This window comes from Geodermatophilus sp. YIM 151500, from assembly GCF_025716945.1.
Classification (GTDB): domain Bacteria; phylum Actinomycetota; class Actinomycetes; order Mycobacteriales; family Geodermatophilaceae; genus YIM-151500.
Genome location: NZ_JAOVZT010000005.1, coordinates 114,509 through 172,179, shown reverse-complemented (window position 1 = coordinate 172,179; position 57,671 = coordinate 114,509). Strand labels below are relative to the sequence as shown.

Here is a 57,671-nt window from a genome sequence, read left to right as displayed (position 1 = left end):
GCCCGCCTGGACGGCTGCGACGGCACCGAACTGGTCACCACGATCGCGGGCGGCATGCGGCTGGCGGACTACCTGCCGACGCGCTCCTTCGAGCTCGCCGTCCACACGTCCGACCTCGCCACCGCACTGCAGGTCCCCCTGGACGTCCCGGCGACGTCCGCGGCCCAGGCGCTGCGGATCATCACCGAGCTCGCCGTCACCGATGGCCGCGCCGGACCGCTGCTGCTCGCCGCGACCGGCCGTCCGGGCCTGCCGGCCGGCTTCTCGGTGCTCTGACGCGGCTGGAGCGAGCCGGCCCCCGGGGCCGGCCCGACCGCAGGCGCCCCCGGTCGCGATGAGTTCCGGCCGGGTCGCCGGTCCGTTCCGGTGACCGTGGTCGGACGTCGGACGACGCCGCCCGGCGCGAGGCACCCGGAGGACACCGCGAGGCACCCGGAGGACACCATGACGACCACGCCGGACCACCCGATCACCGCGCTGCCCGGCCGCCCGCCCGTCGTCGACCTGGCCACCTGGCAGACCGCCCGGGACGAGCTCCTGGTCCGCGAGAAGGCCCACACGCGCGAGGGCGACGCCCTCGCCGCGGCCCGCCGCCGGCTGCCGATGGTGGAGTTCGACGGGACGGTCGAGGTCGTCGGACCCGACGGCCCGGTCCCGTTCCTGGACCTGTTCCAGGGCCGCGACGAGCTCGTGGTCTACAAGCACATGTGGTACGACGGCGCGCCGCACCAGGGGCAGTGCGAGGGCTGCACCACCACGGCCTGGCACCTGAGGGACGCCGTCTACCTCAACGCCCGCGGCGTGTCGTTCGCCATCCTGACCACGGGCCGGTGGGACGACGTGGCCTCCTACGTCGAATTCATGGGCTACACCCAACCCTGGTACTCGGTGCGCGACGTGGACGCGCCGGTCGGCGACGACATGGGTTCCCTCACCTGCTTCCTGCGCGACGGCGACCGCGTGTTCCTGACCTACGCCACGACGGGCCGTGGCAACGAGCCGGCCAACGGCTCCCTCGGCCTGCTCGACATGACGCCCTACGGCCGCCGCGAGGCGTGGGAGGACGTCCCCGGGGGCTGGCCCGAGGCCCCCCGGGTCACCGAAGCGCCGGTCGGCGGGCACGGCGCGCCGATCTGCTGGTACTGGCGCTCGGACGCCGACGGGAACGCCACCTGGGGGCCGACCAGCCGCCCCGTGCCGCAGTGGACCCGCCCCGGCGCGACCCCCGTGGAGACCCTCGGCCGGCACGGCCACCACCACTGACGCGCCCCCGTCGACGGCGTCGGCGCAGACGCTCTGTCGGAGGTGGTCCAGGTGGACCGAGAGTCAGAGGTGGTCCAGGTGGACCGAGTCGATCGACCAGATCGCCGTCGGATCGCCGTGGTGGGCGGCACGCAGGGCCGGGAAGTAGTCGCGCAGCGCCTGGTCGTAGCTCAGCGAGCCGGCCAGCAGCTCTCCCGCGGCGGCCACGATCCGGTCGAGGTCGTCGCGGATGCGGGCGCGGCTCATGCTCGGTGTCCGCGGCCCCTCGTCGCCGTCCGGGGCGGTGACCGCCGGGTCGAACTGGCTGAAGCTCGGATAGCGGTCCGGGTCGGGCAGGATCGAGCGGAACGGCACGTGGTTGAAGTAGTACTCGAACCAGCGCCCGCCCGACAGGGACAGCCACGGCGTGCCGACGGCGAGCGCCGCCAGGCCGAAGCCGGTGTGCGGGGCGAGGAAGACGTCGCAGGCCTCGACCACCGCCAGCTGCTCGACCAGCGGCACGTCGACGCAGTCGACCGGGGCCGACCGGTGCGCCAGCAAACGCCGCAGGCCGTCCGGCCCCAGGGCGGTGCTCGTCCGCTCGTCGCGCGCCGTGCGGCCGACCAGCACCATCTGGACGCCGGGCAGGGCGTCGGTCAGCGCGTCGAGGACCAGCTGCCACGAGCCGGGTGACGGGTAGAGCGAGGGATCGCTCGACCCGGCGGGCAGCAGCGCGATCCGCCCGCTCACCGGGAGGCCGGTTTCGAGCCGCGCGGCCGCGGCGGCGCGGGCGGCCGGGGGCAGCACGAAGCGCAGCGGCTGGTGCGGCAGGTAGCCGGCCCGCTGCGCTCCGGTCACCGAGCGGCCGCGGCGGCCCCGGAGGTGGACGTCGGAGGCCGCGTAGTAGTCGCGCATGCCGGGGAACATCTCGAGCTGGAACGGCTGGTGCCTCCGGCCGTCGTCGACGATCCAGTCCCAGTCGCGGGGCACGGCGCCCAACCGGGACAGCGAGTCCGCGCACGGCTCCAGGAAGGGGTGGTCGATCGCGTGCGCGGCGGTGACGAACGGGCAGAGGCCGGCCAGTTCGGGGGCCGATGCCGCGTTCAGGGCCAGCGAGACCTCCCGCCCGGGGACGGCCACCGCGTGCCCGTGGCAGTAGTGCAGGGCCTCCACGGCATGCCCGACCGGCTGGGCGTAGAAGAAGTTGACCAGCATCCGCTCCGCCACGGTCGACCAGGCTCCGCTCACGACCCGGGGACCACGAGGCCGGTCTCGTAGGCGAGCACCACCAGGCGGGCGCGGTCCCGGGCGCCGAGCTTGGCCAGCAACCGGGAGACGTAGGTGCGCGCCGTCGCAGGGGAGAGGAACAGCTCCCGCGCGATCTCCTCGTTGGACAGGCCCCGACCGACGAGGGCGAGCACCTCCCGTTCGCGTTCGGTCAGCTCGCGCAGCGGCCGGTCGTCCACCGTTGTGCGCAGCCGGTCGGCCAGCGTCCGCATGACGGTGCGCGTCACCGACGGCGCCAGCAACGACCCTCCGTCGGCCACCACGCGGATCGCCTGCCGCAGGTCGGTCGGTGAGACGTCCTTGAGCAGGTAACCCGCGGCGCCGGCGCGGATCGCCTCGAACACGTGCTCGTCCTCGTCGAACGTCGTGAGCACCAGCACCCGGACGTCGTCCAGCCGGGGATCGGCGACGATCTCTCGAGTCGCCTGCAGGCCGTCCATGTCCGGCATCCGGATGTCCATCAGGACGACGTCCGGGTGCAGCTCCCGGACCCGGGAGAGCCCCGACCGGCCGGTGCCCGCCTCCCCCACCACGGCGATGTCGCCGTCGCGCTCGGCCAGGGCCCGCAGCCCGGTGCGGACGAGCTCCTGGTCGTCGACGAGCACGATGCCGATCACGTGTCGAGCCTCGTCGGCAGCGCGGCACGGACCACGAAGCCGCCGTCGCCGCGGCCGGCGGTCACCTGCCCGCCCAGCATGGCGGCCCGTTCCCGCATGCCGACGAGCCCGGAGCCGCTGCCCTGGTCGTCGTCGGGACACGTACCCGCACCGTCGTCGACGACGACCAGCTCCAGCCGGTCCCCGCGGATGCCGGCGGTGACCGCGGCGTGCGTGGCGCCCGAGTGCCGGAGCACGTTGGTCAGCGACTCCTGCACGATCCGGTAGGCGGCCGCCTCGATCGCCCCGTCCAGGCAGCCGTCGGCCACGTCGACGTCCAGGTCGACCGCGACACCGGCCTCGCGGGCGCCCTCGGCCAACCGGTGCAGACCGGCCAGCCCCACGGCTCCGCGTTCGACGTCGACCGCCGGCGAGCGCAGCAGCTTGACGGTGGCCCGCAGCTCGCGCAGCTGGGCCGACGTCGCGGCACCGATCTGCTCGACCGCGCGCCGGGCGGCACCGTCGTCGCGACCGATGGCCTCGGCGGCCACGTTGCTGTGCAGCGCGATGACCGACATCGCGTGCCCCACCGAGTCGTGCAGGTCCCGGGCCAGGCGGACCCGCTCGGCCTGCAGCCGGCGCTCGGCCTCCCGGGCGTGCTCGGCCGCTGTCAGCTCGCGGAGCCGCTCCTGGGAGGAGCGGGTCTCCCGCCGGGCGCGCACGCTGACCCCGAGCGCGATCGCCGCGGCGACGAGCGCCACGTTGGTGAGCAGCTCGTAGCTGAGCAGGTAGGTGGTCGGCAGCCCTTCGGCGACCCGGGCCCAGCCGGCGACCGCGACCAGCACCGCACCGGCCCCCACCGCCGCGCGGAGGGCACCGACGTCGGCCGCCCGGTAGAGCGCGGCCACGGCGGGCAGCGCGATGCCGATCGGTGGGAGGTCGAGCGCGTAGTAGGCGAAGATCGCCAGCACGGTCAGCGCCAGCACCGTCGCGGGCGCCCATCGGGCGGCCAGCACGAGGACACCGAAGCCGACGGCGAACAGGTAGGCGCCGGCCGTCGCGCGGCCGGTCCCCTGCAGGTCGGCGGCGATGACCAGCGCCACCCCCAGCGTCTGGGCGGTGGCCAGCAGCAGGTCGGTGAGCCGCCGGTCCACCCCGCCGGCCGGCGCGTCCCTGGCGGTGGACACGCCGCCAGCCTAGGAACACTGCCGCCGGTCGGACATCCCCTCCGGGTCGACCGACCGGGTCGCCTGGAGGCGACGACGCCCGTCGGCCCGGGACGAGGGGCGGGGACCGTCCGCGGCCGGTGCGCCTCCGGTCCGTGTCGTCACGCGTGGGCCCGCTGCTCCGGGACCGTGGGGGGATCCGCCGCACGGGTGACGCGCACGAGCGAGCCCGCCTCGAGCGCGACCCACAGCGACCCGTCGGCCGCGACGGCCAAGCCGTGCGGCTCGGCCCCCGGCCGGAAGACCACGTCGTCGACGACCCGGCCGTGCCGGTCGAGCCGCACGGCGGAGCTGCTGGCCCACAGCGTCGCCCAGCACCCCCCGTCGTCGGTCGCGGCGACCGCGTGCGGCCGGCTCGCGGGGTCGGGAAGGGGGAACTCCTCGATCGTCCCGTCCGGATCGACGCGTCCGATCCGGCCGGCGCCGATCTCGGCGAACCAGACGGCGCTCGGACCGGCGTGGATGCCGACCGGTGCCGCGCCGGGCGTGGGCAGCGGACGGGTGGTGACGTCCCCGCCGGGTGCTATCCGGCCGATGGCGTCGGCGCGGTTGAGGGTGAACCACAGCGCGCCGTCCGGCCCGGCGGTGATCATGGACGGCATCCCACCCGGGGCCAGCGGGAACTCGTCGGTCGTCCCGTCGAGGGCGAGCCGACCGATCCGGTCCGCGGACAGCAGGGTGTACCAGAGGGCCCGATCGGGACCGACGCAGAGCCCGTACGGAGCTCCCGCCGGCGTGAGCACGGGGACCGAGGAGACCGTCCCGGACGCGTCGACGCGTCCGATCCGGCCGTCGCCCCGGCTGAACCACACCGCGCCATCGGGCCCGATGGTCGGCACCATCGGCCGGCTGTCGTCGCCGTCCACGCGGATCCTGGTGACGCGACCGTCGGGAGCGAGCCGGGCCAGCTCGCCGCGCTCGACCAGGGTCGTCCACACGACGCCGTCCGCTCCGACGGCCACCCCGTAGGCGCCGGGGCCGACGTCGTACTCGGTCACGGGCACCGCTGCTCCCCCCCTCCGGCCGGTCCGCACCAGGGGAAGGCTGCCCGCGCCGGCGCCGACCCGGAAGGGCGTGCTGCGGCCGCTGGACCTCCATTCGGCTCCCGCCGGGTGCGGCGGTGTTCGTCTGCCCCGGGATGGTCGCGATCGCGCTCACCCGTGCGGAACGGGTGCGCACGACGAGCCGTTGGCCCTCCTGCCGATCCCGGTCGTGTCCACCGACCGGGTCGCCCGCCCCTCCGCGGCCTCCGGCGACGCGCGACCCACCGTCGGCGGATGGGTGGCTCGCGCCGGACGCAACGACGTGCCCCACCGCGTGGGCACGAGGCGACGGAGCGCCCGCCGGAGCGCCGTCGTGACGACGGCGGTGACGACTCCGACGAGGGCGCCGGTGACCAGGCTGGACAGGACCGCGGCCGTGCGGAGGACCACCTCCTGCGTGGCGGGATCGATCCCAGCGAGGTTCCCACCCAGGACCGGCGGGTCCCCGGCGAAGGCGGCGGCCCACAGCACCTGGTGCCCGACCGCCAGGAACACGCCGTAGAGCACGCCGATCACCACCACCGTGGCGAACGGGCGCGGTGGCCGCTTCCACAGCACGACGGCGATCCAGCAGACCGGCGGGACGAAGACGAACAACCCGTTGACGACGCTCCCCTCCTCGATGACGCCCAGGTCGTGCAGGACGACCCGTGGGGCCGCGAGGGCGGCGAGCCCGACGAGGACCGGCCAGGAGAACCCCAGCGAACGGCGGGCGGTGCTCATCGGCCGGCCTCCACGTGCTCGGCCGGGGCGGGAGCGGTGACGCGGACCCAGCGCAGCAGCGCGGTGAACGCCAGGGCCGCGGTCACCCCGCCACCGGCAAGGCGCACCCGGTGGCCGGCGACGAACTCCTCGGCAACCTGACGCAGGTACTCCGCGGAGTGGGTGCCGACCGGGTCGACGAACATCACCGCGTTGCGCGGCCAGAAGAACGCCACCGAGAACAGGAACTCGCAGGCGACGAACACCGCCGCCGCGCCGACCACCCACCACCGCAGCCGCGGCTCCCGCCACGTCAGCACCACCGCGGCGAGGCTGCTCAGCACGACCGAGGCACCCAGCGGCGGGAAGTAGTCATGGGGACTGCCCGCCACGAGGAACTCCCGGGCCCGGTCCAGCGACGCCGGCGGATCGTCGAAGATGTTCGGGTAGAGCACCACGGTCTCGGCGGCCACGCCGCCGAAGGACAGCATCGCCGTCCACACGAGGACGACGAGCGCCGCCGTGGTGAGTCTCGTGCGGGCCATCTCGGTGGGGTCCTTCCGCTGATCGACGCGACGCCCGGGCGGGGCGCCGTCGCCCAGCGACGCTAGGTCCGCCGTCCCCTCGGGTCTGCCGCCTGCCGGCGAGACCGGCGTCGCTCCTCGACGTACGACGGATGGGCGTCAGCACGGACGCCGGCGTCGACGTGCGACGCGATCGGCCGGCCGTGAGGCCCGTCGCCGGCGAACTGCGGCAGGCCGCCCCGGCGGTCAGCCCCCGGAGCGCAGCGAGCAGGAGTTCAGCAACTCCGGGTCGGTCGCGCCGTTGCCCACCGGGCGCGGGACGGTCGCGCTGGCCGGCGGTTCCTCCCCGTCCTCCACCCAGGCGGTCAGGGCGTCGAAGGCGGTCCGGAAGCAGGGCAGCATCGGACGCAGGCGCTCGGGGTCCAGGTGCATCAGGCTGTCGACGTGGTTGCCGCCCTCGATGCGGTAGTACCGGTGCAGCCCACCCCGCTGCGCATCGGCGATCATCCGGGCGTAGACGTCGCCGTGGAGGCCGATCGGGAGCAGGGTGTCCAGGGTGCCGTGGAGGGTGAGCAGCGGCTTGCCGATCGCGCCGGACAGGCTGATCCGGGCCAGCGCCTCGTGCACCGGCCGGGAGCGCGGATCGGCGAACCACGCGTCGTAGGCGGCGTCGCTCGGGCACGGCGCCAGGATCTCCGGCAGGCTCGTGCCCGCCGTCGCCCCGGGGCAGGCCGGGTCGTACGCCGGGTCGAACTCCGCCCGGTAGGTCTTCTGCGTCACCCCCCAGTAGAAGCTCTGGTGGAAGGGCCACAGCGGCTCGGAGCCGTGGGCGAAGCCGGCGGCGTGCATGTCCGCGGCGGTGGCCTGGCCGAGGGTGTAGCGCACGGCCGTCGGCAGGTAGGTGAACAGGTTGGGCCCGTCGGGCGTGAACAGGGTCCCCTCCCAGTCGACGCCGCCGTCGTAGAGCTCGGGGCGGTTCTCCAGCTGCCAGCGCACCAGGTAGCCGCCGTTGCTGATGCCGGCCAGGTAGGTGCGCTGCGGCGAGGAGCCGAAGTGGTCGCGCAGCGCGTCCCGCGCGGCGATCGCGAGCTGGGTCACCCGCTCGTGCCACTCGGCCACCGCGTCGCCCGGCCGTTCGCCGTCGCGGTAGAAGTCCGGGCCGGTGTTGCCCTTGTCCGTGGACGCGTAGGCGAAGCCCCGCGCCAGGACGAAGTCGGAGACGAGGAAGTCGCAGGCGTACTGCTTGCGGACGCCCGGCGCGCCGGTCAGGACCAGGCCGCCGTTCCAGGTGTCCGGGATACGCAGCACGAACTGGCTGTCGTGGTCCCAGCCGTGGGTGGCGTTGGAGGTGGAGGTGTCCGGGAAGCAGCCGTCGACCTGCAGCCCGGGCACGCCGGTCGGGTTGCAGGCGCCGGGCGCGTGGAGGGGGAGCCAGTCCGTCTGGTCGGTGAACCGACCCGCAGGTGCCTGCAGCAGCCCGGCGGTCGTGAGGTCCGGCAGGCACGCGGTGTCGGTTCGCTCCGCGCCCGGGACGTGCACCGCGTCGTCCGGAGTGGACCGCCGGTGCACCGCACCGTCACCGGGTCCGCGGCCGCCGCGCGGCGGACCGGCCGACGCGGCCTGCAGCCCGAGAACCGCAGCGGCGCCCCACGCGGCGAGGCGGGTGGGTGGACGGTGCCAAGCGGGCATCGGAGCTCCCTGGGACGCGGGTTCCCCGATGGTGGCCGCTGGCCCGGCTCGCGGGCAACGCCGCCGGCACCCGTCCGCCCCGGGTGCCTCCCCGTGTCCTCGGCAACGGCTGGAGGGGCTCGGTCGAACCCGCCCTTCTACTACCACTCGATTGCTACCGGAGGAGCATTGCCGGCGTGAAGCCCAGCGTCAGCCTGTCGGAGGAAGACGTCGTCCTGCTCGACGAGTACACCCGCGCCTCGGGTCTGCGCTCGCGGTCGGCGGCGCTGCGGCACGCGATCCGACTGCTCCGCCATGCCGGTCTGGAGGAGGACTACGCCGCCGCCTGGCGGGAGTGGGAGGCTTCCGGCGAGCAGGCAGCCTGGGAGACGACGGCCGGCGACGGACTCCCCGATGCTGCGCGGTGAGATCCGGTTGACCGACCTGGAGCCGGTACGCGGCAGCGAGGCCGCCAAGCGCCGACCGGCCGTCATCGTCAGCAACGACCGCGCCAACGCCGCCGCCAGTCGCCTGGGCCGCAGAGTCGTCACCGTGGTGCCGGACAGCAGCATCGACGTCGCCACCTCCTTGTTGCTCAGGCCGGTGGCGACGAGGCCGGCGACGGTCCGTTACTGCTCGGTGAGAGCGGCGGCACCGGAGTCGGCCCCCCGGGGTGTCGGGCTACCCGTCTTGAGCTCGCGGTCGCAGCGCTCCACGTGGACCTCCGCGCCCAGCGCGGCGAAGGCCTGGCGCGCCGCGGTGAGCAGCGCGGTGGCGTCTCGTCGACGCCCCGCCCGGCGGAGCGTGATGCCGTGGGCGAAGTCCACAGCGCGCTCGCTCGTACGGCAGCGGCAGTGGGACCAGGCGCGCCCGTGCGCCCTCGAACGCCTCCTCCGCGCCGGGCAGGTCACCCCGCCCGGCCAGCAGCCGAGCCGGGCGGTCGCGGAGCGGTGCCCCGCCGTCGTGCCGACCCGTCGCCGGGGAGCGCGTCGAGCCGCGGTCCTCCTCACCGGCCGGGAGCGCTGCGGTCGACGGAGCCCCGGTCGGAGTGGTCCGGACGCTCGAGCAACCAGGACACGGCGAGCCCGGCGAGCAGTCCCCAGAACGGAGCGCCGACGTTCCACGCCGACACGTCGGAGACGGTCACCACGAAGGTGACGAGGGCCCCGAGGGTGAAGTGCGTGCTGAACGCCGTGACGAAGGCCGCCTGCAGGACCCGCAGCATGGCCAGCCCGCCGAGAGTGGCGACGAAGGCGACCGGTGTGGCCAGCATCACGCCGGTGACCAGCGGCGCGAGGAGGCCGAAGACCATCGCCAGCAGGCCGCAGACGATGCCGGCGGTGTACTGCCGGGACCGCGCGCCGGATGCCGACAGCAACGCGTTCGTCGGACCTGTCAGACAGGTGGACACCGTGCCGACCGTGGCGGTCAGCAGCGACCACGCGCCGCAGGCGATGGTGACGGTGTTGACCGGCGGCTCGTGCCCGGCCGCGCGCAGCACTGCGACACCCTGACCGTTCTGGACCACCAGCACCGTGATGGCCAGGGGGACGACGAGTTCCAGCGCGGCCTGCACCGACCACTGCGGCACCTGCACCACCGGCGCGGCGAACCACTCGGTCCCGGACGCCGAGGGTCGGAACCGACCCGACAACCCCACGGCGACCGCGCCGACGGCCAGCGCCCCGAGGACCGGGGGCACGCGGCGCCCGAGCCCGGGGAGCGCACTGAGCGCCAGGAACGTCACGATCATCGGCGCGGTGATCGCGACGTCCTCGCGCAGCGAACGCACGAGGTCCACGCCGAAGCGCAGGAACACACCGGCGACCATGGCCATCACGATGGGCATCGGGACGACGGCCATGGCCCGCCGGACCCAGCCGGTCAGTCCGAGGAGCAGGACCAGCACACCCGTGAGGAAGAAGGCCCCGACCACCTGGCCCCAGGCGAGGTGCGTCAGCGCGGGTCCGACGAGCACGGTGCCCGGGATCGTCCAGAAGAAGGCCAACGGCTGCCGGTAGAGCCAGCAGGCCACGACCGTGAGGACGCCGTTGAGGAAGAAGGCGCCGAAGATCCACGAGGCCAGCTCCTCCTGGGACAGCCCGCCCTGTGCGCCCACCGCCAGGATCACCGCGACCGGGCCGGTGGCCGCGAAGACCAGTCCGATGAGGCCGTTGGCGGCGTGGACACCTCCTGCGTCCCGCAGCAGGCGGCGCGGGCCCGGCAGGGGCCGGACGGGTCGTTCGAACAGGTGCTCGTGGACCGCCGATGCGGTCTGGGCGTTCCCATCGGCGCGCTGAGGTCTCATGTGCTCCGTTCCCGGTCGGTCGCCGCTCGGTCGAGGCCAGGCACGGGCCTGCGGGTCGAGCTCGGGCGATCGACCGGCGGAACCGCTATCGCCGCTCCTCCTGGGGTGGCCGGGCCAGCAGGATCGAGTACGGCGGGTGCTTGTGGATCACGCGCTCGGCCGTCCGGGATCCCCGGTGGTGCTGGTGACCGAGGACGAGGAGGTCCACGTCGAGCTCGTCGGCCCGCCGCAGGATGACGTCGGCAGCGTCGTGCTCGGTGGCGGTCACGATCTCGCCGTGCGCGTCGATGCCTGCAGCGCAGAGCCGGTCGACCAGCTGCTGCACCGCGGCCCGGTCGGCGTCCTCGGGATCGTCCTCGGCGGCCCAGACCCCGAGGCGCGCCGATCCGCCGGTGATGTCCTCTGGGATGATGTGCCCCCGCGCCACGTGGAGCACGTGCACGGTGGCCCCGGTCAGGGTGCCGATCTGCTCGGTGCGCCGGATGGCGGAGGCGTTCTCGTCCGTCGGACGCGCATCGATCGCCACGAGGATCCGCTCATACATGGGTGCTCGCCTCCTCGGAGGAACAGGTCCGGGACGGACCACCCGCTCCGCGGAGCAGCTCGACGCGAACGGTGCTCATCGCCCGGCGGACTGCTGCGCCGGTGCGGTCGGCTCCACCGGCACGGTCCTGGCCGCGGCGGCTCCCCGGGCCACGGGAACGAGCAGGGTGAGGAGCGCACCGAAGGTCGCCAGCCCGGTCAGCACGTAGAAGATGGCTTCCAGCCCGAGCCCCGCGGCCACGAGGAGCCCGCCGACCATGGGGCCCGCGACGCCGCCGAGGCGCCCGAACCCCGCGCACCAGGCGACGCCGGCGCTGCGCACGTTGGTGCGGTAGTAGTTGGCCACGAAGCCGTAGATCAAGATCTGGGTGCCGCTCGTCCCCGCACCCACCACCGCGACGAAGAGCAGGAGCAGCGCGAGCGGCGCGTTCAGGGTGAGCAGCGACAGGGAGACGGCCCCGCACACGAACGACGCGACCACCACCGGCTTGGGCCCGAACCTGTCGGCGAGGCGGGACGCCACCAGGGCTGCGACGACCGCCCCGCCGTTGAGCACCAGGAGGAAGGACAACGATCCCTGCGTCGAGTACCCGGCACGGCCCATGAGCTCGGGCAACCAGGTGTTCAACACGTAGACGAGGATCAACCCGGTCGCGCTCATGAGCCCCAGCACCAGCGTGGGAAACCAGTACTGCCGCCCGAACAGGCCCGCAAAGCCCGCCCGCTCGCGCCGGACCGGCGCCGTGGCGTCGCCGGCCGCGGGGGCGGACGCCGAGATGATCGGCACGCCCGTGCGCTCGGACACCTCCCGGGCCTCCTCCAGCCGACCGCGGGACGCGAGCCAGCTGGGCGACTCGGGCATCAGGAAGAAGGCCAGCGGCAGAAGTGTCAGCAAGGGGAGCGCGCCGATCCAGAACATGCCACGCCAGCCGATCTGCTCCAGGAGCAGGATCGCCAACAGCGCGGCCATCAGGCTCCCGATCGGCACGCCCGAGTAGGTGATGGCGTTGGCGAGGTTCTTCTTCCCCGCCGGCGCGTACTCGGCCACCAGGGCGCCGGTGGTCGCGACCAGGGCCCCGACGCCGATGCCGGTGACGAACCGCATGAGGCCGAACCCGCCGATGCTGCTCATCACGGCGGTGGCGCCCATGCCGACGCTGAACCACGCGTACGCCGTCAGCATGACCTTCCGGCGTCCGACGATGTCGGCGACGCTGCCGGCGAGCAGTGCCCCCACCAGCACGCCGAACAGGGCGTAGCTGCCCAGCGCCCCGGCCACGGGGGGTGTGACCTGCCCGATCTGGGTGGCGTCGGCGAGGAACAGCGGGACGACGGTGCCGTAGACCACCAGGTCGTACCCGTCGAAGATGAGGCCGAGGGTGGCCAGCGCGACGACCCAGGCCACGGTCCGTCGGCGCCGGGCCTCCTGCTCCGGGGTCGGCCCCGTGACGGCGTCCGGTGAGCTGGCGGTGGCGGTTGACATTGCCGACCTCCTGGCACGAGCTGGTGCAGCCAGCTGCCGTCGCGGGCACCGCATCCGGTCCCACGGCGGCCCCGCCGGGGACCCGGGGTACGGACTCGCTCCGAAGGCCCGCGAGAGCGCGATGGTGTGACCTGGATCCCTGCAGCGTAGAGGTGTCGCCATGCCACCGGGTCTCCATCCGTGGCCCGGACGCAGGTTCCGCACAAAGGCGTCGCATACAGACGAGCTGACGTGGCCGTCGTGGCGACCGGCCGGGCCGGAGCCGATCGCGGACCCGACGGCTGGACGGCTCCTGCCGCGTCGGCGACGATGGCATCCCCCATCCCGGAATCGCAGGTCCGACCCACGAAGCGCGGTCGAGCACCGCGCCGACATCCGAGGAGCAGCCATGACCGACACCCCGCAGAGCCCCACCGCGGCCGGTTCGGGCGCCAGCGCGACGGAGTCGTTCCTGACCACCGAGATGTACGAGGCTGCCCGCCAGGTGTCCCCGCAGCGGGTCGACGCGGTGGTCCTGGCCGTCCTGGACGGCGTGCACAGGGCCATCCGCGAGCACAAGGTCACCTACCCGGAGTTCCAGGCCGCCAAGGCATGGCTGATCCAGGTCGGCGAGGGCGGCGAGTGGCCGCTGTTCCTCGACGTCTTCGTCGAACACGTCGTCGAGGAGGTCCAGGCCGAGACCCAGCAGGGCACGAAGGGCACCATCCTCGGCCCCTACTACCTGCCCGGCCAGGAGCGGCTCCTCTCCCCGACCACCCTGCCGATGCGCGAGGACGAGGAGGGCACCCCGCTCGTCTTCGCCGGCCGGGTCCGCGACGTGGACGGCAACCCCGTCCCCGGCGCCGAGATCGACATCTGGCAGGCCGACGCCGACGGCTACTACTCCGGCTTCGCCCCACACCTCCCCGAGGGGAACCTTCGCGGCCTGGTCGTGGCCGACGACGCGGGCCGGTTCGAGATCCGCACCATTCAGCCCGCGCCCTACCAGATCCCCACCGACGGGCCGACCGGCAAGCTGATCGAGGCCGCCGGTTGGCACCCGTGGCGCCCCGCGCACCTGCACCTCATCGTCAGTGCACCCGGCCACCGGGCCATCACCACCCAGCTCTACTTCCGCGGCGGCGAGTGGCTCGACAGCGACGTCGCCTCCGCGGTGAAGCCTGAACTCGTCCTCGACCCCCAGGACCAGGGCGACGGCACCCGACGCGTCGAGTACGACTTCGCACTGGAGCGCCACGAGGCGGCCCGAGCCGCGTGACCGCCGCACCCGGGCCGGTCAGCGAGACGCCGCGTCCGGCCGGAGCGGGGCTCGATCCGGCCGCCGTCGCCCGGTCCAGGAGGGACTGACCATGCTCTTCCACGTCCGCATGGACGTCGCCGTCCCGCACGACATCGACCCGCAGGAGCGCACCCGGCTGGTCACCACCGAGAAGGCCCGGGCTCTGGACCTGCAGCGCAGCGGCAAGTGGGTGCACCTGTGGAGGGTGGTCGGCCAGTACAGCAACATCAGCGTCTTCGAGGTCGACTCCGGCGACGAGTTGCACGAGATCCTGTGGAGCCTCCCGCTGTTCCCGTACATGACGATCACGGTGACCCCGCTGACCGAGCACCCGTCGGCGCTGTCGGCCAACCCGTGAGGCCGCTCGTGGAACGCCGCGGCGGCCGCCGGACGTCGAGGCGTCCGGACCCTCGCCGACGGCGCCGGGCCGAGGGCCGCGTGCCCGCGCGCGCCTGCACGCCGTCGCGGACGGCCGGCGGCCCGGGCGGCTCCGCCGCGCGGTCCTCAGCCGCGCCGTGCGGCGGGCCGGGCGCCCCGGTCGTCACCGCCGGGCACCGCACCGGCCCCCCGGCCGCGGCCTCCGTCCCCACGGAGAGCGGCTTCGCGGGAGAAGCGCGCGGCGAGCTCGGAGCGGGACCGGACCCCGAGCTTGGTGTAGACACGGGTGAGGTGGAACTGGACGGTCTTGACCGACAGCAGCATCGACGCAGCCACCTCCTTGTTGGTCAGGCCCGTTGCGACGAGCTCGGCGACGCTCCGCTCCTGCTCGGTGAGGCCGTGCGCGCCGGCGTCCGTTCCCCGTAGTGCGGGACGGCCCGTCTTGAGCTCGCGATCGCAGCGCTCGACGTAGACCTGCGCGCCCAGCGCGGCGAAGACCTGCCGTGCCGTGGTGAGCAGGGCGGCGGCGTCCCGGCGCCGCCCCGCCCGACGCAAGGTGAGGCCATGGACGAAGTCCCCGCGCGCCCGGTCGTACGGCAGCGGCAGCTCCGCCAGCCGGGACCTCGCCTCCTCGAAGACCGCCTCCGCGCCCGCGATGTCACCCCGTGCGGCCAGCAGCCGGCCACGGACGTAGCCGAGCCGGGCGCTCGCCGAGCGGTGCCCCCGGAGCTGCGCCACCGCCTCGACCGGAGCGAGGAACTCCTCCGCCTCGAGGAGCCGGTCGGTGGCGACGAGGGCCTCGGCGTAGACCTCGTGCCAGGGCCAGAAGCCGGGTTCGTCGAGCCCACCTCGCGGCATCCGGGTGGTGAGCGGGGCAAGGTGACGGACGACGGCGGGATGGTCCGACGCCGCCTCGGCGGCATGCGCCCGCGCGAGCAACGCGGGCACGGTCATGACCGTGTAGTCCTGCTCGCCCGCGCCGCCCAGCCGCAGGTGCCGTTCCGCCGCCTCCGGCTCACCGCACAGCGCCCGGATCTGCGCGCCGGTCCAGTGGACGAGGGGCCGCAGCAGGTCCAGCCCGGTGGTGCCGAGCAGCGCCTCCCCCTCCGCGACCGCGTCCAGGGCCCCGGGCCAGTCCCCCAGCGCGACGCGGGTGCGGGCCAGCCACACCAGTGCCCACAGCGAGATGCGGTTGGAGCCGGCCTGCCGGGCGGTGGGAACGGCGAATTCCAGCTCGCGCCGCGCGGCCTCGGGATCGTCCTGGGCGAGGGACAGCCAGCCCAGGCCCATGCGCGCCCGCTGGTGCTGGGGTCCGGTCGGGCTCTCGGCCACGGCGTGCCGGTACGCGGTGAACGCCGCGGCCACGTCGCCGCGGGCGGCATGCCCGAGGCCGACGATGGCACGTGACTCCACCGCCGCGGGCGTACCGGGCTCGGCGTGCTCGACCGCCCGGCCGGCCCACTGGACCAACGCCTCCCCGTCCCAGTCGGCCAGGGCGTGCAGCACGTGCCGTTGGCACACGACCGCGGCGGCGCGCCGGTCCGGGCCGCGTCGGCGCCAGGCGGCGTCGAGGTGGATGGCGGCCTCGGTCCGGCGGCCCCGCTGGATGGCGACGTGTGCCAGGACGGCGTCCCGGTGGGGACCGGCGGGCAGCGCCTCCACCTCGGGGAGGGCGTCGACGGCCTGACCGATGAGGCCGGCGCCGGCCAGCGCGTCGACAGCCTCGATGAGGCGGTCCTCCCGGACGACCCGGGTAGGGCTGATCCGGCTGGCGTCGACGAGTGTGCGGGCGACGACCGCCCACGCCCCCTCGTCGGCCTTGCGCCGCGCCAGCTCCACCAGCTCGTCGGCGAGGTCGGCGTCCGGGAGGGGTGCCGCCTCGACCCGGTGGCGGAGGCGCTCGGTGTCGTCCGTGACCACGGCTGCCGCTCGCAGGTGCAGATCGTGCCGTGCCTGCGGGGACAGGGTCCCCTGGACGGCGGTGCGGACGAGCCGCGCCGGGAAGGCGAGCGCGTCCAGGCCGTGGCCGGCAGCGATGACCAGAAGGTCCGCGGCACAGGCCTCCTCGAGAGCGGCGATGGGATCGGTGAGGCCGGCCACGGCCGCGGCGTCGGCGAGCACGGGGTCCTGGCCGAGCACCGCCGCCGCCTGGACCAGCGCCCGGGCCTCCGGGGAGCACAGGTCGAGCGCCCGCTGCACGCGGCGCTGGATGCCGGCCGGCGCCGGCATCCGGAGGTGCCGGTCCGACCAGCGGGACCGGGGCGTGTCACGGATCAGCTCGAGGACCTGACGCGGGATGCCGGCCGTGTGCTCGGAGAGCCGCCGGGCGACCGGCCCCGGGAGGTCGACTTCCGCCACCCGCGCGGCGAGCAGACGGATCTCGGCCGGTCCGAGCGGCGGTACGGGCACGGAGACGGCGGCGAGCCGGTCGAGGACGGCACCGGCCCCGGGGTCACCGGTCTCCGGCCACCCGGTGGTACGGGTGAGCAGCAGCACGACGGGGTTCCGGCGGACGCGGGCGACCGCGGAGCCGATCGCTTGCAGGGACACCGGGTCCGCGCAGTCGGCGTCGTCGACGACGACGAGAAGCGGCTGCTCCCCGGCCCGGGCGGCCCAGTGCCGGGCGAGCGCGACGCCGAGGTCGACCGGGTCGTCACCGGCCGGCTCGGGCGAGGCGTCGTGGGGGACGTCGTCGAGCAGCCGCCGGGCTAGCGCACCGGCCCGGCGGTTCTCCCACGGCAAGCCGGCGGCCGTCGTCGTCGGCAGCTCCGGATGCCGCCGGAGGAACCGGCGCAGCAGGGTGGTCTTGCCGATCCCGGCCGGGCCCTCGACGAGGGCGACCGCCGGCCCGCCTGCCCGGGCCTGGTCGAGCAGGGCCTCGAGCTGCGTGGTCTCGGCGGTCAGCCCGACGACGTGGAGGTCCTCGTCGGGCGGGCTCACGTCGACACCGTAGGCCCGGGCGGCGGCGTGCTCCCCGGTCCGAGCCACCCGCTTGACGTCTCGGCCGAGATCGTCTCAGCCGAGATCGCCGCCGGCCACGGGCAGGATGGTCCCGGTGATGTAGGAGGCCTCCTCCGACGCCAGGAAGGTGATGGCCGCGGCCTGCTCGTCCAGGGTTCCGTACCGCTTCATCAGCGAGGACTCGACCGTCTGGTCGACGATCGTCCGGTACCAGGCCTTCTCCTGCTCCGAGTCCGGCGCGGGGCCGCGCGGCGTACGGCGCGGGGGCGCGTCGGTGCCCCCGGGGGCGGTGGCCACGACACGCACGCCGTGCGGTGCCATCTCCAGGGCCAGCGCGCTGGTGATGGCGTTGACCCCGCCCTTGGCCGCGGCGTACGGCAGGCGGTTGAGCCCCCGGGTGGCCACCGACGACACGTTGACGATCGTGCCCCGACCACGCTCGACCATGTGCGGCACGACGGCACGGCAGCACCACAACGTCGGCCAGAGGGACCGGTTGACCTCGGCCTGGATCTGGTCGGGCGGATAGTGCTCGAACGGCTTGGCCCAGATCGTGCCGCCGACGGTGTGGATGGCGACGTCGATGCGGCCGAACCGCTGCAGTGCGGCGTCCACGACCGACTTGGCGCCGTCCCACGTCTCGAGGTCGGCGACGACGGGGAGCGCCTCGGCGCCCGGTTGCCCGAGCTCGTGGGCGAGGTCGCGGACCAGCTCGGCGCGGTCGGCCAGCACCAGGGTCCCACCCTCGGCGCTGATCCGCCGGGCCGTGCGCTCGCCGATCCCCTGACCCGCCCCGGTCACCAGGACGACCTGGCCGGCGAACCGGCCCGGCGTGACGAAGCGGGGACGGCGTCCCGTGGCGACGTCGTGCATGGCCCGGCGGGTGGTCTCCTTCGACCGCTCCGCGTGCTCGGTGATGAGCACCCGGGCCCGCTCGCGGTCGCCGTCCCGGAAGGCCTCGACGATGTCGAGGTGGTCCTGCGCGCAGCGCGGGTGGACCCACGTGGCCGAGCGCAGCGACTCCTCCATGTGCCCCTTGACGCCGAGCGCCTGGTAGGCGCGCAGCAGGTGCTCGTTGCCGGTGAGGGTGAACAGGTAGTCGTGGAAGGCGGCGTTGGTCTCGGTGTACGCCGCCGCGTCGACGAACCGGTCACCCTCGACGTAGGGCACGGTGGCCTCGGCCAGCACCCGGTAGCCGATGAGCTGCTGGTGCGTCAGGCGACCGATGGTGAGCTCCAGGGCACCGAGCTCCAACGCCCGGCGGGCGTCGAAGATGGCGTCGGACTCGTGCACCGACGGGTGCTCCTCGCCGATCTCGTACCCGTCGGCCGTGATGGCGCGGCCGTCGGGGGTCGACGCCGGCTGCGCCTCCGCGTCGGGCCGGCCGGCCAGCACTGGTGGCGCCGGTGGCGCCGGCGGGACGAGCTGCTCCAGCTCCACCGCGGGCAGCATCTGCTGACCGGCGACGGCGCGGGCACCGACGGCGGGCACGAGGTCCTCGGCGTCGCCCACCGGCAGGACGTCCCCGGCGGCGGTCGGCTCCCCCAGCTGCTGCCCCGCCAGCCGCCACTTGTCGGCCGCCGACTCCGAGCGCGGTCCGGCGCCGTCGGCGCCGAGAGCGCCCAGCTCGACCGGCGGGAACAGGACCTGCCCGGCGGCGGATCTGCCCTCCCGGCCGCCCAGGGCCAGCAGCTCGGCGACGGTGTCCGGGACGACGACCGGCGGCGGCTCGGGGGCGACGGCCTCGGGCTGCGGCGCGGCCTCCGGCACGACCTCCGGCACGACCGCCTCGGGCTCCGGCGCGACGACCTCCTCGGCGGCCTCGGTCGGGACCGCGGCCAGCGCGAACTTCTCGTAGTAGAAGCCCGAGGGGGCCACCCCGAGCCCGGAGACGTGCTTGCGGACCGCCTCCACCATGGCCGGTGGGCCGCAGAGGTACACCGCGGCACCGCCGTCGTGCAGGTGCTCGGGCCCGTACAGGCCGGTGACGTAGCCCTGGTTGGGGGCCGTGGTGGCGGGGTCGGCGACGCAGTAGTCCCAGGTCAGCCCCTCGATGCCGCCGGCGAGCCGCTCGATGGCCGCCATCTCGACCAGGTCGTCGTCGGTCGTGACCCCGTAGACCAGGTGCATCGGCCGGCCGTTGGCGATGCCGTCGCTCTCCAGCGTCCGCAGGATGGACAGGATCGGCGCCAGCCCGGTCCCGCCGGCCAGCAGCAGCAGCGGGGCGTCGGACTCGCGCAGGAAGAAGCTGCCGTGCGGACCGGTGAAGGTGATCTCGTCCCCGACCCGGGCTCGCTCCTCCAGGTAGGTGGACATGACGCCGCCGGGCGTGAGCTTGACCAGGAAGGTCAGCTCCTCGTCCTGCGGAGCGCTGCTGAAGGAGTACGACCGGGACTCCTCGGTCCCCGGGACGGCGATGTTGACGTACTGCCCGGGGAGGAACGCCAGGGCGTCCCGGTCGTCGATCTCCACGGCCAGCCCGACCGTCGTCGGGGACAGCCGGTCCAGCGCGGTGATCCGACCGCGGTGGGTGGCGGCGCTGGTCTTGGCCACCGCCGAGGTGGACGCGATCTGCAGCACCAGGTCCGAGCGCGGCCGCATGCTGCAGGTCAGCACGTACCCGCTGCCGGCCTCGTCGTCCGACAGCGCGTCCTCGAGGTAGCCGCCCATGTCGAACTCGCCCGACTCGCAGAAGGCCTTGCAGGTGCCGCAGACGCCGTCCCGGCAGTCCAGCGGGATGTTGATCCGCGACCGGTAGGACGCGTCGGCGACGGTCTGGTCGTCCCGGCAGGTGATGAAACGGGTGACCCCGTCCTCGAACGCGAGTGCCACGCGGTGGTCCATGGAGATCTCCGTCGTCTCGGCGGAACAGCAGCTTGCGGGGGAACGGGCTGGAGGAGCCGCTGCTCAGAGGTGGTAGACGTCGACGACGTGGTGGATGTAGTCGTTCTTCAGCACCACGGTCTTGCGCCGGATCAGCGGCGCGGGCCCCGAGAAGTCGATCGTGTAGAACGAGGTCCCGTAGTAGGGGTCGACGGTCTTGTACCGGAAGTACATGGTGTGCCAGTTGAACCGGATGTCGACCAGGTCGCCGCGGCGCTCGATGACCTCCACGTTGCTGATGTTGTGGCTGGTCCGCGGCTCGGGCAGTGACGTCGCACTCGAGCGCTCGGTGCGGATCCGGAAGACGCGGTCCTCGAGGCCCCCCTTGTTCGGGTAGTAGATGAGGGACATCTCCCGCTGCGGGTCCTCGGTGAGCCGGTCGTCGTCGGCCCACGACGGCATCCAGAAGACGACGTCGTCGGCGTAGCACTCCAGCCACTTCTCGAACTCGCGGTCGTCGAGGTAGCGGGCCTCACGGTAGAGGAACTGCTCGATCATGTTTTGGGTGATGAGCTTCCCGCCGGCGGGCGCCTCGGCAACCGTGTTCAGGGGGTTCTGCGTCGTGGTCATCGGTCTGTGCCCTTCGTGGTCGCGGCGGTCTGCTTCTCGACTGCGGCGCGCATGGTCTGCAACCAGTAGCCGTGCTGGATCGGGTACAGCCCCTCGTCCTCGTTGCGCTGCCCCGCGGAGATGACGTCGTCCATGCCGAGGGCTGCGGCGACCGGGTCCGGCCCGTTGAGCCAGTGCTCGGCACCGCGGCTCATGTCGTTCCACGGGGCTGCGGTCGCCCGGAAGGTGAGCTGGCAGGAGCGGAACTCCTCCAGGTCGTCCGGGGTGGCCATGCCCGAGGCGTTGAAGAAGTCCTCGTACTGGCGGATCCGGTGCTCCCGGGCTTCGGCGCTCTCGCCCTTGGGGGCGATGCAGTAGATGGTGACCTCGGTCTGCTCGGGCGAGATCGGCCGGAAGTGCCGGATCTGGGTGCTGAACTGGTCCATCAGGTAGACGTTCGGGTACAGGCACAGGTTGCGGGAGCCCTTGACCATGAACTCGCCCTTGGCGTCGCCGAACTGGGCCTTGAGCTCGTCCATGCGGTCCCACAGCGGCCGGTCCTGCGGGTTGGCCGCCCACGTCCACAGGCACAGGTGCCCGTTGGGGTAGGACCAGTAGCCGCCACCGGACTTGCCCCAGCCGCCGGCGTCCAACGCCTTGGTGGTGTTCTTCGACTCGCCGGTGCTGCGCCGCGAGGTCGTGGCCGCGTAGTTCCAGTGGGTCGCGCTGACGTGGTAGCCGTCGGCACCGTTCTCGGCCTGGACCTTCCAGTTGCCGTCGTAGGTGTAGGTGGACGAGCCACGCAGCACCTCCAACCCCTCCGGCGACTGGTCGACCAGCATGTCGATGACCTTGGTCGTGTCACCGAGGTGCTCGGTGAGCGTGCTCACGTCCGGGTTGACGCTGCCGAACAGGAATCCGCGGTAGCTGTCGAACCGCGCGACCTTGACCAGGTCGTGGGAGCCGTCCTTGGCGAAGCTCTCCGGGTAGCCGGCACCGTCCGGGTCCTTGACCTTGAGCAGCTTGCCGTCGTTCCGGAACGTCCAGCCGTGGAACGGGCAGGTCAGCGTCATCCGGTTGTCGGTCTTGCGGCGGCAGAGCATCGAGCCGCGGTGCGCGCAGGCATTGATCAGGCAGTGCAGCTCACCGTCCTTGCCCCGCGTGATGACGACCGGCTGGCGGCCGATGTAGGTGGTGAAGTAGTCACCCGGGTTCGGGATCTGGCTCTCGTGCGCCAGGTAGACCCAGTTGCCCTCGAAGATGTGGGTCATCTCCAGCTCGAAGATCTCCTCGTCGGTGAAGATCCGACGGTTGGCGCGGTAGATCCCGGCCTCGGGGTCGTCGATGACGGCGTCGGCGAGGACGCTGCGGAGCTGGGTGGCGTCGACTGCCATGGCGGACCTCCGGTTCGGCGATGGTGGTTCGAGTGCGCTCCACCCACTCTGAGTGGCGCGCATCACGTTCGCGTCAGCAATGTGCCTAGTCCTGACCAGGGTGTCATTGAGATGCTCTACATCTCAGAGCGTCGAAACAGAGTCTTTGTACATACACGGTGGCGCCCCTATGTTGGGCGAATCACACGGCAGGCGGAGCACGAGTGTCCGCCTGAGAGAGCCCGATGGAGCGATGGGAGGGCACGTGGAGATCCGCCAACTGCACTACTTCGTCACCGTGGCCCGGACCCGTCACTTCGGTCGGGCGGCCGAGCGTCTGCACATGGCCCAGTCCCCGCTGTCCCAGGCCATCCGACAGCTGGAGAACCAGCTCGGGGTCACCCTGTTCACCCGGACGACGCGGCGGGTCGAGCTCACCGCCGCCGGCGAGGCCCTCCTGCAGGACGCCGAGCGCATCCTCGACTCGATCGAGGCCGCGCGGACCCGGGTCGGGCTGATCGGCGCCGGCAGCAGCGGTCTGCTCCGCGTCGGGACGACCGGGCTGGCGGCGCTCCGCCAGCTGCCCCGCCTGGCCCGGATCGCCGCCCGGGAGGTTCCGGGCCTCGTGCTGCGCTTCCACCCCGACCTGCTCACGCCGGCGCAGGAGGCAGCCCTCGAGGAGGACCGCATCGACCTGGCCGTGCTGCGTCCACCGCTGCGCCGGACGGGGCTGTCGTCCCGGCTGATCACCCGGGAGCGGCTGGTCCTCGTCGCGCCGGGCGGCCATCGGCTCGCCGGTGAGGAGCCGGTCGGGCTGACCGACCTCCGGGACGAGGACTTCGTCGTCTACGGCGCCGAGGGCTCCGTCGTGAACACCGTCGTCATCCAGGCCTGCCTCGCCGAGGGCTTCCTGCCCCGGCGCACCCACCAGGCCGCCGAGACCTCGATCGTGCTCACGCTGGTCGCGGCCGGGCTGGGGGTGGCCCTGCTGCCCGAGTCCGTGCTGGCCCTGCGCGTCGACGGGGTCCGCTTCGTGCCCCTCGCCGACGACGTGTTCGTCGACCTGGCCCTGGCATGGCGCCGCGAGGACCGCTCCCCCGCCCTCGCCCGGCTGCTCGACGCGCTGGATGCCAACGGCTTCCTCGTGCCCGGCGAGGGGTCCCCCGCCCCGACCGCACCGGACACAGCACCGCTGGGAGGCACCCGTTGAAGGTCGTTCGCATCGAGGCGATCCCGTTCGCGATCCCGTACCGCAAGCCGCTGCGCTTCGCCAGCGGCGAAGTGCACGTGGCCGACCACGTGCTGGTGCGGGTGCACACGGACGACGGGGTGGTCGGCGTCGCGGAGGCGCCGCCGCGGCCGTACACGTACGGCGAGACCCAGGAGTCCATCGTCGCGGTGATCGACAAGCTCTTCGCGCCGGAGCTGCGAGGGCTCACCCTGCTCGAGCGCGAGGCCGCCCACGCACGCATGGACCGGACCGTGGGCAACCCGGCCGCCAAGGCAGCCGTGGACATGGCGATCTGGGACGCGCTGGGTCGCACGCTGGGCCTGTCGGTCTCGCAGCTGCTGGGTGGCTTCACCGACCGGATGCGGGTGTCCCACATGGTCGGGTTCGCCCCGGACGCCGAGATGGTCGCCGAGGCCGAACGGGTCCGCGACACATACGGCATCCAGGTGTTCAAGGTGAAGGTCGGCCGGCGTCCGGTGGAGCTCGACGTCGGCGCCTGCCGGGCGCTCCGGGTGGCGCTGGGCCCGGACGTCGAGCTCTACGTCGACGGCAACCGCGGCTGGACGCCGTCGGAGGCGGCGCGAGCCCTGCGCGCGATGGCCGACCTGGACCTGACGCTGTCCGAGGAGCTCTGCCCCGCCGACGACGTCCTCGGGCGCCGCTGGCTCACCGCGCAGACGACGGTGCCCACCGTCGCCGACGAGAGCGCTCCGACGCCCGGCGCCGTCACCCGCGAGCTGCTCGACGGTGCGGCGACCATGGTCAGCATCAAGACGGCCCGCACCGGGTTCAGCAGGTCGCAGGCGATCCTGCACCAGTGCGAGGGTCTCGGTGCCGAGGTCGTCATGGGCAACCAGATCGACGGCCAGCTCGGCACCGCCTGCACCGTCGCCTTCGGCGCCGCGCACCGCAGCTCGTCACGACGCGCCGGTGAGCTCTCCAACTTCCTGGACATGAGCGACGACCTGCTCACCGAGCCGCTGGAGATCTCCGGAGGCGAGCTCGCCGTCCGTTCTGGTCCGGGCATCGGGGTCGACGTCGACCCCGACAAGCTCGCGCACTACCGCCGGGACACCTGACGAGGTCCTCCCTGCCCTGCCGCGGCACCACCCCGTCCCAGCCGACCTCCGCAAGCCCAGGCCGGAACCCGGGACGGGAACGCGGCGGGGCACCGCACCAGACCCATCCGCACCCACGAAGGAGAATCCCATGACCGCGACCGACGTCACTCCCACCGCGGCCGGCTCCGGCCGCAACGCCACCGAGCGGTTCGCCCAGAAGGAGCGCAGCGCCGGCACCGTCGACCACGCCCGCGTGTCGGCCATCGCCACCGACGCCATCGCGGCACTGCACGAGGTCATCCGCAGGCACGGGGTGACCTACGCCGAGTACGACGCCCTGAAGGCGTGGCTGATCCGGGTCGGCGAGGACGGCGAGTGGCCCCTGTTCCTCGACGTGTGGATCGAGCACGTCGTCGAGGAGGTCGCCCACGCCGACCGCAAGGGCGCCGTCGGCACCATCGAGGGCCCGTACTACATCCCGGGCTCGCCGGAGTTCCGCGGCGAGGCCACCCTGCCGATGCGCGACGGTGAGAAGGGGACGCCGCTCGTGTTCCAGGGCACCGTCACCGACCTGGACGGCACCCCGCTCGAGGACGCGCGGGTCGAGCTGTGGCACGCCGACGACGACGGCTACTACTCCCAGTTCGCGCCCGGGATCCCCGAGTGGAACCTGCGCGGCACCGTCGTGACCGGGCCCGACGGCCGCTTCGCCTTCCACACGATCGAGCCCGCGCCGTACCAGATCCCGACCGACGGCTCCTGCGGCGCGCTGATCGCCGCGGCCGGCTGGCACGCCTGGCGCCCGGCCCACCTGCACCTGAAGGTGTCCGCGCCCGGCAAGCAGCTGGTGACCACCCAGCTCTACTTCGCGGGCGGCGAGCACGTCCGGGACGACGTCGCCCAGGCCGTCAAGCCGGAGCTGGTCCTGGACCCGACTCCGGCCGCGTCCGGGCAGGGCCGGGAGGTCACCTACGACTTCGCGCTCGATCCCGCGTGAGCCGGCTCCCCGTGCCGGACGCCCCCGCTGCAGGTGACGCGTCCTCGCACTGAACCACGACGACCGCACGAACCGCTGACCGCATCACCCGCACGAACCGCACCGCTGCACCACCCGACCGCCCGGCGTCCGACAACTCCGCCCGGCGCGTCCCCCTCCCCCACCCGTGGCGACGTCGCTCGCCGGGTGTCCCCTGCCCTGGCACGGCCGCCGGCCGTGGCAGCGCCAACTCCCGAGGAGAAGAGCAGTGGCATCAACCCGACAGGACGCGCTGCGCCGCAGGTCCGTCGCCTGGATCGTCTCGCTGGCCACGGTGGGCCTCGTGTTCGACGGCTACGACCTGGTCGTCTACGGCACCGTCGTCCCCCTCTTCCTGCGCGACCCGCAGCAGATCGGTGCGCTCACCCCGGCCGTGGCCGGGGCTCTCGGCAGCTACGCCCTCGTCGGTGTGCTCGTCGGCGCCCTGCTGGCCGGCAGCGTCGCGGACGTCATCGGCCGCCGGAAGGTCATGCTCACCGCGTACGCGTGGTTCTCCGTCGGCATGGCGCTCACCGCGCTCGCCACGACCACGACCGCGTTCGGGCTGCTCCGCTTCGTCACCGGGATCGGGGTCGGCGCGCTGGTCGCCACCACCGGTGCGCTGGTGGCCGAGTTCGCCCCGCGCGGGAAGAAGAACCTCGCCAACGCGATCACCTACTCGGGTGTGCCGCTGGGCAGCCTGCTCGCCGCGCTGCTGGCCATCCTGCTGCTGGACGCGATCGGCTGGCGGGGCATGTTCTGGATCGGCGCCCTCCCCATGGTGACCCTGCTGCCCCTCGCCATCGCCAAGATGCCCGAATCGCCGGCCTGGCTGGCCTCGCGCGGCCGGCTCGACGAGGCGCGGGCGGTCGCGGCGCGGACCGGCGTGGAGCTGGCCGAGGCCCCGGTCGAGCACCCGACCGCGGCCGTGACCGGGGGCCCGGCGACCGTCGACCCGGTCGCCGGGGGCCGGGCGGGCTTCGCCGGGCTGGCCTCCCGGGTCTACCTGCTGCCGACGATCCTGCTCGGCCTGCTCAGCGCCACGGGCCTGCTGCTGGTCTACGCCCTCAACACGTGGCTGCCCGAGCTGATGGGGCGGGCCGGGTTCTCCACCAACGGGTCGCTGGCGTTCCTGCTGGTGCTCAACGGCGGCGCGGTGCTGGGCGCGCTGGCCGCGTCCCGCGTCGCCGACCGGTTCGGGCCCAAGCCCGTGGTCGCGGCGTCGTTCGTGCTGGGCGCCGCGGCGATCGCGCTGCTGACCGTCAGCCTGCCGCTCGGCGTCCTCCTGGCCTTCGTGGCGGTCGTGGGCCTGGGTACCAGCGGGACGCAGATCCTCATCTACGGCTTCGTCGCCACCTACTACCGCACGAACGTGCGCAGCGCGGGCGTGGCCTGGTGCGCGGGCTTCGGGCGGCTCGGCGGCATCGGCGGTCCCCTCATCGGCGGCCTGCTCGTGGCGTCCGGCATCGCCCTCAACTCGATCTTCTACGTGCTGACCGCGTTGGCCGTCGTCGGGAGCCTGCTCACGCTGCTCGTGCCGACGGCGGAGAGCAGGGCCGCCCTGGCCCGGCGCCGCGCGGCGGCTCCGCCGCCCGCGGTCGAGCCGGCCGCGCGGCTGGTGCCCGCGGCGGAGCAGCGGTAACCGCAGCCGGGCGCACGCGACCGCCCCGCGGGGAGTTCCCGCGGGGCGGTGGCGCGCGGACGACGCGCGGCGGCGGGTTCTGTGCGACTCTCAGCGGATCGGCAGCGAGGGGAGGTCCGCCGTGGGCGAACGGGTCGCGGCTCGGGCCTTCTCGCGCGCGGACCGGCAGCGCTACCGGGACAAGCTGCGGCGCACGCTCGACGTCTTCGGCCGGATGCTGACCGAGTCGACGTTCGACTTCGAACGGCCGCTCACCGGCATGGAGATCGAGCTCAACCTCGTCGACGACGACGCCGAGCCGGCGATGCGGAACGAGGAGGTCCTCGCCGCCATCGCGAACGAGGTCTTCCAGGCCGAGCTGGGCCAGTTCAACATCGAGCTCAACGTGCGTCCCGGGTCCCTCGCCGGGGCGGCCGCCACGGACCTCGAGGCCGCCTTGCGCGCGAGCCTCAACGACGCCGACGAGCGGGCCCGGGCCGTCGGGGCGCACCTGGTGATGATCGGCACCCTGCCCACGCTGGCACCGGCCCACCTCACCGGCGCGTCGCTCACCGCCGACGCGCGGTACGCGCTGCTCAACGAGCAGATCTTCGCCGCCCGCGGCGAGGACCTGCACATCGAGATCGACGGCACCGAGCGGCTCTCCATGCGCGCGGACACGATCGCGCCGGAGGCGGCCTGCACCAGCGTCCAGTTCCACCTGCAGGTCAGCCCGCAGGACTACGCGGCCACCTGGAACGCCGCGCAGTGCATCGCCGGCGTCCAGGTCGCCCTCGGCGCCAACTCACCGTTCCTGTTCGGCAAGGAGCTGTGGCGGGAGACCCGGATCGCGCTGTTCGAACAGGCCACCGACACCCGGCCGGAGGAGCTCAAGGCGCAGGGCGTCCGCCCCCGGGTCTGGTTCGGCGAGCGCTGGATCACCTCCGTCTTCGACCACTTCGAGGAGAACGTCACCTACTTCCCCGCCCTGCTGCCGGTCTGCGACGACGAGGACCCCGCGGAGGTGCTGGCCCGCGGAGACGTCCCCCGGCTCCCCGAGCTGCGGATGCACAACGGCACCATCTACCGCTGGAACCGGCCGGTGTACGACATCCACCGGGGCAGACCGCACCTGCGGGTCGAGAACCGGGTCCTGCCCGCGGGACCCACCGTCGTCGACGTGCTCGCCAACGGCGCCTTCTACTTCGGCCTGCTGCGCGTGCTCGCCGCCCAGGAGCGGCCGCTGTGGTCGCGGATGTCGTTCTCCACCGCGGAGGACAACTTCTTCCAGGCCGCCCGGCACGGCATCAACGCCCAGCTCTACTGGCCGGGTCTCGGCACCGTTCCGGCCACCGAGCTGGTCCTCCGGCGGCTGCTGCCGATCGCCCAGGAGGGCCTCGCCGCCTGGGACGTCGACACCGCCGTCAGCGACCACCTGCTCGGCGTGATCGAGCGGCGCTGCACCACCTACCGCAACGGAGCGGAGTGGCAGGCCGAGACGTTCCACCGCATCGACGACGAGCAGCAGCCGCTGGACCGCCGCGACTCGCTGCGGGAGATGCTGCGGCGCTACATCGAGCACATGCACAGCAACGAACCCGTGCACACCTGGCCGACGGGTTGACCCGCCCCGGCCGAGCGCGCCGACCGGGTCAGACGATGCGGACGTCGACCCGCACGTCCTCGGCCGCGACGTGCGTCATGGCGACGACGAGGTCGACGGCCATCTCGTGGACGTCGTCGACGCTGCCGGCCTCGGTGGTCCCGACACCCGGGACGTCGATCACCCAGTGGTCGCCCTCGCAGATCGCGGTGGCGGTGTAGCTGGCCACGTTCGCCTCCAGGGTCAGGTCCTGTGCGGCAGGTCGCTGCGGTCCCGCGTCAGCGCCGTCGCCGATCCTGGCCCCCACCCGCCCGCGCCGGAAGGGCCGGGCGGCGTCGATCCGGCCGCGACGGGCGAGCGAGGCAGTGGAGGAGCGGATTCCCCGCCACACCCGGGCCTGGTCGGCCGTTCCGCCTGCTGGGGCGCTCCGTGGGTCGTAGATTGGTCGTGCGGTCGCGGACCGGACGTCCCCCGGTCCGGGCCACGGGCCCACACCTGTCGAGAGGGGACCGGATGGCGACCAACCGGCCGGACCCGGGCGAGTTCCTCGAGCTGGCGCAGCGGATGCTGCGCGAGCTGTTCGGCGACCCGCGCCGCGAGGACGAGCCGTGGGGGGAGGCGACGCGCCGTTGGCAGGAGCGCTCCGGGACCACCCAGGGCGGCCGCGGACCCGGCTCGGAGCGGCAGGTCGAGCACCTCACGTCCGCCCTCGCGACGCGCGCCGTCGAGGCGCTCGAGGACCTGGCGCTCAACGTCGCGGCGATCCGCCAGCGCCTCGAGCGCCTGGACAAGCAGACCCCGGGAGCGCGGCCCGAGAACGAGCGCGAGGCCCGACCGGAGCCGACGCCGCCGGGCGGTGACCCCGGCCCCGGACCGACCTGACCGCCGCAGGTCGCGGGGCGGTCAGGTGCGGCGCCACCGCGTCCGGCGGCGGGCCGGCCGGCCCCTGCCGACCCGACGCTCCGCCGGTCGCTCGTCCCCGCCCTCGCCCGACTCCCGTTGCCGCGTGGTGCTGATCCAGTCGTCGATGGTCTCCCACCAGTGGTAGAGCCAGTCGGTCTGCTCGGTCTCGTCGCGCGGCACGTCCGCGGCGGGGACGAACCACCAGCGCAGGTGCAGGGTCTTGTCCATCGGGAGGCTCCGCCACAGGTCCCGCACCGTGTCCAGGTGTTCCAGCCCGGTGTGCGCGACGAAGACGACGTCGGCGTGCGGGGCTGCGCGCAGCGCCGCCGTCACCCCGGCCGGACGCGGCGGCAGCAGGTGCCGCATCGCCTCGGCCCGGCGGACGGCGGACGCCAGCCCCCGGTCGCGCAGTCGCTCGATGGCCCGCGATCGGCGCTGCACGGTGAAGTTCGCCCCCTCGGGGAAGATGAGCAGCGCGTCCTCCTCACCCAGACCCTGGGCCAGGTCGGCGATCGCCGCCACGGCGCCGTCCCCCGCACCGGCCGACACGAAGTGGTTGGGCAACCGGTTGAGGTACACGTCGATCAACGGATCCAGCTGCAGCACGTCCTTGAGGACGATCCGCGGCCGGCGCAGGTGGTCCCGGTTCATCAGCGTGTGCACGAGGATGGCCGAGTCGCCCGGACCGGCGTGCCGGGAGAGCACCACCATCGCGTTGGTCGAGCCGGGCTGCCCGTCGTCCAGAGGTGACCAGGACGTGCCGTCGGTGACCAGCCGCAGCGCGAACAGCCGCTGCGCCACGCGCACGAGCACGTCCAGCAGCAGGCGCAGCACGGTGTAGTGCGCCGCGCGGTACGCCGGCTCGGACACCCGGCGACCGAGGCCGCTGAGCGCCCACAGCACCGCGGCGACCACGAGCCCCACCAGTTGCAGCGCCAGGTACACCAGGGCGAAGCACAGCAGCCGCAGCGCGTACCAGCGTCCCGGCAACCAGATCGAGACGATCACCGCGACCACGACGAGCAGGGGCAGCGACACGACCGCGGCCACCAGGGCACCGACGAGCAGCGGGGCGGCGAAGCGTCGCACGCGGCGCGGGGGCAGCACGTCAGGCCGGTCCTTCCCCGGACCGGCCGGTCCGCTGCAGGTAGCCGCGGACCGCGCCGTACGCCCGCTCGATCCGGTCGGGCACGCCGGAGAAGTCGCGGTAGCGCAGGTCCCGCAGGTCGCCGGCCGCGGGCGGGGCCGCCTCGCCCGAGGGCAGCACGTGCACCGTGACGTCCGGTGGCAGCGCGGCCAGGTCGGCGGCGACCCGGTGCCGACGGGCGACCTCGAAGGCGACCTGGGCGACCTCCCACGGCCGGGCCGGCGGGCGCAGCGGACGGTCGATCCGCCCGACGTGCAGCACGTAGATCGTGTCGGCACCGAGGGCCACCGCCCGGCCGATCGGGATGCTGTGCACCAGCCCCCCGTCCAGGTAGTGCTCGCCGTCGAGCTCGACCGGCGGCAGCAGCCCGGGGACCGCGCAGGAGGCGAGCACCGCCTCGATCAGCGGGCCCTCGGTGAACCACTGCTCCGCGGCCCGCTCGATGCTGGCCGCGACGCACTGGAACGGGACCTGCAGCTCGGCGAACGTCCGCACCGGCAGGTGTGCCGTCAGCAGGTCCCTCAGTGGTTCCCGCGGGTGCAGGTGGGTGCGGGTGCGCGCCAAGGTGCGCACCCGGCCCAGCACGGACCCGGCGAAGATCCCCGTGGACGCCAGCTCCTCCCACACCCCGCGCAACCGGTCGACCGCGCTCGGCGCGGGATCGGCAGCGACGAACGCACCGTTGATCGCGCCCACCGACGTGCCCACGACCAGATCCGGGCGGATCCCGTGCTCGAACAGGGCCCGCAACATCCCGACCTCGGCCGCGCCGAGCAGTCCCCCGCCGCCGAGGACGAACGCCGTACCGCCCCGGCCGGCCGGCCCCCCCGACGACGCCACGGTCGCATCGTGCCAGCCGGGACGATCCGCCCGGACGTATCGAGCCCTGGCAGCGGCGCAGGACGTCACCGGCGGTCCGGCGGTAGCACAGGTGGTTGCCGGGGTCAGGTCGCGGAGCTGGGTGGCACGCAGTGCTGTCCTCGCCACGCGATCGGCGCGAGGCCTTCTCTCCGGGCCCCCACAAGTCCATCCGAATCCACGGGTCGAGAACGCTTGATCAGGGCGATGACGCCTCAGCCAGGGTTGCCCACGCCGCACCGGGTCACCTCACCGGGGCGTCGCTCACCGCCGACGCGCGGTACGCGCTGCTCAACGAGCAGATCTTCGCCGCCCGCGGCGAGGACCTGCACATCGAGATCGACGGCACCGAGCGGCTCTCCATGCGCGCGGACACGATCGCGCCGGAGGCGGCCTGCACCAGCGTCCAGTTCCACCTGCAGGTCAGCCCGCAGGACTACGCGGCCACCTGGAACGCCGCGCAGTGCATCGCCGGCGTCCAGATGTACGACATCCACCGCGGCAAGCCGCACCTGCTGGTGGAGCACCGGGTCCCCGGTGTGATCGAGGACCCGGTGCCGCACCACCTACCGCAACGGAGCGGAATGGCAGGCGGAAACGTTCCACCGCATCGACGACGAGCAGCAGCCGCTGGACCGCCGCGACTCGCTGCGGGAGATGCTGCGGCGCTACATCGAGCACATGCGGAATCACCCCCACCCCGCCGCGGGCGAATCGCTCCTCCCAGTTGACGCGGGCGATGGTCCCGCTGCCGTCGTAGTTGTCCATGCGGTCGGAGATGCTGCTGCGGGGGACGCGGGTGTCGACGGTGAACCCGCGGGGACGGTCGGCGGCGTCAAAGGTCAGGTCGGTGCCCTGCTGCGCGGGGACGGTGGACACGGTCATCGGGCTCCAAGGGTGGGTCTGGTCATCGGAGCCGGGTCACGGTGAGCCGGACCGTGCCGGAGTTGTTGCGGTAGAAGCCCCAGGCGTCGTTCGCGAAGGCGTAGAGGTAGCCGGGGCGGGCCACGTCGTGTTCGACTCCGGCGCCGATGCCGATCACCTCGTGCGGCCGAGCGCGACGCGGTGCTGCGTCGGGCGTCTCGTTGGCGACGACGCCCACCAGCGACATCCAGGGCAACCGCTCCTCGCGGCGGGCGCCGTAGAACTCGGCTGCGCGATTCCCGCTCAGCCGACGGAGCAGACCTTCCGCGTGGCCGATGACGGTGCCCAGCACCTGGCCGAGGGCGCGCGGCTGCAGCAGGCGGGGGCCCCTCACCCCGTCCGGGCCCGAACGGACGGCACCACTGCGCCATCTGCCCTCCGCCGTCAAGCGGTGCATGCCTCGTTCCAGGTACAGACCCGTCTCGTTCCAGCCTTCGCGCGCCGAGACCTCGAGAGACACCGACGTCCCGGCGTCGAGCCGCCGGGTGGCCCGGTACCGCCGGCCGTCCTGCGCCCAGCTCCGCTGGCGGAGGTAGGCGGACTCGTGGACCGAGGGATCGGCCGGTTCCTCGGGGTTGATCAGGGGCACGGCCCGCGGCCGGGGCTGGAACAGCGCGTCGGCGATCACCCCGGCGGGACCGGGCAGGGTGTCGCCGTCCCCGAGGTCGGCGAGCGGGTCGGGCCGGATGTCGTCCGTCGTGGTCTTGTCGAAGGCGAGCCCGACGGCGTCGGTGGCCTCCCGCATCATCCACAGCAGGGCGCCGTCGCTCAGGCCCGTCGCCGGGCGCCCGCCGCCGACATCGCTGTGGTCGCCGGGGAACCAGACCTGCCGGATGTCCTGTTCTTCCGCGGGCTCGCTCCAGAGAGTGGGGGCGAACGGGCCGCGGAACTCGTCCAGCGCGACGGCCTGGCGTGCATGCGCGATGAAGGGGTTGAGAGTCACGTCGTGGAACCGGTAGCGGGCCGGCGGATCGATCACGTTGGCGAACGCGATGTGGTCCGGGATGCCGAGGGACCCGACCGTGTCCCAGACCCCGATGAACCCGATCGGGATCTCCGCCTTGTCGTCCGGATCGAACCGGAAGCGGAGCCCCCGCCGCCAGCCCGGCGTCGCCGCGTTGCCGGCCCGGTACTTGTCCCGGTACACGCGCTCCACCAGGTCGAGCGCCTCCGGGTCGGTCGTGTCGCTCAGGTCGAGCAGCCCGCAGGCGCTGATCATCCCGCCGAGGCTGCGCGCCGTGTACGCCCCCCGGCTGAAGCCGAACAGGGCGACCCGGTCGCCATCGCGGTAGTGGGTCGCCGTCCAGTGGTAGGCCTCCATCACCTTCCGGGAGAGCCCCGTCCCGGCCACCCCACCGGCGATCCGCGACCAGAGGGACCCTGCGACGCCGACTCCCGGGAAATACTGGCGCACCTGCGGGACACCATCGGGATCGGTGGGTTCCAGGGCCTGCGCCAAGCGGTGCACGTTCGTCCGGTTGTCGGGTGTCTGCCACGTGCCGTCGCAGCAGACGATGAGATGACGCATGACCTTCTCCACGTCGGGATGTCAGGTGAGTGCGAGGGTCGCCCGCCCCGGAGCCACGGCGCCCGACGGTACGGCCACCGCCGTCACGGCCCCGTCACGACGACGTCGTGACGAGGCCGTGACCAGTCGACGCACGGCCGCGCGTCGGATGCCTCCCGGCCCGGGCGGTGTCACGGCTCCGGCCGGAACGACGGTGCCACCCGCTGCTCTGCGACGGCGAGGCCGAAGCCCGCGCGTTCCAGAGCGGGGCGTTGATCCGCAGTCCGGACGGCGGCGGCCCAGGTCCGCGCCCCCACGGGAGTCGGGCGAAGTCCTCAGGGTCGCGTCCCCCGCACGTCGCACCCACGGCCGACGGTTCCTCGGGCGATCCGAGTTCGGCGGCGAGGAGGCCGTCGGTGCGGCCGAGGGCATCGGCGGCCTCGAGCGCACCGACGTACGACGGCGGACGCTGGTGGTCCGCCCGTCGATCCGGGATTCCTTGCGGTAGGGGGGTCTCGGGCGTCGACGTCCGCAGGACGGGTGAGCTGGCTGCGCACGGAGGTGCATGTCTGCCGGAGGCGACGCGCGGGGCCCCGTGATGCGCGCGGCCACGCGTCGTCTCACGGCAGGCCCGCGGCCCTTCCGCTTGCCGAGCCGGGGGCGTGAGCCGTCTCCCGGACGTCGATCAGCCCCGGGCCGGGTCGGCCGACGGTCTCGCCACGGATCAGCCGGAACCCCCGAGCAGGGCGACGCGTATCCGGTCCGACGTCTCGCATCGCGTTCCCTCCGGCGTCCGCCGAATACGAGCACAAACCTCGGACATCCAGCGAACGGCAGCGCGGACTGGGACGGTTCGCACCCCTTGCGGCACTTGTGAGGCTAGAAGTTGGCGCGGCCGCCGTTACGCTGACCTCTGCTGTGGCGCCCCCGCAGGGGAAGGGGATGAACTTGTCTCCCGATGCGGACGCGGGCGTTCCCGAGCTGGTCGCCGAGGCTCTCCGCGGGGATCAGTCGTCCTGGAACCGCCTGGTCGACCGGTACACGCCCCTGGTGCTGTCGATCGTCCGCCGGCACCGCCTCCAGGGCGGCGACGCCGAGGACGTGGTCCAGACCGTGTGGCTGCGCCTCGTCGAGCACCTCGGCGAGATCCGGGATCCGCAGGCGCTACCCGGCTGGATCGCCACCACCGGCCGGCACGAGTGCCTGCGCGTGCTCCGGGGCCACCACCTCGTCTCCCCCACGGACCTCCAGGAGAGAGGACAACCGGAGGGGGACGGCGCGGCCGACCTCGCCGGCAACCTGCTCGAGGCGCAGCGGCACGAGGCTCTGCTCATCGCCCTCGCCGAACTCCCCGAGCGGCAGCGCGCCCTCCTGCTCCTGCTCATCGAGGACCCGCCGCTGTCGTACGAGGAGATCAGCCGGCGGCTCGCCATGCCCGTGGGCAGCATCGGCCCGACGAGGGCCCGCGCGCTCACCCGGATCCGCGCGCACGGGGCGGTTCAGGCATTGACCGTCGTCTGAGGATGGGTCCGCTCACAGACGGATCCAGTCGGTGAGCAGGACATCCGAGGGCGTGTCGCAGCGCAGCCGGACGAGACCGGCGACGGGCCCCGGGAACCGGAAGCGCCCCAGCTCATCGGCCGCCGACCTGGCCAATGCGCCGTCCGGGCGGAGCAGGATCACCTCCCCGGGGGCCGGAGGGACGAGCTGGCCGACCAGGCAGTCCTGGTCGTGCTCCAGTTCTACTGACAGCCGTTCGCCCTCGAACACGAGATCCCGGGGTCCCGACGCACCGCGGACGCCGGCCGGCTCGTCGACGAGGGAGTCGTGGGTCAGCGCGGCGAGTTCCGCGTCGACGGTGGCCCACGAGTAGGCGGCGTAGCCGGCGGCGGTCATCGTCGGGGTGGGGGGGCCCGCCTGGCGCACAGCCGCGCGCAACTGCTCGAGGAGGACGTCATCCTCGTCGCGCCCTGGCGCTGTCATCGACGGTCGCCTTCCTCTCGCGCCCTCCGGCCTGCGGCCGCATCGTCCATCCCCAGGGCGAGGATCGCCAGCACATCTCGGATCCGGCTCCTCGGACCCCTGCACATGACGGAGGCCATCCGGCCGCCCGTGATACCGACCCCGCGTATCACCCGCCCCCGTAGGCGGCGAAGGCGCACCAGTTGACGCACTGCAGCGGGTCGGCGGGATCGAGCGTGGCCCGGGCGGCGTGCAGCGCCTCGGCCATCGAACGGCCGGCCAGCAGCCCGTGGTGCAGCTGCGCCATCAGGCCGACGGACTCCAGGTCACCGACGGCGATCATGCTCGCCACGATGCCCGCCGTGCCCCGTGCCAGGAGGGCGCTGACGAACCCGAGCAGCTCGTCGCCCGCATATGTCACGTCCGCGGCCGAGTCGCAGGCGGCGAGGACCACCCGCGCCGGAGCGATGCTGCGCCGGTCCAGCTCGTGGACGGTGAGCAGGCCGTCGGCCAGCTCGAGCGCGGAGAACGTCGGGTTGTCCGACCGGAGCCGGCCGTGGCACGCGAGGTGGGCGAGCCCGGCCCCGGCCAGCGCCTCCGTGGTCGCCGCAACGGTCGCCGCCTCTGCGGCCAGGACGGTGGGCCGGTCGTACAGCGCGCGCACTGCGGCCACCTCGGCGACGGCGCCGGGCAGTCGAGGTCCGGCGACCAGCACCACGTGACCGGCGCCACCGGGCTCCGATACCCGCGTGCGTGCCCACAGCGCGGCGGAGGGCGCGACGCAGACGGGGCCGGCGTGCAGCGCCGACCACGGCACGCGGTAGGTCCGCGCGTCCGGCACCACCACGAGGGGCGCATCCGCGGGGAGGTCCAGCGGCCGGAGCAGGAGGTCGGTGAGCCGCCGCAGTCCGTACTCCGCTCCCGCGCGCGCGGCGGCCGCCGTCGCCGCCCGACCGGGGCGGGTGAGCCGGCGCAGGGCGAAAAGCAGGCTGTCGCACTCGGACCGCACGGCGTCGGCCGGGCCGAGCCCGACCAGGCTGCTGCGGGGTCCGTGCATCACGACCGCGACCAGCTCGCCGTCGACAGTGGCGAACGACGCCAGGGCGCGCCCGTCGAGCCGCCGGCGCAGCTCGCCGGGCGAGCAGCAGGGGGCTGGATCGCCGCCCGGTCCCGCGCGCCGCCACATGCTGCGCCGGATGCGCGCCTCGACGGCGGCCTGCTGGGTGCGGAGCTCCACGGGTTCCTCGCCGGTGCCGCGGCGCGCCTCCGCCAGTTCGGCCTGCACGAGCCGCAGCTCGGTGAACTCGTCCTGCAGGTCGTCCGGTGCCGGTGGCTCCACGGTGAGCAGCGCCGCGGCGCGCGTCCGCTCCATCCAGCCCAGCACCCGGAGCGCGGAGCCGGTGCGCAGCAAGGTCTCGAATCCCAGGCGGCCGAGCTGCACGCCGTGGCCGGAGGCGAGCGCCCGCAGCTCCGTCGAACCCAGCGCGGCGCGGTGACGTGCCAGGTCCGCCAGGCCTGCGCGGCAGTGCCGCAGGACGGCGTCGTCGCGCCCGGCGAGCCGCTCGGCTCGAGCGGCGGCGAGCCGTCCGCGCACGCGCACGAGCACCGGCCCTTGGCGGCTCCGGTCGTGGGCCGCTCCGAAGCACCGCTGCGCGATGCTGGGACGGCCGAGCCGCTCTGCCAGCTCGCCCGCGGTCAGGTGTGCGGCCGCGGCCACCGACGGCATGCCCGACCGGTCGAGCACCCCGGCCGCCCGTGACGCACGGCGGAGCAGATCCACGTCGGCGGTTCCGTCAGCGAGCGCCGCCTGGGCGACGAGGACCGATGCCCGGGCGGCCCAGGCGGTCCGGCGCTGCCGGCGGAACAGCGCTTCGGCCTCGGTCGCGGCCGCTCTCGCCGCCCTTGCGTCACCGGTGAGCATCACCGTCTGGGCCAAGGTCAGCCGGGCCTCGGCGGCCAGGAGCAGGACGCCCTGCGCATCCAGCTCGGCGACGGCACGCCGCGCGAGCTCGCGCGCCTCCGGCAGCAGCCGGAGCTCGGTGAGGACGTCCGCGTGTTCCATGTAGTACTCGCCGAGCGGCACGTCGGTCTGCGCAAAGAGCTGGGTCGAGCGGTCCAGCTCCGCCAGACCCTCGGCGAGCCGCCCGCTCTGTGCCAGGACCAGCCCCCGGTTGTGGGCTGCGAACGCGTACAGCGACGGCCCGACGGTGGCGGCCAGCTGGTCCGCGCGGGTCAAGTAGCGCAGGCTCTCGTCGAACCGGCCCTGAGCGGCGGCCACCAGGGCGAGGTTGTTCGCCGCGCTCCCCTGGTTGTCCAGGGAGGCCGACGGGTCGGCGAGCACGCGGCGGTACGCGGTCGCCGCCGGCTCCAGGCGTCCGAGGTTGTGCAACAGCACGGCGCGCATGAACTCGATCTCGGGTGCGGGGCGACCTCCGCCGATCGCGGCCCGGTCGAGGTCACGGACGGCGGCGGCGACCCGCCCGAGCTCCAGGACGGTCGCCGCCCGGGTGACGAGCAGCTCGGTGAGCCGCTGGCTCATGCCGGCGCGGCGGGCCAGACGGATCGCCTCGTCGAGCAGCCGCAGGGCCTGGCCGTTGTGCCGCCGCGCGCGGGCCGCCCAGGCCACCGCCCGCAGCGCCACCACCAGCGCCTCCTGGTCGGCGGCGCGCCGGGCCTCCGCCACGAGGTCCGCGGCGAGCGGGGCGTACCGCCGAGGGTCGCCCGCCACTCCGTCGTAGGCCTCCTGAGCACGTATCAGGAGCGTCGTGGCCGACTCTTCCCGTGCAACGACGGTCACCGAAAGGATTCTGCCCGGACCCCGGCGCATCGAGGAGGAGATGCCAGATGGCGGTTGTCCCCGAATTCCGGTACGCCCCCCCGGAGCGGCGCCCGGAGCCGGAGATCAAGGCTCAGCGCGCGGCGGTGCGCGCGCACATCGAACGGTGGGTTGCTCAGATGGCCGACGCGGCGCAGCGCCAGTCCGCAGAGGCGCAGGCCCTGACCGCCCTGCGGGAGCGCCGGGCAACGCCGTTCGAGCTCGACCGGGACGAGTTCCCGGTCGCCCCGAACCGGTTGCTCGTGCGCAGGGCCCACGCGGCCGCCGTCATGCGGGCGCTCGAGGAGGAGTACGCGACACAGGAGGTCCCGATCCCGGGACTGGAGCAGATCTGTGTGCTGCAGGACATCGGGGCAGGCAAGCGCCGCCTCCGCGCCTCCGGGAGCGTCGCGCGAGCCCTGGACGGCCGGGCAGTGCCGAGCTACGTCGTCCTCCTGGGTGCCGTCCGCAAGGCCGAGGGCGGCCCGGAGCCCTCGGGTCCGCCGAGCGGTGAACTCTGGCGGATGGAGGGTGCGGACGACCGGGACGCCGGACCCCTCGTCGTGATCATCGACAACGGGGTCAGCGCCGAACACCGCGCCGACGGATGGCTGGCCGGGCTCGCCCGCGCGGACAACCTCGACCTGCTGAACGTCGTGCCACGGGACGACTATCTCGACCTCGGCGCCGGCCACGGCACCTTCGCCGCCGGCATCGTGCAGCAGGTTGCGCCGGTCGCCCGCATCGAGGTGCGCCGCGCCCTCGACACCGACGGGGTCGGGGACGAAGTGGAGGTCGCGCGCGAGATCATGAGTGCCGCGAGGGACGGCGCCGAGATCGTGAACCTTTCGCTCGGATTCGTCACTGCCGAGGACCGGCCGCCCGTCGCACTGGAGGAGGCCATCCGCTGCGCGATCCGAGTCGCCCAGGAGGAGCACGGCAAGCATCTCGTCCTGGTTTGCGCCGCGGGCAACTACGGCGACGAGCGCCCCTGTTGGCCGGCGACGTTCTGCCGGGATCCCGAGTTCGCCGACCACGTGGTCTCGGTCGCGGCCCTGCGCCTGGACTACGAGAACGACAACGAGGTCGTCGGCGCAGAGTGGTCCACGCATGGCGACTGGGTGACCTGCTCCACCCTGGGTCAGGGGGTGGTCTCGACCTACGTCGTCGGGACGGAGTCGCCGGCGGCCGACAAGCAGCAGCCCGACACCTTCCCGCGAAACTCGTGGGCCACCTGGAGCGGAACGTCCTTCGCGGCCCCCCAGATCGTCGGTGCCATCGTCCGCACGATGCAGGAGGAGGGCCTCCCGACCGCCAGGGGCGCGTTCCAGCGTCTGCTGGCAGGGGGGGATCGGGTGATCCCCGGCTACGGGACCTCCATCCGGATCCTCCCGGTCTGAGTCCCAGGAGCAGGGGCAGCGACGGCGCGGTCGCTGCGGGGCGTCCAAGTCTTGCCGTTGGCGACTCCCGTGTGACGTCACGAGGCAGCGTGGGACGGACGAGGACGCCCTGGCTCCAGGTGGGACACCCGGCGCCGCGCCTCCCAGGAACGCCACTGACAGCGGTTCCGGGGGGCTGCTGACGAAGTCCGCCTCCAACGACCGACTGGTCACCGACCGCCGACCGCCGACCGCCGACCGTGCCCGGCTTTCCGCGACGACCATGGCGGCGAGTGATCGTCCTCGACGTCTCCGCCCCGCTGAGCCTGATCAACCGCAAGCTCAGCCGGGAGGTCGGGGTCCGCGCCACGGCAGGCGACGACGCCACGATCAGCGCGGTGAACTACCCGGCGGTCCTGCAGCAGACCGCCCGCGTCGGGCTCGCGTCGAGGACGGCGATCACGCGGCGGATGTGCCACTCGGTGCCCTCGGGCATGTGCACGCTGGCCGCTCGCCGGGGCGCCTCGGCCCAGAACACGGTGCGGGCCTTCGGCCCGGTGAACGGCCGGGAAGAAGGCGCCGCGCGCGCCGACCGTGCCGCAGGTTGCGGCAGCTGCGCGCCACGCCCAGCTACGACGACCGCGTCATAGCCCGTGATCAGCCCGTCCTGGTCGCCTTCCTGATGGCCACAGGGCTGCGCATCGGCGAGACCGTGTCCTGGAACGCCATCGACCTCGAGGTCGGCACGTAGAGGTTGGGGGCGGCCGCCGTCCGGCGCCGAGTTGGCACCACCGGCGCGCCGCGGTCCTCGAGGCCCTCGACACGTGCGTTTCGCTGGTCGCCCTGAAAGGCGGCTTTCAACACCTACAGTCGTCAGTGGTCGTTCCGGGTGGCCGGCGTCGCGTCCGTCGCGCGTCGCAGGTGTGGATCGTCGACACCCAGGTGGAGATCCTCGCCACCCAGGGTGGCTATCGACGGAGTGGACGCCCCTCAACACTTGTCGCAGGCCATCGCCGGATCGTCCGGATCCGACGAGCCCTATCAGAAGGAACCGCCCACGTGTCGCGTCGTACCGTTGATCGCGCACCTCGCACTACCTCCCCCACAATGGTCGCATTTCCGGCCGCCTGTGCTGCTGGCTCTCCGGTCGGAGGGCAGACCCAGGTCCACATCCTCGAGCCAGTATCAGGACGACGGGACAACGCTCAATAGGGATGTCGGATCCGTGCCGGCGAAGAGCGCGCTGGTCCGCAGCATGGACCTCAGGTTTGTTCCGGCTCTCGGGATGCTTCCAATGCCCGGGTCACCTGATGCGTCGAGAGGCATGATGATGACTGCTCCCCAGCAGGCGCTCATCGGCAAGCGACTACACGCCTTCATCTCCTACGCGCGGGAGGACAGTACAGCGCTGCGCACGCTGCGCGACGGCCTCGAGACGCTCAACCACGAGGTGTGGTTCGATCAGCGGCTCAACGGCGGACAGGACTGGTGGGACCGGATCCTGCAACGAATCCGCGAGTGCGATGTGATGATCATCGCCGTCTCCCCGGCTCTGCTGGAATCCGACGCTGCTGTCAAAGAACGCGAGTACGCGCGTCTCCTGGGGAAACCACTGCTACCAGCGCAGGTGGATCCGGTTCTGCCCGAACTCCTGCCGCCTGACATCGCTCCGTTGCAAATCGTGGACTACACGAATCCGGGGCCGATGACGGGCTTCCAGCTCGCGGCAGCCCTCGCCGCCGTCCCATCGGCACCGCGGCTGCCCGAGCCGCTGCCCGAGCCTCCCCCGCGCCCGGTGCCGCCCCTCGCCGAGCTGGCGCAGCGACTCGGCGCTCAGCACCTCTCGCTCCAGGAGCAGCTCGCATTGGTGGCTTCCCTCCGCTACGAGATCACTCGGGCGCGGGAAAGAGCAACCGCGCTGGAACTGGTGCGGACGCTTCGACGTCGGCCCGACCTGTACCACGCAACCTGGCAGGAGCTCGACGAACTAGTGCAGCGGGAGTGGACGATTCCCGAAGACGACGCAGTGCAGCCCGTTCCGATGCAGGAGCACGAGTCGATGTGTCCTCCCGGTTGGTACCCGGACCCCTCCGGACGGCATCAGTTGCGTTGGTTCGACGGTGACTGGACGCCCTACGCCTCGGACAACGGCACGGTCGTCGACGACCCCAACTTCTGAACATCAGCAAGAGAAGTGCCCCCCACGAAGGAGCGACCATGACCACGCAGAATCCCCTGCAGCCGAGCCGGAACGGCGCCGCCCACGGTGCGCCGAAATTTCCGCCGCCACCCCCGCCCACATCACCTGTCGCCCACATGTACACCGGCGCAAATCCCATGTACACCCGTGCGACCCCCATGTATGTCGGTGCGAATCCCATGTACACCGGCGAGAAGCAGCCGCCGAACCACATGGCGCTGTCGATCGCGGCGTTGGTGTGCTCGCTTCTCTTCGGCGCAATCGGCCTCTACTTCTCCAGTCAGGTGACGACAAGATGGAACGCGGGGGATGTTGCAGGAGCACGGAAGGCGTCGAATCTCGCACTTGTCATCGATATCATCGGTATCGTGATAGGCGTCTTCTTCCTGCTCGTCACGTTCTCCAGCCCCGGATACTGATCGATTCCAGAGTGCCTTCTACGCTCATCTCGGCGGGCTCGCCGTCACCGGCGAGCTCGCCGTCGATGCTCCCGGTTTGGCGACCTGCCGCCAAGCATGATCCGAAACGACCTTCTCAGGCCACCTCGCGACGCGGAACCCGTGCCAGCCAGAGGCAACCCGTGGCAGCAGCCATCGCTCCACCGCTGGCCGCGCCTCCGCGCGAGGTGGCGGAGTCGGCGCACCGCGATGGGTCGGAACCATGGGTCCCCCGCCGTGCACCGGGCGCCCGTACTCTGCGCGCGGCGACCGCCTCGGGCGGGGACCAGCGCAGGAGGGAGGCGGGATGGCCGCACCTGCGCAGGAGGCTGTGATGAGCGGCCAGGAGGCCGTGGGGCCAGGGATCCCGCTTGCACGGGTCGATGCGGTCGCGGCGCTGCCGACGGCGCTGGCCCGATTGGGCATCTCGCGGAGCCGCCCGGTGCTCGCGCTGGTCGGCGGCGCAGCCGGCATGGACCACACGCACCTCGAGCTCGTCGACGAGGTCTTTCGCTCGGCGGTCATCCCGGTCGTCGACAGCTGCCGAGGTGCCGTGGTCGACGGCGGGACCGATGCGGGGATCATGCGGGTCATCGGCCAGGCCCGGTCGGTGTGCAGAGCCGGTTTCCCGCTGGTCGGGGTGGTCGCCGAAGGAACGGTCGCCGCACTGGGCGGCGCCCAGCCGAACGGCGGGGACACCGCCGAGCTCGAGCCGCACCACACGCACCTGCTCCTCGTGCCCGGGAGGTCCTGGGGCGACGAGTCGCCCTGGCTCGCCGCTGTCGCCTCCGCGATCGCCGGCGAGGAACCGTCCGCGACGCTCGTCGTCAATGGCGGCGAGATCACCTACGCCGACGTCGAGCAGAGCCTGGCCGGCGGCCGGCCGGTCCTCGTGCTGGCCGGGACCGGGCGCACAGCCGACGCCGTGGCCGCGGCGGCGGCAGGTGAGATGGCGGATCCCCGTGCCGTGCGGATCGCCGCCTCCCCGCTGACCCGCATCGTCGACGTGAGCGATCCCGAGGTGCTCACGCGGACGCTGCGGGCGGTGCTGAGGCAGTCATCCTCCGCCGGCCACGCATGACCTGTCGCCGCCGCGTACCCGAACTGGTCCCGAGGCCGCCGCGCTGTTGAACAATCGGGCCGCTTCTCCGCTCAGGCGACGCAGGGCAAAGGCGCTCATCGCTGGAGGTGCGATGCGACCGCGGATGCTCGTCCGGTTTCCCACAGTGCGCGCCCCGGCGGTGTCCTGGCCGGTCATCCCCGACCACAAGCGGGTCTCGTATCCGTCACTGGCCCCGGATTTCCAGGTGCTCGACCGAGAGGTGACGGCGGCCTTCGTCGAAGCGGACCTGGCCGCGCTCCGGCGCCAGAATCGCTACCGGCGACAGCAGGTGATCATCCTGCTCGGCTCCGCGGCGCTCACCGGTCTCGGCGGACTGCAGGCTCTCTGCGCCGATCAGCACTGGCCTGGCCTGCTCCTGGCGGTGCTCGGGGTCCTCCTCGCGGCGACCGGCCGCGCCACCCGCGAACTCGACGACCTCAATGGCTACCTGACCGAGCGGGTCAAGGCCGAACGGCTCCGCGCTCTGCATTTTCTCTTCCTGTCCCGAACCGGGCCCTACGCCGGCGCCGACCGAGAGGCCGACCTACGGCGCGCCGTCGTCGCCATCCGGTTCGGCAAGGAGCCCACATGACCGATCGGGACGATGAGTTCCAGGCCCTGTATCTCGCTTTGCGGATCGAGGACCAGAAGAAGTACTACGACGACCGCCGCACGGAGTACGAGGCGGCACATCGGCAGACCGTCGTCGTCCGAAACGCACTGCTCGTCCTGGCAGCCCTCGCGAGCGTCGCCGGGCAGCTCACCGGTCCCACCGTCCGTGGCGCGCTGGCCGTCGTCGCGGCGGTGCTCGGGGCCCTGGCCGTCGCCGTCACGGGTTTCGAGGCCCTGATCGGGTTCCCGCACCTGACGAAGCTGTACACCGACGCCGCGCGCAATCTTGCCGAGGCGGAGATCGACTGGACCACCCGCACACCCGACGCAGACCTGGAACACGACGTCGACCGCGTGGAGGAGATCTTCACCAGCGAGATCGGCCAGTGGGGCCAACTCATCTCCGAAGCTGGCGCCGAGGCCGCCAGGACCGCCGACGGCGTGGCCGCCCGAAGCCCCCCGACCGCAGCCCAGCCCGAGCCACCGACAGACGGCGGCCGCTGACACCAATGACGGTCGAAGCAGCGCCGGCGCGGGCGGGCGGCGCCGAACAGGTTCGTGACCAGGCACGGATTGCCGAAGGGCAGCCGGCGCGGATCCGGCGTCCCGAACGCGGTGCGGTGCCCAGCCAGCTGGGGCCGCCAGCCAGCCCGCCCCGTGCCCCATGCGCTCCAGGAGTCGGCAGCCAGTGCCGCGGCTGCGAACCTTCGCCGGGTAGTGAACGATCGGCTTCTCGCTGAGGGTGAGGCTGTCACGGTCGTCTCGTTCGATCCTGACTTCCCCGCAGGCGCGCGACGGCTCAACCCGTGCAGGTGCGCCCGATCAGCAACGACGAGGGCAACCGGCTGCTGCGCTTGTGCGCCGGGGCACCGGCTCGGTGGTGACCTGGCGCCGGGCGCAGATGGTGCTGCTCTCGGCCCAGGGCATGCCGGTGGCCAAGATCGCCGCGCCGCTACATCGCCTGGCGGAACCAGCACGCCACGGATCCCGAGCTCCGGAAGGTGATCAAGCGCGCCTCAGCCGTCACCAGGGCGAAGGTTGCCTGACCCGGCACCAGATCGCGGCGGCTGATCGCCGCGGGTCCGCTCCGCCACACCCACGAGTCATTTCGTGTCGGTCCTTCGGCCGGGACGCAGGACCAGCGGTGTCGCACGTTCCACAGAAACCTCTTGACGCAACGGTGACGGCCCGGTGACGCCTCCTCCGTACGTTGCGACGAGATTGCACGTGCTCCGTCCGCTCGTCGCCGAGCCGCACATCGCAGCGACCGGCACTCCGGTCGACGCGGCACTGAGCCTCACTACACATGGAGCCTGTCCCCGGTGTCGCGGACGAGAGGTGGACGAATGCCCCGGAGCCAGGAGTGCTGGCCCGGCACACCCGGGCCACGAGCCAGCGTCGCTGGGCCACGAGCCCGGTGAGATGACTTTCATCGAACTCCACTGAGCGTCTGCTTCGGCGCCTGAAGCGACCACGACATGACACTGGACTCGAACGGCACCGCTGCCTGTGCGGGCGGCCGACTCCCCCGACAGGTGTCCCCGTGGAGGCGGGCACGCTGCCTGCGTGAGACGCGGCGACCGCGGTGGAGTCCGGAATGGACCGGCCGTGGCCCGGCGGAAATGTCCTCGAGCCGTTTCTGCCATTCGGAGCGCGCGTTGCCACGGCGGGCGAGCCCCAGACGAGATAGGAGGCGCAGACCGTGCGTGTGTACGAGGCGATCGTCAAGGGACTGGAATCGGCCGGTGTCGAGGCTGCCTACGGCGGTGCCGGTGAGAACGCCGCCGGGTTGATGATCGCCCTGAACGAATCGGAGAAGATCCGCCCGATCATCACCAGGAACGAGCAGGCCGCGTCGTTCATGGCATGCGGCCACGCGATGTTCACCGGCAAGATCGGCTTTTGTTTCGCCACGGCCGGACCGGGCGCGTTCAATCTCGTCTCCGGCCTGGCCATGGCGATGTCAGATTCCTATCCGGTGTTCGCCGTCTCCGGATACGCCGACCGGAAATGGAGTGGACGGGGATCGCTCAACGAGACCTCCGGCCTCGGTGGCACGCCGGACTCGCGGCGGATGTTCGAGGCGACGACGAAGAAGTCGATCCTCCTGGAGGACGTCGCCGACACCTCCGACGTCGTTGAGGACCTGGTCAATGTCGCGCTCTCCGGCAAACCCGGCCCAGTGCACTTGCACGTCCCGGAGGACCTCACCGAGCGCGGCGTGGAGGTCGAGAACTACCACGACGTTCGGGCACGCGTGCCGCACGTGCTGCCCGATCCGGCTCGGCTGGAGACCATCGCCAGGGTCCTCGCCGAGGCGATCGAGCGCGACGACTCCATCGTGGCGCTGGTCGGCTTCGGCGCGATCCGCAGCGGCGCCGGCGCGGAGGTGCAGCGGTTCATCGAGCGGTTCCAGATCCCGCTCCTGACGACGCTGGACGGCAAAGGCATCGTGTCCGAGGGCCATCCCCTGTCGGTCGGCGTGTTCGCCGACAGCGGTCACGCCAGCGCGTGGAAGGCGTTCCAGCAGGCTCGAGTGGTGCTGGCCATCGGAAACTCACTCGCCCAGCACGCCACCTTCAACTACCGGGAGGACCTGTTCGACGGCAAGGTCCTCATCCAGCTCAACATCGCCGAGTCCGAGTTCGGCCGCAGCGGCTACAAGCCCGCCTACACGCTGTTGGCCGACGCCCGGCGGGGAGTCGCCGCCCTCACCGACGCTCTCGACCGGAAGGTCGGCCCCGTTCCCCGCCGCGAGGTCCTGGGGCGCGACTGGGAGGCCCGGCGGATCCGGCTGCCGACGCCGGAGACCATTCACCCTGGGAAGCTCGCGCGGATCGTCGGCCGGATGCTGCCGCGCGACGCCGTCCTGCTGGCCGATGCCGGCGCCCACCTCGCCTGGCTCGGCTACTACGTCGAGCTCGAGGAGGGGCAGAACTTCCGCAAGGCCGGGCAGTTCGGCCCGATGGCCGGGCACACGAACGGTGCGCTCGGGGTGAAGGTGGCTCAGCCGGACCGCACCGTCGTCGTCGGCTGCGGCGACGGCTGCTACTCGCTGTCCGGCTTCGAATTGATGACCGCTGTGGAACACGACATTCCAGTCATCTGGGTGATCTTCGACGACAACCAGTTCAAGCTGATCAGGCTCTATCAGCTGTCGGCCTACGGCCGCAGCGCGCTGGTGGAGTTCCAGAACCCCGACTTCGCCGCGTACGCCCGCGCCTGTGGTGCCGACGGCTACGCGGTCGACGACGAGGACGGGTTCGAGCAGGCGTTCGCCGCCGCACTGGCCTCCGGCCGACCGTCGGTGATCGACGCGCGGATCACCCGCTGGGCCGTGCCGCACTACAGCCCCTCGCCGGACGGGGTGATCGACGGTCTGGTCGAGATGATCGAGGAGCGGTTCCGGGACGAGTGAACCCCCGACGCGTCCCCTTCGCAGCACACCACGCACATCGGAGGACTGATGAGCGCCACGAGGACCGTCCCGACGAGCGCGATGACCGCCCCGTGGACCGAGGAGTACGCCGGCGGCAGCCCGGAGGCCGAGCGCCAGCTGTTCGACGACCTCGCGCGGGAGATCATGCGGGTCCAGCGGAAGAACCAGCGAGCTGCCAGTTCCCGCGGCGTCCCACACGGGGTGGACCGCGCCTTCCACGCCAAGGCCACGCTGGCCGTCGCGGACGCCGAGCTGCGGTTCCGCGATGACCTGCCCGAGGACCTGCAGGCTGGGTTCGCCCAACCGGGCGCGGAGTACTCCACCGTCGTCCGGTTCTCCAACGCCGCTGGGACAGGCCGCCCCGACTACGACAAGGACCTGCGGGGCGTGGCGCTGCGCATGACCGTTTCGGACGATGAGCAGCACGACCTGCTGATGACCAACTACCCCGTGTCCCACGCCCGGAATGCCCAGCAGTTCGTGGAGTTCGCCGTCGCGACGGCAGGCGGCCGCCTGTCGCAGATGGTCGGGCTGGTGCTACTGGTATTCCGCTGCGGACTCCGGGAGACCGTCCGCATGCTCGGCAACATCCGAAGGGGACGGACCCGGATCGGCAGCGTCGCCACCCAGAGCTACTGGAGCCGGGGCGCGATCCGGTGGGGCGGGCCCCTCGCCGTCCGGTACCTGCTGCGCCCGGCCGAGGGGACGCCGCCGGCGCCCAGCCCCTCCCGCACCGACCCCGCCCACCTGTCCCACGAGGTCGCCCGCCGGCTCGCCGACGGCGACATCCGGATGGAGTTGTGCGTTCAGCGGTACCGGGACCGGCGGTCGACGCCGATCGAGGACACCGCGATCGAGTGGAACGAGAAGGGGTCGCCACCCGAGCCGGTCGCCGTGCTGACGATCCGCCGGCGCGACGTCACCACCGCCGAGGAGCGGGCGCAGGCCGGGCTGGTCGAGGCGATGGCCTTCAACCCCTGGAACACCACGGAGGACTTCAAGCCGCTGGGCAACCTGAACCGAGCCCGCAAGGCCGCCTACGACGCCGCCGCCGCGCACCGGCGTGGGGAGCGCTGGCGGACCGACCCGCCGCTGCGCAACCGGGTCCTCCTGGGCGCCGCAGACCGGGTGTTCAGCACCGTCAACCGGGTCATCTCGTGGCACCGGCTACCCCTGCGGCTGAGCGTGCTGAACCTCACCGTCTTCCGGGAGGTCCTGCGGCGCGAGAATCTCATCGACACCGAGGAGCGGGAGGCTCCGCCGCGGGCCCGGACGGTGCCGCCGCAGCCGTCCGAGGACGACCGGGTCTTCCGGACCTTCAGTGGCAGGGCCAACGACCTGTCCGACCCCGAGATGGGCAAGGTGGGGGCGACGTTCGGCCGGAACCTCCGGCCGGTGCACCACCCCGAGGCGGTCAACGAGCCGAACCCGATCACGGTCAGCCGGGAGCTCCTCGTTCGGAACCAGTTCATCCCGGCGAGCTCGCTCAACGTGCTGGCCGCTGCCTGGATCCAATTCCAGGTGCACGACTGGGTCAACCACGCCCGCCACCCGCTGGGTACCCACGACGTCCGGGTTCCTCTGCCCAAGGGCATGGACGGCTGGGTCAACGTGCCCGGCGGTGCCCCCGAGCCTTGCATGAGGATCGCCGGGAACCAGACCCGCGGCGACGCCCCGGGTGCTGACCAGCAGCCGTTCGGCAACGATGCCTCGCACTGGTGGGACGGCTCGGAGGTCTACGGCAGCGACCCCGACATCGCCCGTTCTCTCCGCGACGGCGCCGGGTTGAAGCTCACCGAGGGCGGTTACCTGCCCGAGGACGTCTCCGGCATGGAGGTCACCGGGTTCAACGAGAGCTGGTGGCTGGGCCTCAGCGGCATGCACACCCTCTTCGCCCGCGAGCACAACGTCGTGTGCGAGGCGTTGCGGTCCCAGTACCCCAGGTGGGACGACGAGCGCGTCTATCAGACGGCCCGGCTGATCGTGTCCGCCCTCATCGCCAAGATCCACACCGTCGAGTGGACCCCAGCGATCCTCGGCACGCGCACCCTCGACGTCGGGATGAAGGCGAACTGGAGCGGCCCGCCGGCCCGTGATTGGCTCACCCGGCTGTCGGTGTGGCTCCTGGACGAGCACGCCTCCGTCGGCATCCCGAAGACGAAGCCGGACCACCACCGGGTCCCGTACTCGCTGACCGAGGACTTCGTCACCGTCTACCGGATGCACCCGCTGATCCCCGACGAGTACACCTTCCTGGACCACCGCACAGGCGATGTGACGGGACGGTGCGCCTTCGGAGACATCCAGGGGCCCCGGGCCGATGAACAGATGCGCACCCTCGGCCTGGTCGACACGCTCTATTCGTTCGGTCGCGCCCACCCCGGCGCCATCACGCTGCACAACTACCCGCGAGCGCTCACCGACTCCGAGCGCCAGGGCGAACGGATCGACCTGTCGGTCGTCGACCTGGTGCGGACCCGGATGCGCGGCGTCCCCCGCTACAACGAGTTCCGCGTCGGGCTGCACCGGCCTCGGGTCAAGCGCTGGGAGGACCTCACGGCCGACCCGCAGGACGCCGAGCTGCTGCGGCAGGTCTACCGTGGCCGTATCGACGACGTCGACACGATGGTCGGCCTGTTCGCCGAGATCCCACCGCCGGGGTTCGGCTTCTCCGACACGGCGTTCCGCATCTTCATCCTGATGGCCTCCCGACGGCTGCAGAGCGACCGCTTCCTGACCGTGGACTTCCGGCCGGAGGTCTACTCGCCGCTGGGCATGGATTGGATCGAACGGAACAGCATGACCAGCGTGATCCTGCGGCACTGCCCGGAGCTGGCAGGGGTGCTGCCGCGCGACCGCACCGCCTTCGCGCCGTGGCGACCGGTCGGCGTCCGATGACGGCACGACTCCGCTGACCTCGACGGAGAGGGACGGACCCATGACCCAGCAGCTGACGCGGACCGGACACCCGGGGCTGGACGCGCTAGCCGAGCGTTCGCTGCTCGACGTGGTCTGGCGGCGGCGCACCCACCGGGTCAGCCGCGGTAGCTCGGTGCGGGCCGGCTCGATGAGCTACGAGTCGGCCGCACCGCGCGAGCCGCTCACCGACCTCGAGGAGGCCGTCCTCATCGCGATGACGGGGTGCAGCGGCCTTACTATGCCCGACCGCCCGTTCAACGACCCGCGCAATGACGACCCGATCATGGCCAAACCGAACCTGACCATGGCCGGCCGGACGGCGGGCAGCCCGGACAACGCCCAGGGCACCCACTTCTTCCTCATCAACGACAGCGGCACATACTTCGTCCGCAAGCTGCCCCCGGTGGGGGACGTGCGCTCCCCCTTCGACCCGGAGCTGCTGCTGGCGCGGGCGGAGGAGGCGAAGGTCCGGCTGCTGCAGCATCGGATCGACGTCCCGGACGGCAACCGCGATTTCCCGGCCTACCTGGACTCCAACCGGTTTCTGTCCAATCTGCCCGGAACGACGATCCTGCTCCCGGTGGTCGACCTCTCCCGGCAGTACATCAACGGCATGATGTACCTGCTCACCCAGCCGTCGGGCGCGCGCCCGACGATCGTCGACGACCGGAACTTCTACCGCCTCGCGGGCGTCAAGCGCTGGGTGCGGTGCGGCTTCCTCAACGAGGACGTCAAGCTGCCGCTCGGGGCGATCTGGGGCATGCGGACCCAGATCGAGGCCGACCTGCTGCTCCAGAATCTCATGCTCACCGCCGACGCGATGGGCCTGGGCGCATGGATCCACGCCACCATCTCCCCACCCGTCCTGCTCGGAGACCCCAAGTTCCGCGACGGCTACGGACCGATGCTCGGCTTCGACTGGGTGACGCCGAGGTGGAAGCCGGTCGACGCCCTGCGTTGGCAGGTCCCGCTCCCCCGCCTGTCGGTCCTCCGCGCCCATCCGGTAGGGCTCCGGCACGGCGGGGAGCACTTGATCAAGGCGATGTGCCCACCGAACTATCCGAGCATGACAGCGGCGGTGGACGCGGTGGTCGCCGACAAGTTCGGTCCGGGAGGTATCTACTCCGACGCCTCGGTGTTCGGTCGCATCTACAAGGGCGACTACGGCGCCGAGTACCTGGATCAGGCCGGCGACTACGACGCGGACGTCATCGCCTGCGCGACCGACATCTGCACCTACATCCACGAGACGCACGGCCGGTTCCCGGCGCATGTCGAGGCGATTCACGTGCCCGGGGTGTGGCTCCAGGTGCACCACGTGGAGCAGCCCTACTACGAGCGCTTCTTCCGCAACGGCCTGACCGAGGCCCACCTGTCCCACGACCGGGGCTGGCACGCTGACCTCTGAGCCCGAAGCTGCGCACACCTCTGCAACGGGCCGCGCCGAGCAGTCCCCCGCCGCCGAGGACGAACGCCGTACCGCCCCGGCCGGCCGGCCCCCGCGTCGACGCCACGGTCGCATCGTGCCAGCCGGGACGGTCCGCCGGGACGCGCCGGTCCCGAGCCGGGGACGTCCCGGGACGGCTGCCCGCTCGGTGGTCGGTCAGCAGGTGACCGGGACATAGCCTGGTGGCGTGCCCACCTGGCCCCGGAATCGCCGCAGGTCACAGGCGCGCATCCCGGAGCGGGCCTGGCGGGCCATCGCGGGGAGCGACCCGCCGACCGCGCCGATCAGCCTGCGCGCCCAGCCCAGCCGGATGGACGACCTCACCGCCCACGCCGCGCTGGGGCTGGCCCTGCGCATCGGGGAGTCGATGCTGGCCGTCGGGGCGCCCGCGGCCGACGTGACCGCGACGGTGCTGCGGGTGGCCGCCGCCTACGGGCTGACCAGCTGCCAGGCCGACATCACGTTCACGTCGATCACGGTCAGCTACGACCGGGAGAACGCGGTGCCGCTCACCGCGATGCGGATCGTGCGCACGAGTCGGATCGACTACACCCGGCTGCAGGGGATCACCGACCTGGCCCGCGCGGTCGGCGCGGGCGAGCTCGACGTGGAGGACGCACACCGACGGCTCGACCGTGTGGTCGCGGCACCGCCCACGTACCGCCACACCGTGCACGCTCTGGCCTGGGCCGGTCTGGCGGGCTCCGTCGGGCTCCTCCTCGGCGGCGGATGGCTGGAGGCACTCTTCGCGGCGCTGACCACCGCCCTGATCGCGCAGGTGATGCGCGTCCTCGGCCGGCAGAGCCTGCCGATGTTCTTCCAGCAGGCCGCCGGGGCCGCGCTCGCCACCGGGGTCGCCGTCCTCCTGCTCGTCCTGGACGTCGACGTGCGGACCTCCCTGGTCGTCGCCGCCGGCATCGTGGTGCTCCTCGCCGGGCTGTCCCTGGTGAGCGCCGCCCAGGACGCGATCAGCGGGTTCCCGGTGACCGCCGGCGGGCGGGCCTTCGAGGTGGTGACGCTGACCGCCGGCATCGTCGTGGGCATCGCCGGCGTGCTCGACCTGGCCCAGCGCGCACAGCTGCCGCTGACCATCGTCGACCCCTCGCCCACGCCCGTGCCGTTTCCCGTCACGTTGGCCGCGGCAGCCGGCATCGCCGGGTGCTGGGCCCTGGCCTGCCACGCCCGCCCGCGCGCCGTCGGACTCGCCGCGATGGCCGGCGCGCTGTCCTGGACGGCGTTCTGGGCGGCCGGTGCACTGGGTGCCGGTCCCGCGCTGGCCAGCGGGGTCGCCGCCGCGGCCCTCGGGTTCTGCGGAGAGGTGCTGACCGAACGGTTCCGGGTTCCGGCGCAGCTCGTCGCCGTCTGCGGCATCGTCCCGCTGCTGCCCGGGCTGGCCATCTACCGGGGCCTGTTCGCGATCGTCGTGGACGCCGACATCGAAGGTGGGCTCGCCGCCCTGGTGGGCGCCGGCGCCGTCGGGCTCGCCCTCGCCGCCGGCGTCACGCTGGGCGAGTACCTGGGCCGCCCCATCAGCAGGGCGCGGGACCGCTACGACGAGCGGGTCCGCCGACGGGCCATGACCACCGACTGACCCGCTCGGCGCTCGTGCCTACGGGACCGGACTGGTCATCGACACCCACCTGGAGCTCGGGCTCAGGTCGTCGAGCCCGCCCGCCGGCGCCGGGTCCGGGCGCGTCCCCGCGACGGAGACGGGGGCCTCCTCGCGCAGCCTCCCCTCGCGCCATCCGCGCAGCGAGCTGATGACCGCCAGCCCCGTCGCCCGGTGCAGGTCGTCCCGCCGGAGCACCCGCTCGCGGAGCACCCCCAGGTCCACCAGGCGTGCCCGTTCCACCCCGGGGAGGCACCCCGAACCGACCGGCGGCGTCCACCACCGCCCGTCCAGCTCCAGCGCCAGGGTGGCCCGGGTGGTCTCGGTCAGTTCGCCCCGGTCGTTCAGCATGATCACGTCGTCGACGTCGGGTCGCCGGTCGCGGCGCCGGTCGTACGGCTCCCGCCTGCTCGTCTTGTGGTACAGCCAGCTCTCCCCGGGGTCGACCGGATCGTCGTCCAGGGCGAGCAGCACCGGGCCGGCCGACACCGCGGGCAGCGCCTCGACGTCGACGGCGAGCGTCCCGTCGCGGCGCAGCCGGACCCGCACGCGGGCCGCCGGCTCCCCCGCCAGCCGCACCGCCAGCACGCGCCGCGCCGCTGACGGGTCGAACGGAAAGCCCAGGTGCTCGGCCGAGGCCGCGAGACGCTGCAGGTGCCGGTCCCGGTTGTGCAGACCGCTCCGCGGGTCATGACGCATCGTCTCCAGCAGCTCGAACGCACGGGGCCGGGCGGCCAGGACGGCCGCCTTGGCGAGGACCTCCGCGTGCTCGGCGGGCGCCGCCGACCCCCAGGTGATCCCGCTGCCGGTGCCGTACACGGCCTCCCCCGACGACGTGTCCACCACGGCGGTCCGGATGGCCACGTTGAACCGGGCGCGGACCGGCGCGTCCGGTGGGCCGACCAGACCGATGGCTCCGCAGTAGACGCCGCGCGGGTCGGCCTCCAGCGACCGGATGATCCCCATGGAGCTCGCCTTGGGCGCTCCCGTGACCGAACCGCAGGGGAACAGCGCCTGGAACAGGTCCACCAGGCCGGTGCCCGGGCGCAGCCGGGCCGTGACGTCGGAGGTCATCTGGAGCACGGTCTCGTAGCTCTCGACCGTGAAGAGCGCGGGCACGTCGACGCTGCCGACCTCCGCGACGCGGGCGACGTCGTTGCGCATCAGGTCCACGATCATCACGTTCTCCGCGCGCTCCTTGGGGCTGGAGCGCAGCTCGTCGGCCCGGCGCCGGTCCTCGTCCCGGTCCCGTCCTCGCCGCGCCGTCCCCTTCATGGGGCGAAGCAGCACCTGGTCGCCGCGGCGCTCGAAGAACAGCTCGGGGCTGGCGCTGGCCACGGCGAAGCGACCGAGGTCGAGGTAGGCGTTGTAGGCCCCACGCTGCCCCAGCGCCAGATCCCGGTACAGGAGGAAGGGGTCCCCCACCACGCGTCCGGCCATCCGCACGGTCAGGTTGCACTGGAAGGTGTCCCCGGCGGCGATCCGCTCCCGGATCCGGGCGACGTCGTCAGCATGTCCGGCCGCCGTCCACGTGGGGTGCCAGCGCGCGGCCGCGGCCGGACCGGCGTCGGCCGGGCCGGGCGCGTGCAGCGGCGGCACCGGAACCGGCTCGTCGCAGATCCCGAACCAGGCCAGCGGCATGCCGAGGGGCGGGGATGGGTGCACCGCGAGGTGCGGATCCAGCCCGGCGGCGGCCTCGTAGGCGACGTACCCGAACGCCCACCGACCGGACTCCGTGGCCCGCTCGACCTCGGCGAGCACGCCGGCGACCTCGTCGGCGCGCTCGGCCACCAGGATGCGGTCGGGAGCGGGACAGCGGACCGCCGTTCCGGCGCGGAGGTCGTCGAACCGCGCCCCTCCGCCGGCCGACGCCACGGTGCGGGTCACCCCGGCACCGTGGCGCCGTGGACGGCGGCGAGCAGGTGGAACGAGCCGCTCACCACGACCGGCACCGCCTCGTCCGCCTGCTCTCCGGCACGGCCCACCGCACGCACCGGGTCCCTCTCCACCGCCGTCGGGATGCCCCGGTGCGCCGCCGCGGCGGCGACGAGCTCGGCCGGGACGGAGGCGCCGGCGGGGTGGTCGCCGCCGTCGGCGCGGAACTCCGTCGCGACCACCAGGGAGGCCACCGGCGCGACGACGTGCAGGGCTCCCTCCAGGTCCTTGTCCTGCCTGAACGCGAGGACCCACGGGAACCGGACGCCGGGGTGCACCTCCCGCAGCGTCGCCACCAGCGCGGCGAGCTTCATCGGGTTGTGCGCGCCGTCGAGGACCGCGGGCCGGCCGGCGATCGCACGGCGTTCGAACCGACCGGGCAGCGTGGCGCTCCGCATCCCCAGCCAGACGGCGTCCGCGTCGAGGGACCACCCGTCCCGCGCAGCGATCGCCTCGACGGCACGCAGCGCGAGGTGGGCGTTGCCGGCCTGGTGCCGGCCGGTCAGCCCCAGGGACAGGGGTGGCTGGCCCCGCAGTTGCAGCTCGGTGCCGGAAGGCCCGGACCAGGACCGCACCGCCGGGGGATCCAGGTCCACCCACCGGAGATCGCAGCTGCGGCGGGCCGCCTCCGCGCTCAGCACGTCCTCGACCTCGGCGCTCCGCGGGCGAGCCGCGACCGCCCGACCGCCGCACGGCAGGATGCCGGCCTTCTGGGCCGCGATCTCCCGCACCGTGGCCCCGAGGAGGTCCTGGTGGTCCAGGCCGATCGGCGTGATCACCGCGAGCTTGTCCGCGCGGGTGATCGTGTTCGTGGAGTCGAGCAGCCCGCCGACCCCCGTCTCGATCACGCCGTGGTCCACCCGGTCGGCGAACAGGCCGAAGGCGAGGGCGTTGGTCACCTCGAAGAAGGACGGCCGCCCGTGCCCGGCTCGCTCCACCGCCTCGACGGCCGGCCGGATCCGGGCCAGCTCGGCGTCGACGAGGTCGGCCCTCACGGGAGCGCCGTCGACCTGGAAACGCTCGAGGAGGCAGTAGGCGTGCGGCGACACGTGGGCGCCGACCCGGAACCCGTGCGCACGGAGCAGGCTCGCGACGACGGTGCTCACAGAGCCCTTGCCGGCGGTCCCGGCGACGTGCACGGCGCGGAACCGGTCCTGCGGATCCCCCAGCGCCCCGAACAGGGCACGGGCGCGCGCGAGCCCCGCGCCCGCCGGCCCCCGCTGCGGGCCGAGTTCCTCGTACAGGTACCGGCGGACGCGGTCGAGCGCGGCCCGGGACGAGGCTGCGCCGACGGGCGCCGGCAGGCCCGCCGTCCCGGTCGTCATCAGGCCTCCGGCGGCCGGTTCACCGGAAGACGACCGTGCTGTGGCCGTTGAGCAGCACCCGTCGCTCGCTGTGCCACCGGACGGCGCGCGACAGCGCGAGCGCCTCGGCGTCCTGTCCGACGGTGGCCAGCGCGCGCGGATCGAAGGTGTGGTCGATGCGGATGACCTCCTGCTCGATGATCGGCCCCTCGTCCAGGTCGGGGGTCACGTAGTGGGCGGTCGCCCCGACCAGCTTCACGCCGCGGTCGAAGGCCTGGTGGTAGGGCTTGGCGCCCTTGAACCCCGGCAGGAAGGAGTGGTGGATGTTGATCGCCCGGCCGTGCAGCGCCGCGCACGTCTCGTCGGAGAGGATCTGCATGTAGCGGGCCAGGACGACCAGGTCGGCCCGGTACTCGTCGACCAGCTCGAGCAGCCGCGTCTCGGCCTCGCGCTTGGTCGCCGGCGTCACGGGGACGTGGACGAACGGGAGGCCGGCCGCCTCCGCCATCGGGCGCAGGTCCTCGTGGTTGGACACCACGGCGACGAGCTCCGCGCCGAGGCTGCCGGCGCGCCAGCGGAAGACCAGGTCGTTGAGG

At 73.0% G+C, this 57,671-nt stretch carries 48 protein-coding genes and 1 pseudogene (2 of these 49 running past the window's edge); 25 read left to right on the top strand and 24 right to left on the bottom strand.

Features of this window, described 5'->3' with window-relative positions; genetic code table 11:
* Window positions 1-276, top strand: partial view of a maleylpyruvate isomerase N-terminal domain-containing protein gene (locus tag OF117_RS10915; protein ID WP_263552860.1) — the end only. The gene continues 339 nt to the left of window position 1, outside the view; only the last 276 of its 615 coding nucleotides appear in the window; its start codon lies beyond the left edge, outside the window; its stop codon occupies window positions 274-276.
* 168 nt (window positions 277-444) lie between these two features.
* Complete coding sequence (locus OF117_RS10910; RefSeq protein WP_263552859.1) at window positions 445-1,263, top strand: DUF899 domain-containing protein; 819 nt, start codon at window positions 445-447, stop codon at window positions 1,261-1,263.
* 63 nt (window positions 1,264-1,326) lie between these two features.
* On the opposite strand, the gene OF117_RS10905 is transcribed toward OF117_RS10910, so the two are convergent.
* From OF117_RS10905 to OF117_RS10875, 7 genes are all read right to left on the bottom strand, one after another.
* Window positions 1,327-2,490, bottom strand: coding sequence for a hypothetical protein (locus OF117_RS10905; protein ID WP_263552858.1), 1,164 nt, complete (start codon window positions 2,488-2,490; stop codon window positions 1,327-1,329).
* A complete protein-coding gene (locus OF117_RS10900; RefSeq protein ID WP_263552857.1) occupies window positions 2,487-3,146 on the bottom strand; it encodes a response regulator in 660 nt (219 codons plus the stop codon). The genes OF117_RS10905 and OF117_RS10900 overlap by 4 nt, the downstream gene beginning before the upstream one ends.
* A complete protein-coding gene (locus tag OF117_RS10895; RefSeq protein ID WP_263552856.1) occupies window positions 3,143-4,312 on the bottom strand; it encodes a sensor histidine kinase in 1,170 nt (389 codons plus the stop codon). The genes OF117_RS10900 and OF117_RS10895 overlap by 4 nt, the downstream gene beginning before the upstream one ends.
* A 140-nt stretch (window positions 4,313-4,452) precedes the next feature.
* Window positions 4,453-5,355 carry a hypothetical protein gene (locus OF117_RS10890; RefSeq protein WP_263552855.1) on the bottom strand — a complete coding sequence of 301 codons (903 nt, stop codon included), beginning with the start codon at window positions 5,353-5,355 and terminating at the stop codon, window positions 4,453-4,455.
* 150 nt (window positions 5,356-5,505) lie between these two features.
* Complete coding sequence (locus OF117_RS10885; RefSeq protein WP_263552854.1) at window positions 5,506-6,117, bottom strand: hypothetical protein; 612 nt, start codon at window positions 6,115-6,117, stop codon at window positions 5,506-5,508.
* Window positions 6,114-6,641, bottom strand: a complete 528-nt coding sequence (locus OF117_RS10880; RefSeq protein WP_263552853.1) for a DUF1772 domain-containing protein — start codon at window positions 6,639-6,641, stop codon at window positions 6,114-6,116. The genes OF117_RS10885 and OF117_RS10880 overlap by 4 nt, the downstream gene beginning before the upstream one ends.
* Before the next feature lie 225 nt (window positions 6,642-6,866).
* The gene (locus OF117_RS10875) at window positions 6,867-8,309 is read right to left on the bottom strand and encodes a tannase/feruloyl esterase family alpha/beta hydrolase (protein WP_263552852.1); all 1,443 of its coding nucleotides are present in this window, start codon (window positions 8,307-8,309) and stop codon (window positions 6,867-6,869) included.
* Between the two features lie 176 nt (window positions 8,310-8,485).
* Between OF117_RS10875 and OF117_RS10870 the strand changes: the two genes are divergently transcribed.
* Both OF117_RS10870 and OF117_RS10865 read left to right on the top strand, forming a co-directional pair.
* The gene (locus OF117_RS10870) at window positions 8,486-8,716 is read left to right on the top strand and encodes a ribbon-helix-helix domain-containing protein (protein WP_263552851.1); all 231 of its coding nucleotides are present in this window, start codon (window positions 8,486-8,488) and stop codon (window positions 8,714-8,716) included.
* A pseudogene (locus OF117_RS10865) lies at window positions 8,703-8,804 on the top strand (type II toxin-antitoxin system PemK/MazF family toxin); the annotation flags it as partial. The gene OF117_RS10870 and the pseudogene OF117_RS10865, both read left to right, overlap by 14 nt.
* A 113-nt stretch (window positions 8,805-8,917) precedes the next feature.
* Here OF117_RS10865 and OF117_RS10860 read toward each other — a convergent pair.
* The 4 genes from OF117_RS10860 to OF117_RS10845 form a co-directional block, all read right to left on the bottom strand.
* Window positions 8,918-9,115 (bottom strand): hypothetical protein, encoded by a 198-nt coding sequence (locus OF117_RS10860; RefSeq protein WP_263553003.1) that lies wholly within the window; start codon window positions 9,113-9,115, stop codon window positions 8,918-8,920.
* Window positions 9,116-9,294: 179 nt separating this feature from the next.
* Window positions 9,295-10,596 (bottom strand): benzoate/H(+) symporter BenE family transporter, encoded by a 1,302-nt coding sequence (locus OF117_RS10855; protein WP_263552850.1) that lies wholly within the window; start codon window positions 10,594-10,596, stop codon window positions 9,295-9,297.
* 85 nt (window positions 10,597-10,681) lie between these two features.
* Window positions 10,682-11,140 (bottom strand): universal stress protein, encoded by a 459-nt coding sequence (locus OF117_RS10850; protein ID WP_263552849.1) that lies wholly within the window; start codon window positions 11,138-11,140, stop codon window positions 10,682-10,684.
* A 75-nt stretch (window positions 11,141-11,215) separates the two neighbouring features.
* Window positions 11,216-12,622, bottom strand: coding sequence for an MFS transporter (locus tag OF117_RS10845; protein ID WP_263552848.1), 1,407 nt, complete (start codon window positions 12,620-12,622; stop codon window positions 11,216-11,218).
* 388 nt (window positions 12,623-13,010) lie between these two features.
* On the opposite strand from OF117_RS10845, the gene catA (OF117_RS10840) reads away from it, so the two are divergent.
* Together catA (OF117_RS10840) and catC are read left to right on the top strand one after the other, a co-directional pair.
* A complete protein-coding gene (gene catA, locus OF117_RS10840; protein ID WP_263552847.1) occupies window positions 13,011-13,880 on the top strand; it encodes a catechol 1,2-dioxygenase in 870 nt (289 codons plus the stop codon).
* Between the two features lie 91 nt (window positions 13,881-13,971).
* The gene (gene catC, locus OF117_RS10835) at window positions 13,972-14,259 is read left to right on the top strand and encodes a muconolactone Delta-isomerase (protein WP_263552846.1); all 288 of its coding nucleotides are present in this window, start codon (window positions 13,972-13,974) and stop codon (window positions 14,257-14,259) included.
* 146 nt (window positions 14,260-14,405) lie between these two features.
* Here the strand turns inward: catC and OF117_RS10830 are convergent, their stop codons facing one another.
* The 4 genes from OF117_RS10830 to benA form a co-directional block, all read right to left on the bottom strand.
* On the bottom strand, window positions 14,406-17,219 hold the full coding sequence (locus tag OF117_RS10830; RefSeq protein ID WP_263552845.1) for a LuxR C-terminal-related transcriptional regulator: 2,814 nt from the start codon (window positions 17,217-17,219) through the stop codon (window positions 14,406-14,408).
* Window positions 17,220-17,294: 75 nt separating this feature from the next.
* The gene (gene benC / locus OF117_RS10825) at window positions 17,295-20,084 is read right to left on the bottom strand and encodes a benzoate 1,2-dioxygenase electron transfer component BenC (protein ID WP_263552844.1); all 2,790 of its coding nucleotides are present in this window, start codon (window positions 20,082-20,084) and stop codon (window positions 17,295-17,297) included.
* Window positions 20,085-20,147: 63 nt separating this feature from the next.
* Window positions 20,148-20,693 carry a benzoate 1,2-dioxygenase small subunit gene (gene benB / locus OF117_RS10820; RefSeq protein ID WP_318014238.1) on the bottom strand — a complete coding sequence of 182 codons (546 nt, stop codon included), beginning with the start codon at window positions 20,691-20,693 and terminating at the stop codon, window positions 20,148-20,150.
* Entirely contained in the window at window positions 20,690-22,066 is a 1,377-nt protein-coding gene (benA, locus tag OF117_RS10815) for a benzoate 1,2-dioxygenase large subunit (protein WP_263552843.1), read from the bottom strand. Before benA ends, benB begins: the two co-directional genes overlap by 4 nt.
* 244 nt (window positions 22,067-22,310) lie before the next feature.
* Here benA and OF117_RS10810 point away from each other — a divergent pair, with 244 nt between their 5' ends.
* The 5 genes from OF117_RS10810 (at window position 22,311) to OF117_RS10790 (ending at window position 28,597) form a co-directional block, all read left to right on the top strand.
* Window positions 22,311-23,255, top strand: a complete 945-nt coding sequence (locus OF117_RS10810; RefSeq protein ID WP_263552842.1) for a LysR substrate-binding domain-containing protein — start codon at window positions 22,311-22,313, stop codon at window positions 23,253-23,255.
* A complete protein-coding gene (locus OF117_RS10805) occupies window positions 23,252-24,355 on the top strand; it encodes a mandelate racemase/muconate lactonizing enzyme family protein (RefSeq protein WP_263552841.1) in 1,104 nt (367 codons plus the stop codon). Before OF117_RS10810 ends, OF117_RS10805 begins: the two co-directional genes overlap by 4 nt.
* Before the next feature lie 130 nt (window positions 24,356-24,485).
* The gene (gene catA / locus OF117_RS10800) at window positions 24,486-25,334 is read left to right on the top strand and encodes a catechol 1,2-dioxygenase (RefSeq protein WP_263552840.1); all 849 of its coding nucleotides are present in this window, start codon (window positions 24,486-24,488) and stop codon (window positions 25,332-25,334) included.
* Between the two features lie 247 nt (window positions 25,335-25,581).
* Entirely contained in the window at window positions 25,582-26,994 is a 1,413-nt protein-coding gene (locus OF117_RS10795; RefSeq protein ID WP_263552839.1) for an MFS transporter, read from the top strand.
* Between the two features lie 121 nt (window positions 26,995-27,115).
* Window positions 27,116-28,597 (top strand): glutamate-cysteine ligase family protein, encoded by a 1,482-nt coding sequence (locus tag OF117_RS10790; RefSeq protein WP_263552838.1) that lies wholly within the window; start codon window positions 27,116-27,118, stop codon window positions 28,595-28,597.
* A gap of 28 nt (window positions 28,598-28,625) precedes the next feature.
* Here the strand turns inward: OF117_RS10790 and OF117_RS10785 are convergent, their stop codons facing one another.
* Window positions 28,626-28,805 carry a hypothetical protein gene (locus OF117_RS10785; protein ID WP_263552837.1) on the bottom strand — a complete coding sequence of 60 codons (180 nt, stop codon included), beginning with the start codon at window positions 28,803-28,805 and terminating at the stop codon, window positions 28,626-28,628.
* 284 nt (window positions 28,806-29,089) lie between these two features.
* Here OF117_RS10785 and OF117_RS10780 point away from each other — a divergent pair, with 284 nt between their 5' ends.
* On the top strand, window positions 29,090-29,458 hold the full coding sequence (locus OF117_RS10780; RefSeq protein ID WP_263552836.1) for a hypothetical protein: 369 nt from the start codon (window positions 29,090-29,092) through the stop codon (window positions 29,456-29,458).
* Between the two features lie 21 nt (window positions 29,459-29,479).
* Here OF117_RS10780 and OF117_RS10775 read toward each other — a convergent pair whose 3' ends face one another.
* Entirely contained in the window at window positions 29,480-30,586 is a 1,107-nt protein-coding gene (locus OF117_RS10775) for a lysophospholipid acyltransferase family protein (protein ID WP_263552835.1), read from the bottom strand.
* A 1-nt stretch (window position 30,587) separates the two neighbouring features.
* Entirely contained in the window at window positions 30,588-31,466 is an 879-nt protein-coding gene (locus OF117_RS10770) for a patatin-like phospholipase family protein (RefSeq protein WP_263552834.1), read from the bottom strand.
* 131 nt (window positions 31,467-31,597) lie between these two features.
* On the opposite strand from OF117_RS10770, the gene OF117_RS10765 reads away from it, so the two are divergent.
* Complete coding sequence (locus OF117_RS10765) at window positions 31,598-32,215, top strand: hypothetical protein (RefSeq protein ID WP_263552833.1); 618 nt, start codon at window positions 31,598-31,600, stop codon at window positions 32,213-32,215.
* 176 nt (window positions 32,216-32,391) lie between these two features.
* On the opposite strand, the gene OF117_RS10760 is transcribed toward OF117_RS10765, so the two are convergent.
* Window positions 32,392-33,936, bottom strand: a complete 1,545-nt coding sequence (locus OF117_RS10760; protein ID WP_263552832.1) for a DUF2235 domain-containing protein — start codon at window positions 33,934-33,936, stop codon at window positions 32,392-32,394.
* 921 nt (window positions 33,937-34,857) lie between these two features.
* Between OF117_RS10760 and OF117_RS10755 the strand changes: the two genes are divergently transcribed.
* Entirely contained in the window at window positions 34,858-35,436 is a 579-nt protein-coding gene (locus OF117_RS10755) for an RNA polymerase sigma factor (protein WP_263552831.1), read from the top strand.
* 12 nt (window positions 35,437-35,448) lie between these two features.
* On the opposite strand, the gene OF117_RS10750 is transcribed toward OF117_RS10755, so the two are convergent.
* Window positions 35,449-35,898, bottom strand: a complete 450-nt coding sequence (locus tag OF117_RS10750; RefSeq protein WP_263552830.1) for a hypothetical protein — start codon at window positions 35,896-35,898, stop codon at window positions 35,449-35,451.
* Between the two features lie 148 nt (window positions 35,899-36,046).
* Entirely contained in the window at window positions 36,047-38,674 is a 2,628-nt protein-coding gene (locus OF117_RS10745; protein WP_263552829.1) for a CHAT domain-containing protein, read from the bottom strand.
* Between OF117_RS10745 and OF117_RS10740 the strand changes: the two genes are divergently transcribed.
* The 11 genes from OF117_RS10740 (at window position 38,659) to OF117_RS10690 (ending at window position 53,818) form a co-directional block, all read left to right on the top strand.
* Window positions 38,659-40,092: a S8 family peptidase gene (locus OF117_RS10740; RefSeq protein ID WP_263552828.1), complete on the top strand. Its 1,434-nt coding sequence runs from the start codon at window positions 38,659-38,661 to the stop codon at window positions 40,090-40,092. The two genes, OF117_RS10745 and OF117_RS10740, sit on opposite strands and share 16 nt — an antisense overlap.
* Before the next feature lie 272 nt (window positions 40,093-40,364).
* Entirely contained in the window at window positions 40,365-40,721 is a 357-nt protein-coding gene (locus OF117_RS10735; protein ID WP_263552827.1) for a hypothetical protein, read from the top strand.
* A gap of 575 nt (window positions 40,722-41,296) precedes the next feature.
* Complete coding sequence (locus OF117_RS10730) at window positions 41,297-42,250, top strand: TIR domain-containing protein (RefSeq protein ID WP_263552826.1); 954 nt, start codon at window positions 41,297-41,299, stop codon at window positions 42,248-42,250.
* 38 nt (window positions 42,251-42,288) lie between these two features.
* Entirely contained in the window at window positions 42,289-42,690 is a 402-nt protein-coding gene (locus tag OF117_RS10725) for a CD225/dispanin family protein (RefSeq protein WP_263552825.1), read from the top strand.
* Between the two features lie 352 nt (window positions 42,691-43,042).
* Entirely contained in the window at window positions 43,043-43,789 is a 747-nt protein-coding gene (locus tag OF117_RS10720) for a hypothetical protein (protein WP_263552824.1), read from the top strand.
* 160 nt (window positions 43,790-43,949) lie between these two features.
* The gene (locus tag OF117_RS10715) at window positions 43,950-44,402 is read left to right on the top strand and encodes a DUF4231 domain-containing protein (protein WP_263552823.1); all 453 of its coding nucleotides are present in this window, start codon (window positions 43,950-43,952) and stop codon (window positions 44,400-44,402) included.
* Window positions 44,399-44,926 carry an SLATT domain-containing protein gene (locus OF117_RS10710; protein ID WP_263552822.1) on the top strand — a complete coding sequence of 176 codons (528 nt, stop codon included), beginning with the start codon at window positions 44,399-44,401 and terminating at the stop codon, window positions 44,924-44,926. The genes OF117_RS10715 and OF117_RS10710 overlap by 4 nt, the downstream gene beginning before the upstream one ends.
* A gap of 1,198 nt (window positions 44,927-46,124) precedes the next feature.
* Window positions 46,125-47,840, top strand: a complete 1,716-nt coding sequence (locus OF117_RS10705) for a thiamine pyrophosphate-binding protein (RefSeq protein WP_263552821.1) — start codon at window positions 46,125-46,127, stop codon at window positions 47,838-47,840.
* A gap of 48 nt (window positions 47,841-47,888) precedes the next feature.
* Window positions 47,889-50,759, top strand: coding sequence for a peroxidase family protein (locus OF117_RS10700; protein WP_263552820.1), 2,871 nt, complete (start codon window positions 47,889-47,891; stop codon window positions 50,757-50,759).
* 40 nt (window positions 50,760-50,799) lie between these two features.
* On the top strand, window positions 50,800-52,188 hold the full coding sequence (locus OF117_RS10695; protein WP_263552819.1) for a hypothetical protein: 1,389 nt from the start codon (window positions 50,800-50,802) through the stop codon (window positions 52,186-52,188).
* 226 nt (window positions 52,189-52,414) lie between these two features.
* Window positions 52,415-53,818: a threonine/serine exporter ThrE family protein gene (locus OF117_RS10690; protein ID WP_263552818.1), complete on the top strand. Its 1,404-nt coding sequence runs from the start codon at window positions 52,415-52,417 to the stop codon at window positions 53,816-53,818.
* Window positions 53,819-53,836: 18 nt separating this feature from the next.
* Here OF117_RS10690 and pabB read toward each other — a convergent pair whose 3' ends face one another.
* The 3 genes in view from pabB to purU are tightly spaced (at most 19 nt apart) and all read right to left on the bottom strand, a layout consistent with a single transcriptional unit that may run on beyond the window.
* A complete protein-coding gene (pabB, locus tag OF117_RS10685; RefSeq protein ID WP_263552817.1) occupies window positions 53,837-55,723 on the bottom strand; it encodes an aminodeoxychorismate synthase component I in 1,887 nt (628 codons plus the stop codon).
* The gene (locus OF117_RS10680) at window positions 55,720-57,096 is read right to left on the bottom strand and encodes a bifunctional folylpolyglutamate synthase/dihydrofolate synthase (protein WP_263552816.1); all 1,377 of its coding nucleotides are present in this window, start codon (window positions 57,094-57,096) and stop codon (window positions 55,720-55,722) included. The genes pabB and OF117_RS10680 overlap by 4 nt, the downstream gene beginning before the upstream one ends.
* A 19-nt stretch (window positions 57,097-57,115) precedes the next feature.
* Window positions 57,116-57,671, bottom strand: partial view of a formyltetrahydrofolate deformylase gene (gene purU, locus OF117_RS10675; RefSeq protein WP_263552815.1) — the 3' portion only. 293 nt of this gene lie beyond the right edge of the window; 556 of the gene's 849 nt are visible here — the last part of the coding sequence; its start codon lies beyond the right edge, outside the window; the stop codon is at window positions 57,116-57,118.

Excerpts from the sequence above, each read along its gene's own strand:
- OF117_RS10695 (WP_263552819.1), top strand. The coding sequence starts at position 50,800 with ATGACCCAGCAGCTGACGCGGACCGGACACCCGGGGCTGGACGCGCTA.
- OF117_RS10710 (WP_263552822.1), top strand. The coding sequence starts at position 44,399 with ATGACCGATCGGGACGATGAGTTCCAGGCCCTGTATCTCGCTTTGCGG.
- benA (WP_263552843.1), bottom strand. The coding sequence starts at position 22,066 with ATGGCAGTCGACGCCACCCAGCTCCGCAGCGTCCTCGCCGACGCCGTC.
- OF117_RS10875 (WP_263552852.1), bottom strand. The coding sequence starts at position 8,309 with ATGCCCGCTTGGCACCGTCCACCCACCCGCCTCGCCGCGTGGGGCGCC.
- OF117_RS10755 (WP_263552831.1), top strand. The coding sequence starts at position 34,858 with ATGAACTTGTCTCCCGATGCGGACGCGGGCGTTCCCGAGCTGGTCGCC.
- OF117_RS10850 (WP_263552849.1), bottom strand. The coding sequence starts at position 11,140 with ATGTATGAGCGGATCCTCGTGGCGATCGATGCGCGTCCGACGGACGAG.
- OF117_RS10720 (WP_263552824.1), top strand. The coding sequence starts at position 43,043 with ATGAGCGGCCAGGAGGCCGTGGGGCCAGGGATCCCGCTTGCACGGGTC.
- catC (WP_263552846.1), top strand. The coding sequence starts at position 13,972 with ATGCTCTTCCACGTCCGCATGGACGTCGCCGTCCCGCACGACATCGAC.
- benB (WP_318014238.1), bottom strand. The coding sequence starts at position 20,693 with ATGACCACGACGCAGAACCCCCTGAACACGGTTGCCGAGGCGCCCGCC.
- OF117_RS10780 (WP_263552836.1), top strand. The coding sequence starts at position 29,090 with ATGGCGACCAACCGGCCGGACCCGGGCGAGTTCCTCGAGCTGGCGCAG.
- benC (WP_263552844.1), bottom strand. The coding sequence starts at position 20,084 with ATGGACCACCGCGTGGCACTCGCGTTCGAGGACGGGGTCACCCGTTTC.
- OF117_RS10725 (WP_263552825.1), top strand. The coding sequence starts at position 42,289 with ATGACCACGCAGAATCCCCTGCAGCCGAGCCGGAACGGCGCCGCCCAC.
- OF117_RS10760 (WP_263552832.1), bottom strand. The coding sequence starts at position 33,936 with ATGCGTCATCTCATCGTCTGCTGCGACGGCACGTGGCAGACACCCGAC.
- OF117_RS10855 (WP_263552850.1), bottom strand. The coding sequence starts at position 10,596 with ATGAGACCTCAGCGCGCCGATGGGAACGCCCAGACCGCATCGGCGGTC.
- OF117_RS10750 (WP_263552830.1), bottom strand. The coding sequence starts at position 35,898 with ATGACAGCGCCAGGGCGCGACGAGGATGACGTCCTCCTCGAGCAGTTG.
- OF117_RS10885 (WP_263552854.1), bottom strand. The coding sequence starts at position 6,117 with ATGAGCACCGCCCGCCGTTCGCTGGGGTTCTCCTGGCCGGTCCTCGTC.
- OF117_RS10700 (WP_263552820.1), top strand. The coding sequence starts at position 47,889 with ATGAGCGCCACGAGGACCGTCCCGACGAGCGCGATGACCGCCCCGTGG.
- OF117_RS10680 (WP_263552816.1), bottom strand. The coding sequence starts at position 57,096 with ATGACGACCGGGACGGCGGGCCTGCCGGCGCCCGTCGGCGCAGCCTCG.
- OF117_RS10880 (WP_263552853.1), bottom strand. The coding sequence starts at position 6,641 with ATGGCCCGCACGAGACTCACCACGGCGGCGCTCGTCGTCCTCGTGTGG.
- catA (WP_263552847.1), top strand. The coding sequence starts at position 13,011 with ATGACCGACACCCCGCAGAGCCCCACCGCGGCCGGTTCGGGCGCCAGC.
- OF117_RS10845 (WP_263552848.1), bottom strand. The coding sequence starts at position 12,622 with ATGTCAACCGCCACCGCCAGCTCACCGGACGCCGTCACGGGGCCGACC.
- OF117_RS10910 (WP_263552859.1), top strand. The coding sequence starts at position 445 with ATGACGACCACGCCGGACCACCCGATCACCGCGCTGCCCGGCCGCCCG.
- catA (WP_263552840.1), top strand. The coding sequence starts at position 24,486 with ATGACCGCGACCGACGTCACTCCCACCGCGGCCGGCTCCGGCCGCAAC.